Source organism: Trinickia sp., from assembly GCF_051953955.1.
GTDB lineage: Bacteria > Pseudomonadota > Gammaproteobacteria > Burkholderiales > Burkholderiaceae > Trinickia.
On the sequence record NZ_JBQCIF010000057.1, the window covers coordinates 57,672 to 114,717 of the forward strand.

The window sequence follows — 57,046 nt, forward strand, 5'->3', positions numbered from 1 at the left end:
TACCGGCATGCAATCGGCTACCATCACGAGGCAGGCGACGCCGGACGCCGTCGTCACGCTCGCGTCGGCGCGCACGGGCGCATCGAGCGATACCTCCTCGGCACGCACGACGGTATCGCCATGAATCTGCTCGAGCCACGCGGCGCGCACGCCGGCGAGCGACAGCAAGCGTGCCCGATTGCGCGCGACGTGCACCGGATCGTCGCCGGTATGCATGCCGAGGTTCAAGCCACCCGCCGTTTCATGCCCGCCCGCCCACCGGCCGTACGGCGGCAAGCTCACGCCGCCCGCGCGCGTCGTGACGAGCGCGCGCACGCGCGAGGAGACATCCCAGCCGGGCGTCAGGCAATCACTTTCGGCCAGCACGGATTCGCTCATCGAACCCTCATCGCGTTGCGTCATGATTGCTCCGCTTTGGTCGCGCTTCGTCCATCGTTCTTCATCCGTTCGGTCTTGGTTCGGTCTTGCTTTCGTTCGGTACCGCGCGGCGCTGCCCATCCTCGCCGGACCTGGAAAGGCTCAGCGAGCGGGACGTCGAGCGATCATTCGATGTCCGCGTCGTCGTCTTCGTAGGCGCCCTCGGCGCTTTCGCCTTCGAATTCGTCATACGCATCGTCATCGAACTCGTCGGGCTCGAACTCCGTGGCGTGCTGCCCGAAGCCGAGCGCCTGGACGAGCGCCGCCATATCGTCGGGCAGATCGGCTCGCCAGCGCATCGGCCGCTTCGTCGCCGGATGGACGAGGCCGAGCTGCCAGGCATGCAGCGCCTGCCGAGCGAAGCCGCCCGGCAGCGGCGCGCTCGAGCGGCGCCCGCGCGCCTGGCCGTAGACGGGATCGCCCAGCAGCGGATGCCCCGCGTGGGCGCAATGCACGCGTATCTGATGCGTGCGCCCCGTCTCGAGATCGCAATGGATCGCACTCACGCTCTGCTGCTTCCACATCGTTTGATCGACGAGACGGAAGCGCGTGCGCGCACTCTTGCCCGACGCGCCCGCCACGACCGCCATCCGCGTACGCTCGCGCGGATCGCGGCCGATCGGAGCATCGATGAGCCCCTCCTGCGGCATCGTCCCCCACACGAGCGCGACGTAGCGGCGCTTGACCGTGCGGGCCTGCAATTGACGCACGAGATCGGTCTGCGCTTCGAGCGTGCGCGCGATCACCATCAGGCCCGACGTTTCCTTGTCGAGCCGATGCACGATGCCGGCCCGCGGCAGGCCGGCCGCGTCGGGGTAGCGATGCAGCAAACCGTTGAGGATCGTACCGCTCCAGTTGCCCGCGGCAGGATGCACCACGAGCCCGGCTGGTTTGTCTATGACGACGAGCGCGTCGTCTTCGTAGACGACGTGAAGCGGCACGGGCTCAGGGGTAAACGCAAGCTGCTCCGGCAGCAAATCGGGGGTAAGCTCGATGCGCGCGTCGAGCGGCACGGCCTGACGGACTTTGGCCGGTGCGCCGTTCAACAGCACGCGCCCCGCTTCGGTCCAGCTTTGCAAGCGGCTGCGGGAATATTCCGGAAAGACTTTCGCGAGCACCTTGTCGAGACGCTCTCCGGCCAGTTGCGCGGGCACGAGCGCTACGCGCGGCGCATCGCCGGGCGCTGGCGCGGCTGCGTCCGCGCGCGTGCCGAAACGCGCGCCGGCGGCTTGGTCTGCGCAAGCGTCGGCGGGGTTGCCGCTTCGGCTATAATCGGCGCTTTCATCGATTGGGCCGAGCATGTTGCCGGAAGGACGTGTGCGGGTCATTGAAACTGGGTCACTGAGTGAGACTGATTGCTAGGATGCACGGAGAAATGCGGCGAGCCTTCAACACCATGATGTGCGCGGCAAGCCGCGCGGCAAAGCGTGCGGTTCAATCCGCTTCGGCCGGCCTGGCCCTCGCCGCGGCGGCGGTGCTCGTGGCGGGTTGCCACGGCCTGCCGCAAAAGACCGATGAAACGGCCGGCTGGGCAAACAACAAATTATACTCGGAGGCCCAAGATGCATTGACGGGCGGCGACTGGGGCAAGTGCGCGAAGTATTTCGAAGCGCTTCAAGGCCGCGACCCGTTCGGGCACTTCGCCCAGCAAGCGCAAATCAACGTCGCCTATTGCGATTGGAAGGACGGCGAAACGGCCGCCGCCGACGAAGCCATCGACCGCTTCATTCGGCTGCATCCCGATCACCCCGACATCGCCTACGCGCACTACCTGAAGGGGATGATCCACTTCAACGACGATCTCGGTCTGTTCGGCCGTTTTTCCGGGCAAGACATGAGCGAGCGCGACCCGAAGTCGTTGCGCGAGTCGTACGATGCGTTCAAGGTCGTCGTCGATAAATACCCGGACAGCAAATACGCTCCCGATGCCGCCGCTCGCATGCGCTACATCGTGAACGCGCTCGCCTCCTACGAAGTCCACGCGGCCGATTACTACTATCGCCGCGGCGCCTACGTGGCGGCGATCAACCGGGCCCAGTTGGCCGTCAAGGACTACAAGAACGCCCCGGCAATCGAAGACGCGCTTCACATCATGATGCTGTCCTATACGAAGCTGAACGAGACGAAGCTGGCCGACGACACGCGCCGCGTGCTTGCCGGAACGTTCCCCGACAGCCCGTACATCACAGGTCACGCTCGGGCCGGCAAGAAAAAGTCCTGGTGGCAGTTCTGAGCCGCGCGTAGCGCTATCTCGATGCCCTCGCCCGATACCGGGCGCGGCAGCGAAAACGAAACCCGGCCGCGGCCGGGTTTTGGTTTTTTTGGACTGCTCGCTCTTGCAGATTCGCGGCTAACTCGGATCAGCGCGGCGCGCCGCCCCTTCGGCGAAGAATTCGCGCACGACCTCGATCTCGCGCGTTCGCTTGAACGGCGGCAGGCTCTGCCAAATGCGGCGGCCATAGGGCTTATCGACGAGACGCGTATCACAAATCATCAATACGCCACGGTCGGTTTCTGCGCGGATCAGGCGGCCGGCACCCTGCTTCAATGTGATCACCGCCTGCGGCAACTGGTGCACGGCGAATGGGCTGAGCCCCTTCTTCGTCAGCGCATCGAGCCGCGCCGAGAGCACGGGATCGTCGGGCGGAGCGAACGGCAGCTTGTCGATGACGACGAGCGACAACGCGTCGCCGCGCACGTCCACCCCTTCCCAAAAACTTTGGCTGCCCACCAGGATCGCATTGCCGTACGCACGAAAGCGATCGAGCAGCTCGGTCCGGCTCGCATCCCCTTGGACGAGCAGCGGGGTCGACCATCCGCGTGCTTCGATGACGTCACGCAGCTTGCCGGCGATTCGATCGACCGCGCGCAACGTCGTGCATAGGACGAACACGCCCCCGCGCGCCGCCTCGATCGCAGGCAGCGCAGCCTCGAACACGGCATCGGTAAATGCCGGCGACGAGGGCTGCGGCAGATTGCGAGGCACGTAGAGCAAGCCCTGCGTGCCGTAATCGAATGGACTCGGAAGCGTCATCGAGCGGCGTGCGTCGAGCCCCATCTGCGCCGCATAGTGCGTGAAATCGCCGCGCACCGACAACGTGGCGGACGTGAAGATCCATGCGCGCGGCACGCCGGCACGCTGCTTCGCGAAGATCGGTGCCACCGACAACGGCGTTTCGTGTAACTGCACCGAATGCGCGAACACCTCGACCCAACGAATGCGCTCGTTGAAATCGGCCGCGTTCGACGTGCTTGCCTTCGACGTGCTTACGTTCGCCTGCTGCCCACCGGCCTCCGCACCTGCGCCCGAGCCGCGCTCGGCCGGCGTTTCGTCGCCGGGCAGCGACGTCCATCGTCCGAGCTGATCTTGCAACTCGCGCGCGCGACGCAAACAGGCACCCAACGATTCGGCACGCTCGGCCTGCCCGGCCAGCGCCGTGGCGACGGCGTCCAGCGCCGCCTCGAGCGCATCGAGCGCGCCGTAGAGCGCATGATCGTCGCCAAGCTGCGCGGCCGATACGCGCAACGTATCGTCCTTGAATGCGAGCCGCACGTCACGGGCCGCACGCTCGAGCCCCGCGCCGAGCTTGACCCATTCGACGGCGTCGCGCGCATGCGCAAGCCCTTCGGCTACGACGTCGCGGGCGAGCTCGAGCAGTTGCGCCGTCGATAAGGTCTCGCCGAAAAACAGCGTCGCCGTCTCGGGCAGTTGGTGCGCCTCGTCGAACACGATCGTATTGGCTGTGGGCAGCAATTCGGCCATACCCGTGTCGCGCAGCATGATGTCAGCGAAAAACAGGTGGTGGTTGACCACGACGATATCCGCCTGCTGTGCCTCGCGGCGAGCCTGCATCACGAAGCATTCTTTGTAGTGCGGGCATTCCTGGCCCAGACAGTTCTCACGCGTCGACGTCACCATCGACCATACGGCTGCCGTTTCCGGCACGCTCGCGAGTTCCGCCTTGTCGCCCGTGCGCGTGATCTTGGCAAAGCGAACGATGTCCTGCAGGTAAGCCGTGTCTTGCCGCGACGGCAGACGCCCGTTGTCGGCGGTGCGCTGCAGATAGTAATGGCACAGATAGTTTGCACGGCCCTTTAGCATCGCGACCGATACGGGCACGGCCAGCGCATCGCGCACGGTGGGCACGTCGCGTTGAAAGAGCTGATCCTGAAGGTGCTTCGTGCCGGTGGAAATGACGACCTTGCCGCCCCAGAGCATGGCGGGAACGAGGTACGCGAAGGTCTTGCCGGTACCCGTGCCGGCTTCGACGATCAGCGTGTTTTCGCCGGCTGCGGCATCGTCGGCCGCCGCGGCATCGTCCGATGCGCGGCCGGACGGCTGGGCGCGAGCATCGGTATCGCCTTCGCCGCGCAGGCGCCGCGCCGGGCGGCGCTGCGCCTCGAACATCGCGGGCTCGGGCATGGCGCGGCCCGAGGCCTCCATCGCCGCCGCCACGGCATACGCCATTTCGATTTGCGAAGCCCGCGGCCGGTAGCCGCCGATCGTGCGCGCGAGCAAACCGTCGTTCGCGAAAATCGCGTCGAGCTCGGCGCGCCGACGAGGGGCGAGCGCAGCCGCGAGCGCGTGCGGCGTGCGCACGTCCTGCTTGGCGTGTGCCGAGCCAGCGGCACCGTCGGGCTGCCCCTCGGGCAATGTCGGCGCCACGGCGAGCGGCGCCCGGGTAGAGGCATCGAGCGGTGAATTCAAGGCAAGCGTTTCCGTGCAATGACCGGCGTCAAGCACGCGGCGCGAACGCTGCCCGTTCGCCGCTTACGCGTGCCTGTCCGGTTCGAGCTGCAATTGCAGCAACAAGATGTCGTCTTTGACCTTGAGCTTGCGCTTTTTCAGACGCCGCAGCTCGAGGTCCGTGATATCCGATGAGACTGCCAATTTATCGATCATGCGATCGAGTTCGCTATGCTCCGACTCCAACTGCAAGATACGGTCGCGAAGCGTGTCCGGTTGGATCGCCTGATGGCCGCGCATGGTCGCCTCCTCGGTTCGTTAGGCGAGACGCCGCTCGGTGCGGCTGCAACGCCTGAGGTTACCGTCCAGCAAAACCGCCTTGCGTCAGTCGCTATCTTGCTGCTCCCGCTGCAAGCGCTTTTGCTGTTCCTGCTGCTGCATTTTCTCCTGCTGCTTTTCCTGCGCCTTTTGCTCCGCCTGCTTCTGGCGCGCTTCGACGTCGGCCTTGTGCTGGGCCGCATCCTGCTGCTTCTCCCGGAAGTGCTGCGCCCGTTCGGCGCGCGCCTGCGCGTCGCTGGCCGCGCTGAGCCGCGCCTGATCGAGCTTGCGTTGGAAGTCGGCCTGCTTGCGGTCGTAGGCGGCCCGGCTCTCATCGTGCTGCGGCGCTTCGGCACCGCGCCGTGCCTGCTCGAGTTCATGCTGGCGCTGCTTGGCTTCGTACGCCTGCTCGTTGCTGGCCGCCTCCGCGGCACGCTGCGGCGCCTCCTGCTCGGCGCGCGCCCGGCGCAATGCGTCCTCCTCGTCGCGCTGCTGCGCATGCGCGGTGCGGCGCTCGTCGTCGAGCGCGAGCTGCTCGGCGTGAATCCGCCCGCGCACGTCGCGCATTTTGTCGCGCGCACGGACGAGGCACGCATTCACGAAAAACTTGCTGTAGCAGTTGTGCACGGTCACACCGTACGCATACTCGTTCTCCGCCGTGCGGGCATCGAGCGCTTTTTGGCGCGCGTCGAAATCGCGCGCTCGCGAGGCCGCGGCGCCGCTGGCCGCCAAAGCGCCGGCAGCCGCATCCGCCGGCGCGGAGGCGGGCACGTCTTGTGCGAAAGCAGCGGGCACCGCGAACGAGCAGGCGAACGCCGCTGTGGCCACGATGGTGGCGCGCAGTGCATCGGAAAAACGGGAGATCGGCAACGTCGTAGGCGGGGATCTGAACATGGTCGAAATTCTAACACCCGCGCCCGAGCACCCGGGCATTTGTGGCAAAATGCGCCGCTTCAGCAACCCGGCCGCCGGCTGGCGTTTGCGCGCCGTTCCCGGCGCCGCGCCGCGGGGGGCCCGCCAGACGCCTTTTCTATGACGGACAACGTAGCACTCAAGATCGTACAGCGCATCGCCACCGAACTGAACGTGCAGCCGCGCCAAGTCGCAGCGGCCGTGCAACTGCTCGACGAAGGCTCGACGGTTCCGTTCATCGCCCGCTACCGCAAAGAAGTCACGGACAACCTCGACGACACGCAGTTGCGCCAACTCGAAGAGCGCCTGCTCTACCTGCGCGAAATGGAAGAGCGCCGCGCCACGATCCTCTCGAGCATCGAGGAACAAGGCAAGCTGACCGACGAACTGCGGAGCGCGATCGAGGCGGCCGACAGCAAGCAGGCCCTCGAGGATCTTTACCTGCCCTACAAGCCGAAGCGCCGCACGCGTGCGCAAATCGCGCGCGAAGCCGGCCTCGAGCCGCTTGCGCAAGCCCTGCTCGCCGATCCTAGGCTCGATCCGCAAAGCGAGGCCGCCGCCTACGTGAACGCCGAAAAAGGCGTGGCGGACGTCAAAGCCGCGCTAGACGGCGCGCGCGACATCCTCTCCGAGCAATTCGGTGAAACGGCGGAGCTGCTGGGCACGCTGCGCGAATACCTGCGCGAGCGCGGCGTCGTCTCCTCAGCCGTCGTCGAGGGCAAGGAAAGAGAAGAAGGCGAAAAATTCCGCGACTACTACGACTACGCGGAAACGTGGAAGACAGTGCCTTCGCATCGTGCGTTGGCCCTGTTCCGCGGGCGCAATGCAGGCGTGCTGATGATCAAGCTCGGGCTCGGCGAAGAGCTCGACGCGCAAGTGCCGCATCCTTGCGAAGCGCTCATCGCCCGCCATGCCGGCATCTCGAATCAGGGTCGCCCGGCCGACAAATGGCTGTCCGACGTCTGCCGTTGGTGCTGGCGCGTCAAGGTGCAACCGCATCTCGAAAACGAACTGCTGACCCAACTGCGCGAAACTGCGGAACACGAAGCGATTCGCGTGTTCGCCCGCAACTTGAAGGATTTGCTGCTCGCCGCACCGGCCGGCCCCAAAGCCGTGATCGGGCTCGATCCGGGGTTGCGCACGGGCGTCAAGGTGGCGGTCGTCGACCGCACGGGCAAGCTGCTGGCCACCGATACGATCTACCCGCACGAGCCGCGCCGCGACTGGGACGGCTCGCTCGCGAAGCTCGCTCGCTTGGCCGCGCAAACGCAGGCCGAGCTGGTCAGCATCGGCAACGGCACGGCGTCGCGCGAAACGGACAAGCTCGCGAGCGAGCTCATCGCACGCCATCCCGAGCTGAAGCTGCAGAAGATCGTCGTCTCCGAAGCCGGGGCGTCCGTCTACTCGGCATCCGAACTCGCCGCGAAGGAATTCCCGGATCTCGACGTATCGTTGCGCGGCGCCGTGTCGATCGCGCGGCGTCTTCAAGATCCGCTCGCCGAACTCGTCAAGATCGAACCGAAGGCGATCGGCGTCGGCCAGTATCAGCACGACGTCAATCAGCGCGAGCTCGCCCGCTCGCTCGATGCCGTCGTGGAAGACTGCGTGAACGCGGTCGGCGTCGACGCGAACACCGCATCGATCGCGCTGCTCGCGCGCGTGTCGGGCTTGAACGGCACGCTCGCGCGCAACATCGTCGAGTACCGCGACGCCAACGGTCCATTCCCGTCGCGGGAGCATCTGCGCAAAGTGCCTCGCCTCGGCGACAAGACGTTCGAGCAAGCCGCCGGCTTCCTGCGCATCAATGCGGGGGAGAATCCGCTCGATCGGTCGTCGGTGCACCCCGAAGCGTACCCGGTCGTCGAACGCATCCTCTCGAAGATCCGCAAGCACATCGGCGACGTCCTTGGCAACCGTGCGGCACTCTCGGGCCTGTCGCCGGCCGAGTTCGTCGACGAGCGATTCGGCCTGCCCACCGTGCGCGACATTCTTGCCGAACTCGAAAAGCCGGGCCGCGACCCCCGCCCCGAATTCAAGACGGCCACGTTCCGTGAAGGCGTCGAGAAGATATCGGATCTCACGCCCGGAATGGTGCTCGAAGGCGTCGTCACGAACGTGGCGGCATTCGGCGCATTCGTCGACATCGGCGTGCATCAGGATGGGCTCGTGCACGTCTCCGCGATGTCGACGAAGTTCATCAAGGACCCGCACGAGGTCGTCAAGGCCGGCCAAGTGGTCAAGGTCAAAGTGATCGAAGTCGACGTCAAACGCCAGCGGATCGCGCTCACGATGCGGCTAGCCGACGATGCCGCCCCCGCGTCGCGCGACGAACGCGGCGCAGGCCGAGCCGGCGGCGGTTCACGCGCGCCGCAACGCACTCGCGAGCCGGAGCCCGCGGGCGCAATGGCGGCGGCATTCGCGAAACTCAAACGCTGATCGACGTAGCGGCGGTTGCAAGCTGCCGCAAGTCTTTGCACGTCTTCGCACGTCTTCACACGTCTCATCCGCTCGATCGTTCGCCGCCGGCCGAGCGAGGAGTCAAAAAAGCCGCGCACCGGGGGCAGTGCAGTTCCCCCGTAGCGCGGCTTTTTCATGGGCCGGCAGTTGGCAGTTCGCGGCGGCGCAGACGCCGCCGGCGCTCAGATTTCGATTTTCGTCCCGAGTTCGACGACTCTGTTGGCCGGAATGCGGAAGAAGTCCGTCGGCTTCGCGGCGTTTTGATGCATCCAGGCAAAGATACGTTCACGCAAGATCGACATGCCCGGCAGTTGGGTCGGCACGACCGTTTCTCGCGCCAGGAAGAACGACGTGTCCATCAGTTCGAACTGCATGCCGCACATCCGCTCGAGTTCGAACAGCACCGCCTTGACGTCGGGCGTTTCGTTGAAGCCGTAAACCGCCCTCACGAGGTACAAGCCGCCGCTGACATCCTTGAGCGTGATGCGCTCGTCGTCCCTGACATAGGGGATGTCGCGCGTCACGAACGTCAGGAAGATCGTCCGCTCATGCAGCACCTTGTTGTGCTTGAGATTGTGCAGCAAGCTGACCGGCACGAGCGCATCGCTGCCCGTCAAATAAATGGCGGTACCTGACACGCGGTGCGGCGGATGCGCGAGCAACCCCTGCACGAACGGCGCGAGCGGAATGCCGTCGGCCGCGGTGCGCTCTTTCACGAGCAGGCGGCCCTTGTACCAGGTCATCAGCAGGAAGAACAGTAGCGCGCCGATGCCGAGCGGCAGCCACCCGCCCTCCGCTACCTTCAGCAGATTCGCACCGAAGAAGGCGACGTCGACCGTCATGAATGCGGCGATGATCACCGCGACGAGTGCCTTGTTCCAGTTCCAGACCTTCACCATGACGACGCACGCGAGCACGGTCGTGATGACCATCGTCGTCGTGACGGCGATGCCATACGCGGCGGCAAGGTTGTCCGAACTCTTGAATCCGAGCACGACGCACAGGATGATGAAAAGCAGCAGCCAGTTGACGACCGGCACGTAGATCTGGCCGATCGCGAGTTCGGACGTGTGCAGCACTTTCATCCGCGGCACGTAGCCGAGCTGAATCGCCTGGCTCGTCAGCGAATAGGCGCCGGAAATCACGGCCTGCGACGCGATCACGGTCGCAACGGTGGACAACACGACCAGGGGCAGCAATGCCCATTGCGGCGCCATCAGGAAAAACGGATTCTCGATCGCCTTCGGGTTTTGCATCAGCAGCGCGCCTTGCCCGAAGTAATTGAGCACGAGCGACGGCATGACGAGCAGGTACCACGCAAGACGAATCGGACGCGCGCCGAAGTGTCCCATGTCCGCATAGAGCGCTTCGGCTCCCGTCAGCACCAGGAAGACCGAACCGAGGACGACGTACGCCTGCAGCATGTGTGCATGCATGAACGAGAACGCGTAATACGGATTGAGCGCGGCAACGATCTGCGGCGCACGGACGATGTGGTTCACGCCGAGCACGGCGATCGTCGCGAACCAGACGAGCATGATCGGCCCGAACAGCTTGCCGACGAGCGACGTGCCGTGGCGCTGAATCCAGAACAGCGCCACGAGGATGATCATCGTGATCGGCAGCACGAGATGCGACAGCTGCGGCGTCGCGATCTCGAGCCCTTCCACGGCCGAGATCACTGAAATCGCAGGCGTGATGACGGCATCGCCGTAGAACATGCACGCGCCGAAGATACCGAGCATCATCAAGACGCCGGTCACGCGCGATTTCGACGAAAACGGCCTCAGCGAAAGTGCCATCAACGCGAGCACGCCCCCCTCGCCGTTGTTGTCGGCCCGCATCACGAACAGCACGTACTTGATCGACACCACGAAGATGATCGCCCAGAACAGCAGCGAGATCACGCCGAGGATCGAATGATCGGTCAGCGCAATGCCGTGATCGGGGCTGAATGCTTCCTTGAGCGAATACAGGGGGCTCGTGCCGATGTCGCCGAACACGACGCCAATCGCCGCCAGCGCGAGCGACGGCAGGGAATGCTGGCGAAGGTTGCCGTGGTTGTTGTCTGTCATAAAAGCGACCGGTTGATACCGGAGAAGCCGAGAGCGAGCGCTATTCTAGCGGCGCATCGCAGTGACATACACATAAAAAGAGCGGAGTCAGTCGACTCCGCCCAATTGTCGATACCCCGCCCATGTTGCAATCAAATTGAACGCAAGTTACGTGCCGGAACCCGCTTCCTGAGCAACGCCGCGTTTGATCCAGGCGCCGAGATTATGCGGCCGGACCGTATCCCATTCCTCGAACGGCTGATGAATCCATGGGTTCGTGGGCAAATGCTGCACGAAGTAATCGGGCTTGACCGTGGAGCAACCCTTGTACCAAAGCACGGCCGAGCGCACGGCCGTCACGGCCGGATAGCGCTCCTTCAAGTGCTGCTGCACGCGCGCCAACGTGACGCCAGAATCGACGAGATCGTCCACCAATAAGACGTTCCCGGACAGCTCGCCGCGCGTCATCGTGATGTACTGTGCGATATCGAGCTCACCCTGCTGCGTGCCGGCCGCTTCGCGATACGAACTCGTCGCGAGAATCGCGAGCGGCAAGTCGTAGATGCGCGAGAGCTGATCGCCGACGCGCAGTCCGCCGCGCGCCAGGCACAGGATTTTGTCGAATTTCCATCCCGAATCATGGACGGCGAGCGCAAGCAACTCGATCAGCCGGTGATACTCGTCCCAGTTGACCCAGAGGTGCTTGTCGTCATTGCGAGGATCCGTCATTGCGATCATCGTCGTATTCCGCGTCATCGAATCAAACCTTGAACGGATGGCGCAACAAGATCGTTTCGTCGCGATCCGGCCCCGTCGAGACCATATCGATCGGCACACCGGCCACTTCCTGCACGCGCGTGAGGTAGGCCTGCGCGTTCGCCGGCAATTCACTCCATTGCGTGATGCCGATCGTGCTTTCCTTCCAGCCGCCGAACGTTTCGTACACGGGCTCGCAGCGCGCGACCTCAGCCGCGCCGCGCGGCAGCAGATCGAAGTGCTTGCCGTCGACCTCATAGCCGACGCACAACTTCACTTCGTCGAGGCCGTCCAGCACATCCAGCTTCGTCATGCAAAGGCCGGACACGCCGTTGATTTGGATCGAGCGGCGCAGCGCGGCCGCATCGAGCCAGCCCGTGCGGCGCGGACGCCCCGTGACCGAGCCGAATTCCTTGCCGACGTTGGCCAGCGTGACGCCCACGGCTTCCTGGCGCTGCGGATTGTCGGCGTCGTAGAGCTCGCTCGGGAACGGACCGGAACCGACGCGCGTGCAATAGGCCTTCGTGATGCCGAGGATGTAGTGCAGCTTTTGCGGCCCGACGCCCGCGCCGGCCGACGCCGCGCCCGCGACGCAATTGCTCGAGGTGACGAACGGATAGGTGCCGTGATCGATGTCGAGCAGCGTGCCCTGCGCACCTTCGAACAGCAGATTGCGGCCCGCCGCGTTTTCGTCGTACAAGCGGCGAGAAACGTCCGTGACCATCGGCGCCAGGCGCTCGGCATAGCCGAGCATCGTGTCCAGCGTTTGCTGGAAATCGACGGCCGGCGCGCCCAGGTATTGGGTCAGCACGAAGTTGTGGAAATCGAGGTTCGTGCGCAGGCGATCGGCGAACGCTTGCGGCGCAAACAAGTCCTGCACGCGCAACGCGCGGCGGCCGACCTTGTCCTCGTAAGCCGGCCCGATGCCGCGGCCCGTGGTGCCGATCTTGCCCGCCCCGCTGCGCGCTTCGCGCGCCTGGTCGATCGCAATGTGGTACGGCAGGATCAGCGTGGTCGCCTCGGAGATGAATAGGCGCTTGCGCACGTCGACACCGGCGGCCTCGAGCTCTTCGATCTCCTTGAACAGCGCCTCGGGGGACAGCACGACGCCGTTGCCGATGTAGCAAGCGACGCCGGCGCGCATGATGCCCGACGGGATCAAGCGCAAGATCGTCTTCTTGCCGCCGATGATGAGCGTGTGCCCGGCATTGTGGCCGCCCTGGAAACGTACGACGCCTTGCGCGTGGTCCGTCAGCCAGTCGACGATCTTGCCCTTGCCTTCATCACCCCATTGAGTCCCGACGACGACGACGTTGCGTCCCGGGGCTGCATTCACTGCGCTGGCAGACATGTTGTTTCGTTAGCTGGTTAAAAACGTATTCTACCCATGTTCGTTGAAGCTTCCGAATTTTTCCGTTTCGCTTCAACGGCATGGACCATCCGAGGGTGTCGCGGCGGCGTGCGCCGGCCGCATCGGATCAAGCCCCCGCGTTCGGCTGGCGAGACTCGACTCGCCAAGCGCCGTCGCGCAACACGAGCACCCGGTCGAACGCGAATTCGTCGAGTGCGTGATCGTGCCCCGGCAATGCTTGAATCACGACTTCGCCCGCATCGCGCAATTCGGCGACGCGCTCGCGCAACAGATCGTCATGCTTCCAGGGCGCGAGAATCGCGCTGCTGCGCGCCTCGATCGGAGAAATCCGCGCGATTTCGCGCAGATCGAGCGAAAAGCCCGTCGCCGGACGCGCGCGTCCGTATGCTTGCCCGACGTGATCGTAGCGGCCGCCGCGCGCGAGCGCATTCGGGACGCCGTCGACGTACGCCGAGAACATCACGCCGCTGTGATAAGCATAGCCGCGCAGGTCGGCCAGATCGATCGCGGCGTGGGCACCGTCGGCGTGCGCCGCGAGGAAAGCCAAGTCGTCCAGCGCCTGCGTGATGGCCGGCCATTGCGGCAACCGCTGCCGCGCGAGCGCGATGACGGACGCATCGCCGTACAGCGACGGCAACGCACGCAGCGCATCGCGTACCGCCGGCTCGAGATCGTGCGTGAGCTCGGCGATGCGCGGGACGTCCTTGCCGGCCAGTGCCTCGTAGAGCGCCTCGCCGCGATCGGCCGCCTGCGCGTCGCGCTCGAACAAAGCGAGCAGCACGCCCGCGTGGCACAAATCGAGCCGGACGTTCTCGATGCCCGCCAAGCGCAGCACGTCGAGCATCAGTTGCTGAATTTCGAGATCGGCTTCGAGGCCCGCGTGGCCGTAGATTTCGGCGCCGATCTGTATCTGCTCCCGGGTGGCGTGCAAGCCGCGCGGCCGCGTATGCAGCACGCTGCCCGCATAGCAAAGCCGCGTCACGCCCTGCCGATTGAGCAGGTGCGCGTCGATTCGGGCCACTTGCGGCGTCGTGTCGGCCCGCAGTCCGAGCGTACGCCCCGATAGCTGATCGACGAGTTTGAACGTACGCAGATTCAGGTCGCTGCCGCCGCCCGTCAGCAGCGACTCGAGGTACTCGAGCAGCGGCGGCATGACCATCTCGTAGCCGTACGTGCGGAAGCGGTCGAGCAGCGCACGCCGCAGCTCTTCGATCTTGCGCGCCTCGGAAGGCAGCACGTCGGCGATATTTTCGGGAAGCAGCCAGGTCGACATCGATTGGGTCCTACGACGTTAATTGTGGGCGCGCAGCGCGCAGCCGAAAACGGGTCAAGCACAATGCGAAACGGCACAGGGACGCCCGGGGCGAACGCGGTGCGCACGCATGGAACCGCCGGAGCGACGCTCAGGTCGCCGCGACGAGCAGCAGCAAGCCGAGCGCCATGACGATCAAGCCTCCGATACGGATATGGTGCGCCGGCCGCTCCGCTATTTTACGAAAGGTCTCGCGCCACGCCGTCGGGAAGACGAACGGAAACATGCCCTCGATGATCAGCATGAGGGCAATCGCGAGAAGTAACGAGGCGGCCATGTCCATGGAAATGCCGGCGCCGCCTGTCGATCGGCAGCGCCCCCTGAATCAGTGTTTGCGTGAAGCCGAGGCGGCCGGAGTCGATTGCGCGCTGCTCCCGTCGGGGCTGCGCATGAAGCGGAAAAATTCGCTGTCGGGATCGACGACGATGACGTCACCCGGCTTGAACACGCTTCGATACGCTTGCAGGCTCTCGTAGAACTGGTAGAACCCCGGGTCGCTGCCGAACGCGTCCGCCGCGATCGACGCTGCCTTCGCATCGCCCTCGCCTTTGACGGCCTGCGCCGTAGCCGATGCATCGGCCAACACGGTTTGGCGCTGACGCTCGGCATCGGCCTTGATCTGCGCTACCTCGGTCGCGCTGCGCGCGCGCTCGTCGGAGGCGATTTGCTCCTGCGCGGCTGCCATGCGTTTGTAGACCGCGTCGGCAGCCGCTTGCGGAAAGTCCACGCGCACGAGACTCAGATCGACGATGTCGATGCCGAGCGCTTTGGCCGCCTCGGTCATGGCCGCTTGCGCTTCCTGCGCGACGCCTTCCTCGTGCGAAAGCGCATCGCCGAGCGCATGCTTGCCGAACGCTTCGCCGAGCGCCGCGCGCATTTGTCCTGTCAGGCGGTCGAGCGCGCTTTGCTGATCTCCGTCCGTCGCGTTAAACAGCTTGAGCGGGTCCGTCACGCGGAATTTCAGCACCGGCGTCACGAGCAGGTCCATTTTGTCGGACGTGACGTAGCGGTCGGCGTCGGACGGCGCGAGCGTGCGCACGCGCGTGTCGACGAGCATCGCCGATTGCAGCGGCGCCGGCAGCTTCAAGTGCAGGCCCGGCCCGACGAGCGCGGGATGCTCGCCGCCGCGTGCATAGACAACGGCCACGTGGCGCTGGTCGACGACGAGCAAAGTCGACGCACCCACGAACAACACGGCCACGATGACGACTACGAGCGCAACGATACGATTCATTTCGAGCGCTCCTTATTGCTGCAGATCGTCTTCGCGCGCGCGGCTGCGCAGCGAATCGCGCGAACGCAGCGCGTCGCTCGCGGCAGCGGCTTGGCTGGCCGGGTTCGGCTGTGCCGGCGCCTGGGCCGCCGGCGCACCCGATACGGCACTCGCGCCGGACGCGGGCGCGGCCGGCGCCGCGGGCTCCGTCGAAGCGCGCCGATTGGCCTCGAGCAGCTTGTCGACCGACAGATTGACGACACTGCTGCCCGCCTTGCCGCTCACGAAAATCTTGGTCGAATTGGCGTAGATGTCGCGCATGGTTTCCAGATACAGTCGCTCGCGCACCACTGCCGGCGCCTTCGCGTATTGGGCGTAGACTTCCTTGAAGCGCTCCGCGTCGCCTTGGGCATCCGATACGACACGTGCGGCATACGTCTTCGCATCGTCGATCGTGCGTTGCGCTTGCGCCTTCGCGCCGGGCAAGATCTGTCCTGCGTAGGCCTGCGCGTCGGCCTTGGCGTTCGCGCCGTCCTGCCGGGCGCGCACGACGTCCGCATAGGCGCTTTGCACGGCGGCCGGCGGATCGATCGACGACACCGTCACGCCCGTCACCGCGAGCCCCGTCCGATAATGGTCGAGCGCGGTTTGGATCGCGTGGGTCAGCGGCTCGCGCAGCGCATCGCGATTGCCGCCGAGCAGGCTCTCGGTGCTGCGCTCGCCGACGATCTCGCGCACCGCCGCCTGCGCCGCCTGCGTCACGCTGAGGTCCGGGTCGGCGGTGCCGAAGAGGTAATCGGTGGCCGATTTCACTTGATATTGAACCGCCAGGCGCACGTCCACGATGTCGCCGTCGTGCGTGATCACCGAGGCGTTCTTCGTGCTCGCGTCGCTCATGGCGCTGCCGCGCCCGATTTCGATCGAACGAATCTGCGCGACATTGACGATTTCATGCGTTTCGAACGGGTAAGGCAGGCGCAGGTGCACGCCGGGCTCGACCGTACCGCGGTATTTGCCGAATTGCAGGACGACGCCCGTTTGCCCGTCTTGCACGACGAATACGCCGCTGCCGATGTAGATGGCAACGAGCACGCCGATGATGATGCCGACGCCGATACGGCCGGCTCGCCCGTTATCGGGGCGCCGATCGCCCGGACCCTGCCCTTGGCCCTTGCCGCCGAACCAACGCGACAAACGCCGATTGAACTCGCGCCACATTTCGTCGAGATCGGGCGGGCCATCGCTTTCGCCGGGATTGCGCTTCGGCTCGTTGGGCCGTTGCGAGCTGCCATTGCCGTCGCCGCGACCCCACCGAGGATCGCTGATCGAAAGAATGGCGCGCGCACGCGGCCAGAAACTCCGCTCGTTGTATTCGTTCACCTGTGTTCGTTCGCTCGAGTTGGGAGAGCCGGTCAATGCAAATCGGACCGCCATGTGCGCGCATCGGACGACGCCGATGCATCCGAGTCTTGCCCGTGCGCCGCCGGCGTCTCGCCCGGCTGCGCACGCCCGTTGTCTGGGAGATGTTCTGAGGTGGCGATTTCGGCGATGGCTGCGCGCAGTGTGTCCAAACCTTGCCCCGTGCGCGCGCTCAAAAAGACGCGCGAAATATTACCATACTCGTCGCGCTCGACCGTATCGCCGCGCGCGGCCAGTTCGGGCACGGCGTCGATCTTGTTGAAGACGAGAATCTGCCGCACGGTGTGCGCCCCGATCTCGTCCAATACTTCGTTCACCTGATCGATTTGATCGAGCCGCACGGCGCTCGATGCGTCGACGACGTGCAACAGCAAATCCGCATGGATCGTTTCCTCCAGCGTGGCCCGAAACGCGGCGACGAGTTGGTGCGGCAGCTCACGAATGAAGCCCACGGTGTCCGAGACGATCACTTGGCCCGCCTCGTCTCCGAGATAGAGCCGGCGGGACGTCGTATCGAGCGTCGCGAACAGCTGATCCGCCGCATAGGCCTGCGCTTTCGTCAGCGCGTTGAACAACGTCGACTTGCCTGCGTTCGTATAGCCGACGAGCGAAACCGACATCGCCCGATTGCGCGCGCGCTGGCGCCGTTGCGTACCGTGCTGGCGGCGCAGCTTATCGAGCCGCCCCTTGAGCATCTTGATTCGCTCGCCGATCAAACGGCGGTCGGTTTCGAGCTGCGTTTCGCCGGGCCCGCGCAGGCCGATACCGCCTTTTTGGCGTTCCAAGTGGGTCCACGCCCGCACGAGGCGCGTGGCCAAGTACTGCAGTTGCGCCAATTCGACTTGCAGCTTGCCTTCGTGGCTGCGCGCGCGCTGCGCGAAGATGTCGAGGATGAGGCTCGTGCGATCGACGACGCGGCGGTTAAGCGTCCGCTCCAAATTGCGCTGCTGTGCGGGCGCCAAGGCGTGATTGAAGATGACGATTTCGACGTCGTTGGCCTCGCAAGCGAGGCGCAACTCCTCTGCCTTGCCGCTGCCGACGAACAAGGCCGCATCGGGGCTCGCGCGCCGCCCGGTCAAGGTCACGGCAGGGTGTGCGCCCGCGCTTTGCACGAGCAGGCTGAGTTCTTCGAGACTGGCTTCGAAGTCGATCTTGCCGAAATCGATGCCGACGAGCGCTGCGTTGATCAAATTGATGGCGTCAAAATAGGAAGCGGCCGGCACGCGCGCCGATCAGTCGGCACCGCGCCGGCCGCTAGGATGAAATCAGGCCGTTTCCGCATCCGGGTGGAAGTTGACCGGACGGGCCGGCACGACAGTCGAAATGGCGTGCTTGTAGACCATTTGGGTCACGGTGTTTCGGAGCAACACGACGTACTGGTCGAACGATTCGATGTTCCCTTGAAGCTTGATGCCGTTGACCAAATAGATGGAAACCGGCACGTGCTCTTTGCGCAGTGCGTTCAGAAACGGGTCTTGTAACAGTTGCCCTTTGTTGCTCATAGCAAACTCCGTCGTTTTTTTGCAGGTTGGATCCGATTGGGACGAAGAAAAAGAAATCCGCCGCCAATCGCTACACTATAGCCGATTTTCGTTGCGGAACGGGCCGCCCAGCCCGTTCGGCCAAGCAACTCGCCCGCTCCGTCAGCCTTTGTCGGCGTACGGGTTCGTCGACGAACGGAACTCTATCCGCAATGGAGTTCCCGTCAACGAGAAAGTTTCGCGGAAACGGTTTTCGAGATAGCGCTTGTAGGTCTCGGTCACGGCATCGAGTGCGTTGCCGTGGATGACGATGATCGGCGGATTTTGTCCACCTTGGTGCGCGTAGCGCAGCTTCGGGCGGACAGGCCCGCGCCGGCGCGGCTGCTGGAATTCCACGGCGTCGATCAGCGCACGCGTGAGCTTCGGGGTCGGCAGCTTCGACATGGCGGCCGCGTAGGCTTCGTCCACCGAGCGCATGAGCGGGCCGATCCCCGTCTTTTCGGCGGCCGAGATGAAATGGAACTTCGCGAACTCCAAAAATTTGAGCTTGCGCATCATGTCGGCTTTCGTGCGCTCGCGCACGTGCGCGTCGAGCCCGTCCCATTTGTTGACGCCGACCACGAGCGCGCGCCCCTGTTCGACCACGAAGCCCGCGATGTGAGCATCTTGGTCCGAAATATCCTGCCGCGCGTCGAGCAGCAGAATCACGACGTTCGCGTCAGCGATCGATTGCAGCGTCTTGACGACCGAGAATTTCTCGATCGCCTCGAATACTTTCCCGCGCCGGCGCAAGCCCGCCGTATCGATCAGCGTGTACTTCTTGCCCTGGCGCTCGAAATCGACGTAGATCGAATCGCGCGTCGTGCCCGGCATATCGAAAGCGATGACGCGGTCTTCGCCAATGAGCGTATTGACGAGCGTCGACTTGCCGACGTTCGGCCGCCCGACGATCGCGATCTTGACGCCGCGCTCGCCTTGCGCTTCCTCGGGCTCGTCGACGTGCCCCGCGTAGGCAATTTCGAGGGCATCGTTGATCGTCTCGGTGACGCCATCGCCGTGCGCGGCCGAAATGGCGCGAGGATCGCCGAGCCCGAGCTCGTAGAAATCGGCTGCCACGGCCGTGTACTTCATTCCCTCGGCCTTGTTCACGACGAGCACGATCGGCCGGCCGGTCTTGCGCAGGTAGTCGGCGATCGACTTGTCCTGCGGTGCGAGCCCGTTGCGCCCGTCGACGATGAAGACGACGACATCCGATTCCTCGACCGCCTGCCGCGTTTGCCGCGCCATCTCGTGCAGGATGCCGTCCTTGGCGACGGGTTCGAAGCCGCCCGTGTCGACGACGAGATACGGGCGGTCGCCCACGCGCCCCTCGCCGTAGTGGCGATCGCGCGTCAAGCCGGGCAAATCGGCGACGAGCGCATCGCGCGAACGCGTGAGGCGGTTGAACAGGGTCGATTTCCCCACATTGGGGCGCCCAACGAGGGCAATTACGGGTTTCATCTGACGTTGTCTAAGTGAGGCATGCGCCGCCGCGCCCGCCCGATCGGCGAGTGGGGGGCCCGACGGCACATTGGGGGCCACGTGCGGCATGAGCCGGCGTGGCTCGCCGGACTTCAAAATGCACTGAAAGCGAGCCGATCGAGGCGCGGCGCCCGTTCAGGGAAGCGCGCCGCGCCGACGTTGCTCGAAAACTATCACGATACGCGGCGCCAAGCTGCCTGCGCATATCGATTCGGCCGGCTGCGCACTGCCATTGCGCCTGCCGGGGCTCGAAAACGACCGCGGCCGGCTGAGCCGGCCCGCGATCGAAGCTGGGCGGAACGCTTCGCTCAGTGCGAGACGAATCCGTACAAATGGCCATCGTGCGTTTGCACGATCAGCGTATTGTCGACCGCGACCGGTGCTGCCGTGATCGCGCTGCCGTCGGTCTTGGCACGCGCGAGCAGCTTGCCGTCGTCACGCGACAGGAAGTGGACGTAGCCTTCGTAATCGCCGACCACGACATCGGGCCCGAGCAAGTAAGGCGTGCTCAGATTGCGGTTCTTGAGCGTGTCGTTCTTCCAGAGCGGCTTGCCCGTCGTCGCATCGAACGCTTGCAGAACGGACCAATCGTCAGGCGCGACCACCGCCGTCCGATCCGCGGCGAGACCGCTCACGCCCGAGAACGGCTGCTCCCAGACGGGCTGGCCGCTGTTCGCGTCGAAGCAGCTGATGCGTCCTTGGAACGTCACGGCGCATGCTTCCGCGCCGACGAGCGTCGGCGCGCCCGTCACATCGTTGATTCGCTCGACTTCCGTGACGCCCTTCGGGAAGGACACGGGGGCCTGCCAATAGTCGTCGCCGGTCTTCAGGTTGATCGCCGACAGCGAGCCGCCCGGAAAGCCGGCCAACACCGCGGCGTCGCCCGCGAACGCCATGCCGGCCGCCACGCGCAGATTGAGCGGCACCGCCCGGTTGTGATACTGCCAGCGCAACTCGCCGGTGGATGCGTTGAACGCATTGATTTCGCCGTCGATCGTGCGCACGATCACATAGCCGTTCCCGACGAGCGGCGGCGACACGATCTCGCCCGGCACCGTGGTCTTCCAAAGCAGCTTGCCGTTCGCGTCGAGCACGTCGACACCGCCCTTTTCCGAGCCGACCGCCGTATAGGTGCCGTCGCTGCCCACGCCGGAGGTCAGATCCGCATGCACGTCCGTGCTCCAGATCTTGTTCCCCGTCTTGCCGTCGATTTTCGCGACCGTTCCGCCCGAGCCCGCTGCGTAGACGGCGCTACCGACGACGACCGGCGAGAAAAAGTACCGTCCGGCCTTGCCGACGCTCGTGCTCCAAGCTTTCTCGACAGTGAAGACGGGCTTGAACTGAGCGAGCGGCACCGGCTCGCGGCGCGGATCCTTCGTGGACGAGCAAGCGGCCATCGCAAGGACGGTCATCGCGCAAGCGACGGGCACGGCAAAACGTTTCAGCAAATTCATCGGTGGGCGAAGCTTCGTCAAGGGTTGTTCGGGTAAGACCGGCCGGCGGCGATGTGAGCGTGTGCCGCTCAGCCGCCGAGCGCGTCGAGCTTGAACTGGATGAGCTGGCGCGCGGACGTATCGCTCTTGCTCAGCGACGACAGCGCGAGCTGATAAGCGCTGCGCGCGTCGCCGCGCTTGCCCTCGGCCGCCAGGAGATCGCCGCGGCGATCCGCCACGGCGCCTTGGAAGCCTTCGACGGGCGCCCCGCCGAGTAGCGCGAGGCCCGCATCGTAAGCCTTCTCGTCGAGCAGCACGGCCGCGAGGCGCAGCTTCGCGATCTGCTTGTACTCGTCGTCCTTCGCGTGATCGATCGCCCACTGCAATTGCGCCTTCGCGCCCGCGACGTCACCCGCTTCGTACAGTGCCTTGGCGGCTTCGAGCGCCGTCATCTGCCCGTACGCGGTGCGGCCGTAGCGCGACTCCATATCCCCGGCGTCGCGCACGACGGACGCTTTGTCCTTCGCCGCGACCGATTGCTGCACCTGCTCGTAGAGCACCGCGGCCTGAGCGGCTTGCCGCCGCTGCCAGAAATTCCAGCCGTTCCACGCGGCCGCGGCGACGAGCGCCACGAGCACGATCCAAGTGGCCGTATTGCCCCACTGCGCCCACCAAGCCTTGAAACTCTCAATCGATTCTTGTTCGTCGTGATAACTCATCGCCAAGCGATTCCTTCTTGTCTCGCACCGTTCTTGTCATGAGCGGCGACGGTAGCGTCAGTCGTCGCCGTCTTCGGCGGTTGCAACCATCGCATTGATTAGAAATTCGGTCAAGTTTTCGACCGGCACGGCGCTCTGCTCGCTCTTTTCGCCGCCGCCCGCGGCGTCGCGTAACGGCTTGATCCCCACGGTGCCGTTCGCCACTTCGTCCTCGCCGAGGATCACCGCGAACGCGGCCCCGCTCGCGTCGGCTCGCTTCATCTGCGATTTGAAGCTGGCCGAGGCGCCGTCGGCGCTGCAGTGCAGGATGACGTCGAGGCCCGTGTCGCGCAGGCGCTCGGCGATGATGAAAGCCTGCTCGCGCGCCTGCTCGCCCTGATGGACGATATAGACGTCGCAGCCTTCTTCCTGCGGCACGAGCGAATCTTCCTTCAGCAATTCGAGAATGCGCTCGACGCCCATCGCCCAGCCGCAAGCGGCCGTCGGCTTGCCGCCGAGTTGCTCGATGAGCGGATCGTAGCGGCCGCCGGCGGCCACGGTGCCCTGCGCGCCGAGCTTATCGGTGACCCACTCGAATACGGTCAAGTTGTAATAGTCGAGCCCGCGCACGAGCCGCGGATTGACCGTGAACGGAATATTGTTCGCCTTCAGCAGCCGCTGCAGCCCCTCGAAGTGCGCCCGCGAAGCGTCGCCGAGGAAATCGACGAGCTTCGGCGCGTTCCGCGCGATGTCCTGCAAAGCCGGATTCTTCGTGTCGAGCACGCGCAGCGGGTTCGTGTACAGGCGCCGCTTTGCATCTTCATCGAGCACGTCGACGTGCTTTTCGAGATAGGCGATGAGTTCCACGCGATGCGCCGCACGCTCCTCGGCCAAACCGAGCGAGTTGATTTCGAGACGAATGCCCGTCAGCCCCAAATCGTCCCAGAGCCGCTGGCACATGAGGATGATTTCCGCGTCGGTGTCAGGGCCGGCGAAGCCGAGCGCTTCGACGCCCACCTGGTGGAACTGGCGGTAGCGGCCGCGCTGCGGGCGCTCGTGGCGGAACATCGGCCCGATGTACCAAAGCCGCTTCGGGCCGTCGTAAAGCAGGTTGTGCTCGATGGCCGCACGGACGACGGCGGCCGTATTCTCGGGGCGCAGCGTCAGGTTCTCGCCGTTCAACGAATCGACGAAGCTGTACATCTCCTTCTCGACGATGTCGGTGACTTCACCGATCCCACGCGTAAAGAGCTGCGTATGCTCGACGATCGGCGTGCGGATGTTTTGATAGCCGTACGCGCGCAGCATCGATTTGACCGTCGACTCGAAGAACTCCCACAGGGCGGCATCGCCCGGCAGGATGTCGTTCATGCCTTTGACGCCGGCAAGCTTCTCGAGCTTTCTCTTCTGTTCTGTCATCGTTGTGTTCGTGACTCGTTAATTCTCGACGCTCGCGCGGCCATAGGTGCGCTCGACGTAGTCGCTGACGATTTGCTGGAATTCCTCGGCAATTCGCTCGCCGCGCAGCGTCTTGACCTTTTCGCCGTCGATGAAGACGGGCGCCGCCGGGTTTTCCCCCGAGCCGGGCAGGCTAATGCCGATGTTGGCCTGTTTCGATTCGCCGGGCCCGTTGACGATACAGCCCATGACCGCCACGTGCATTTTCTCGACGCCGGGGTACTCATCGCGCCAAACCGGCATCTGCGCGCGCAGGTAGCTCTGGATTTGCGATGCGAGCTCTTGGAACAGCGTGCTCGTCGTGCGGCCGCAGCCGGGACAAGCGATGACCATCGGCGTGAACGAACGCAGGCCCATCGTCTGCAAGATTTCCTGGCCGACGATGACTTCGCCGGTGCGCGATGCGCCCGGCTCGGGCGTCAGCGAGATGCGGATCGTGTCGCCGATCCCTTCTTGCAACAGTACGCCGAGCGCAGCCGTCGACGCGACGATGCCCTTCGAACCCATGCCGGCCTCGGTCAAGCCGAGATGGAGCGCGAATGCGCAGCGACGCGCGAGTTCGCGGTAAACGGCGATCAGATCCTGCACGCCGCTGACCTTGCACGACAGAACGATCTTGTTGCGCGCCAGGCCGAGTTCCACGGCGCGCTCGGCCGAGCCGATCGCCGATTGAATCAGCGCTTCGTACATCACGCTTTGCGCTTCCCAAGGTTCGCTGCGCGCCGCGTTTTCGTCCATCATCCGCGCGAGCAGATCCTGGTCCAGGCTGCCCCAGTTCACCCCGATACGTACGGGCTTGTCATAGCGCGCGGCCGCTTCGATCATCTGTGCGAACTGCGTGTCGCGCTTCGCGCCGTGGCCCACGTTGCCCGGATTGATCCGGTACTTCGACAGCGCCTCGGCACAAGCGGGATAGTCGCGCAGGAGCAAATGGCCGTTATAGTGGAAATCCCCCACGAGCGGGACCGTCACGCCCATGCGATCGAGCTGCTCGCGGACCGCCGGCACGGCTTGCGCCGCCTCGGGCGTGTTCACCGTGATGCGCACGAGTTCCGAACCGGCCTGCGCCAGTTCCTTCACTTGAATGGCGGTGCCGATCGCATCGGCCGTATCCGTGTTCGTCATCGATTGCACGCGCACGGGCGCGTCGCCGCCGATCGTCACGAGTTGGCCGCCCCAGCGAACGTCGACCGCATGCGACGCGCGACGCTTGGTGGAACCGCCGAAAACCGGTACGGAAGAACAAATCTGACTGCTGATGTCGGTAGGCATCGAAAGACCCATGAGTCCTGGTTACGCTGCGTGCGCAGCTCTTGCCAGCGGCTGCGCACCCCAGAATCGAGAACGTGCCGCAGCGCGTCTGCCGCGGCATTGGACCGTTACGGCAACGTGAAGTGCACGACGTTGCCCTTGTTCGGGCCGAACTTCGCTGCGTCGACGCTTTGGCCGTCGAACGTCATCGATTCGAGCCCGGCGCGGTTGCCCGCCGTGATCTTCAGAGGAGGCACGCCCGACATTTCCTTCGTGTCGCCGGCGTGAACGAGCCCCGAGAACACTTCCTTGCCGTTCTTGTCGTGAACGCTGAACCAGCTGTCCTGCGTCACTTTGACGACGATCGTCGAGGCACCCGAGGCGCCCGACGCCGCGGCGGCTTGCTCGCTCGATGCGGGCGCCGATGCCGGCTGCGCCGCTTCGGCTTGCGCCTGCGCCGGTGCCGATGCAACCGAGGTAGCCACGGCGCCCGAAGCAGGCTGCGCACCGGCGGGCTGCGAGGCCGAAGGCTGAGCCGCCGACTCGAGCGGCGTGATCGTCGGCGTACTCGCCTGCGCCGTCGCCGCGCTGGCGGCGGACTCCGAAGCCGCCGTGGCACCCGAGGCGCCCGACTCGGTCGCGACGAGGCCTGTCGAGGTCACGGCCGACGCGGCGGACGCGCTGGCCGGTGCCGCGGCACCCGATGCCGCGCCGCCCGGATTGGCGGCCATCCCGCCCGCGCTGGCCTTCAGGCGCGCGAGCCAAGCGGCCGAGTCGCCACCTTGATGCCACATGGCGAGCGCGATGATGACGATGACGCCGGCAGCCACGCCCCACCACCACGACCGGTGCTTCGGCGTGCCGCCGAGCGAAACGGAAACACGCCCTCGCGGCAAATCGGCCCCCGTCGATGCGGGCATCGACAAATCGGGCTCGGACTGGCCCTTGACGCGGCGCAGTGCCTGCGCAAACGGCTCCGGATCGGTGCCGAGCATCTTCGCATAGCTGCGGATGACACCCAGTGCGAACGTCGTGCCGGGCAACTGGCTGATATCGCCGGCTTCGAGCGCACGCATCTTGCCCGGCGAGACTTTCAACCGAGCCGATACGTCGTCGACCGACCAGCCCTTCGCTTCCCGCAATTGGGCGAGGCGTGCCCCGACCGCGGCCAGCGAGTCAAGCGGCGCGTAAGCGGCGCCCGGCGCCGTCTGCGGCATGGCGCTCCCCCGTCCCGCGCTCGCCTGCGCGCCTTCTGATTGCGGATGCTGCGGCTCACTCATCCCTGATCCTCGCGTCGATTCTCTTTTTCCACTCCGCGCGCGCCGAACTCGTCGATGCCGGCGATGCGCGAACCGTCTTTCTCATGCTTCACTGCGGTCCGGCGACGCGCGAGAACGGCGCCGCCCCTTTTATGCCGCGCGCCTCAGCGCACCGGCCTCACTTCGATCACCTTGCCGGCATGGCCGCCATTCGCGGCCCGGCCATTCGCTCCTCCTGCCGTGCGCTCGGCGAGGCGCGTGCGGTCCTTCACCGCCCCCGCGAGTTGTCCGCACGCCGCGTCGATGTCGTCACCGCGCGTCTTGCGCACCGTCGTCACGATGCCGGCGTCGATGAGCACTTGCGCAAAGTGCTTGATCCGATCGGACTTGGAGCGCACGAGCCCGGACTCCGGGAACGGATTGAACGGAATCAAGTTGAACTTGCAGGGTACGTCGGCCGTCAGCGCGAGCAACTCGCGCGCATGCGCGTCGCTATCGTTGACGCCGTCGAGCATGCAGTACTCGAACGTGATGAAATCGCGCGGGGCCACGTCGAGATACCGGCGGCACGCGGCCATCAACTCGCGCAGAGGATACTTCTTGTTCAAAGGCACGAGCATGTCGCGCAGCGCGTCGTTCGGCGCGTGCAGAGACACCGCGAGCGCTACCGGCAGATCGGCTCCGAGCCGGTCCATCATCGGCACGACGCCCGAGGTCGATACCGTCACCCGCCGCCGCGATAGGCCATACGCGTTGTCGTCGAGCATCAGCCGCAGCGCCGGCACGAGTGCATCGTAGTTCAGAAGCGGCTCGCCCATACCCATCATCACGACGTTCGTGATGACGCGCTCGCCTTTGTTGTCGGGCGCATGCGGGCGTCCGAGCGCCGCGCGCAGCGCGAATTCGGCCATGCGCAGCTGGCCGATGATCTCGGCCGTCGTGAGATTGCGAGAAAACCCTTGCTTGCCCGTCGAGCAAAACCGGCAGTTGACGGCGCAACCGGCCTGCGACGATACGCAAAGCGTACCGCGCGTCTCCTCGGGAATGAACACCGTTTCGACCGCGTTGCCGTTGCCGACGTCGACGAGCCACTTGCGCGTGCCGTCGGCCGATACGTGATCGCTGACCACGGGCGGCATGACGATCGCCGCTCGATCCTTGAGCTTCGCGCGAAGCGACTTCGCGAGATCGGTCATGCCGTCGAAATCGGCGGCGTTGTACTGGTGAATCCAGCGCTGCAGTTGCTTGGCGCGAAACGGCTTCTCACCGAGGCTGTCGCAATAGGCGACGAGCCCCGCGGCATCGAGGTCGAGAAGATTGACGGAAGTGCTGCTCGTCATGTCGGATCCTGCTGTTTCAATGCGCCCCGGCGGCGGCCCTGTTCTGCCCGGCCGCCGGGCCGGGCGTGGTGCCCGCGCCAAGCCTCATGCGCTAACGTCGTGCCCGGCTTTTCAGCGCGAGTAGACGTTGATTTGGGGAAAGAAGAACGCAATCTCGACGGCAGCCGTTTCGGCGGCGTCCGAGCCGTGCACGGCATTCGCATCGATGCTGTCGGCGAAATCGGCACGAATGGTGCCCGCCTCGGCCTTCTTCGGATCCGTCGCGCCCATCAGGTCGCGGTTCTTCAGAATGGCGTTCTCACCCTCGAGCACTTGCACCATCACCGGGCCCGAGATCATGAATTCCACGAGATCCTTGAAGAACGGACGAGCGGCGTGCACGGCGTAGAACTTCTCCGCGTCGGCGCGCGAGAGCTGTGCCATGCGCGCGGCGACGATCTTCAGACCCGCGTTTTCGAAGCGGCTGTAGATTTGACCAATCACGTTCTTCGCCACTGCATCGGGCTTGATAATCGACAGAGTACGCTCGATCGCCATAAAAACTCCAAAAAATTAAGGGGTTACGGATTCTAACGAATCTGCAATTGTAGCATGTTCCGGTGTATTATTGCGATCGATCCCCGGCTCGGACGAAAGTTCGTCCGAAAAACCTAACGGGAGCTTGAAACTCGCGCTCGCCGGACCGATCTTAGGAATGGGCAAGCCGCGTGCGGCAGTTGAGCCGGCACCGCGCAAAACCCGATTCGAGTGCGTTTTTACGCTAGGAGAAAGCATGAACGACTATCCGTACAACGTCGCCCGCGGCGGTGCCGTCGGCTCGGCGGCCATCCGCAACCGCGTGCTACGGAACACCTACTGGCTGCTCGCGCTGTCGATGGTGCCGACGGTGGTCGGCGCTTGGCTCGGCGTCGTGAGCGGTTTTTCGCTGTTCGCGGCCACGAGCCCGATGATGAGCATGCTCGCGTTCTTCGCGATCGCCTTCGGCTTCATGTTCGCAATCGAGCGCACGAAGCAAAGCGGATTGGGTATCGTCTTCCTGCTGGGCTTCACGTTCTTCATGGGCCTGATGCTCTCGAGAATCCTCACGTTCGTTCTGCACTTCTCGAACGGCCCTGCGCTGATCATGCTCGCGTTCGGCGGCACCGCCGTCATCTTCGCGGCGATGGCCACGGTCGCCACGGTCAGCAAGCGCGATTTCTCGGGGCTCGGCCACTGGCTGTTCATGGGCGTGATCGTCATCTTGCTGGCCTCGGTCGCCAACATGTTCCTGCACCTGCCGGCGCTGATGCTGACGGTCTCGGTCCTTGCGATCGCGATCTTCTCGGCCTATATGCTGTTCGACGTGCAGCGCGTCGTGAACGGCGGCGAGACGAATTACATCTCGGCTACGCTCGCGATCTACCTCGACCTCTACAACGTCTTCGTCAACCTGCTGGCTCTGCTCGGCATCTTCGGCGGCAATCGGAATTGATGCTCCGCTGGTGACGAACGAATGAGGGCGGGATCGCCCTCTGCGTTCGGCGACTGACTGGCTCGAGCCCGCTCGCTCCCCTCAGTCGACACGAAGCCCCCAACCGCGCAAGCGTCTGGGGGCTTTTTTCTGCTGCCCGCAGGGCATCACTCGCGCTCGAACAATGCGATCGATTCGACGTGCGACGTATGCGGGAACATATTGACGACACCCGCCCCTTTGAGGCGATAGCCGGCCTCGTGCACGAGCAGCCCGGCATCGCGCGCGAGCGTGGCTGGATTGCACGAAACGTAGACGATTCGGCTGGGCACGGATCCCACCCCGCTTTGCACGATCTCTGCCAGCGCCTTTGCGACGGCAAGCGCGCCTTCGCGCGGCGGGTCGATCAAGAATTTGTCGAAGGCCCCCAGCGCACGCAGATCGTCGGCGGTCACCTCGAACAGGTTGCGGCAGGCGAACGAGGTGTGGCGATCGACACCGTTCACCTTGGCGTTGGCCAGCGCCCGCGTCGTCAACGCTTCGCTGCCTTCGATGCCGACGACTTCGCGAGCAAGCCGTGCCAGCGGCAGCGTGAAGTTGCCGAGCCCGCAGAACAGGTCGAGGACGCGATCGGTGCGAGCCGGCGCCAGCAACCGCAACGCACGGCCGACGAGCACTCGGTTGATCGCGTGGTTGACCTGCGTGAAGTCGGTCGGCTTGAACGGCATCCGAATGCCGAATTCCGGTAGCGTGTAATCGAGCTCGACGTCGAGCGGATAAAACGGCACGGCCGTATCCGGCCCTTTCGGCTGAACCCAGAACTGCACGCCGTGTTCGTCGGCAAACGCGCGCACGCGCGCTTCGTCGTCCTGCGTCATCGGCTCGAGCACGCGCAACACGAGCGCGATCACGTTCGAACCCACCGCTAGCTCGATTTGCGGCAAGCGATCGCGAATGGACAAGCCTTCAACGAGCCGCCGCAGCGGCACGAGCATCGCGGAGACATGCGGGGGCAGCACCTCGCAGCTCGTCATATCGGCCACGTAACTGCTCTTTTTCTCGTGGAAGCCGACGAGCACCCCGCCCTTTTTGGCGACATGGCGCACCGTCAGCCGGGCGCGGTAGCGATAGCCCCAAGATGGTCCGTGGATCGGCCGGAACACCGTTTCCGCGCGCAGCTTCGACAAGTGCCAGAGGTTATCTTCGAGCACGCGCTGCTTGATCGCCACCTGCGCGCGCTCGTCCAGATGCTGCATCGAGCAACCGCCGCAGGTACCGAAGAAACGGCATTGCGGGGTGGTACGCATGGCGCTTGCTTGCAAGACTTCGACGACTTGCGCTTGCTCGTAGCTGGGCTTTTTGCGATAGCTCGAATAGGTGACCCGCTCCCCGGGCAGCGCGCCTTCGACGAAAATGACCTTGCCGGGCTCGCCGTTCTCGGTGATCAAGCGTCCCACCCCGCGCGCCTCCATGTCGAGCGAGTCGATTTCGATAATAGGGGCGCGAACGGGCTCGGCTTGCGAGGCGGCGCCTGCGGGGCGACGCGCGATGCTACGTGGAGATTCGGACACCTGCGGCTTCCTGACGGACATGGAACGAAAGGCGAGATTGTAGACGAACGGCGCCATCGAACGGAGGCAAAACGCGCGGCATGCGTGCCGCGCATGCCTTCTTCCGGTTCGTCGCGGTCAGGGAGCCTACGCGGGTTCCGACAACGTGAAAACGGACACGGCTTCCTTGAGTTTCGCGGCCTGCTCGTCGAGCGACTGCGCGGCGCTCGCTGCTTGCCCCACCAGCGCCGAGTTCTGCTGCGTGACTTCGTCCATTTGGCCGACGGCCTGATGCACCTGCTCCATGCCGCGGCTCTGCTCTTCGGATGCGGCCGCAATTTCGCCGACGATATACGACACCTGCTTGATCGACTGTTTGACCTCGAGCATCGTCGAGCCAACCCCGCATGCCTGCTTCGAGCCGTCTTGGATCATTGCGACCGAGGAAGCGATCAGCTCTTTGATTTCCTTGGCCGCCGCGGCGCTGCGCTGGGCGAGCGACCTTACCTCGCCCGCTACCACGGCGAACCCGCGACCCTGCTCGCCCGCCCGTGCCGCTTCCACCGCTGCATTCAGCGCAAGGATGTTGGTCTGGAATGCGATGCCCTCGATCACGCCCGTGATCTCTGAAATTCTGGCGGAACTGCCGCTGATCCGTTCGATGGTGGCCACCATCTCTTGCACGGACTCGTTACCTGTATCGGCCATCCGGGTCGCGCCAGTCGCCAGCACGTTCGCCTGGCGTGCGTTGTCCGTGTTCTGCCTCACCGTCTCGGTCAACTCCGTCATGCTCGCGGCCGTCTCTTCGAGCGACGCGGCCTGCTGCTCGGTGCGCAACGCGAGATCGCGGTTGCCGCACGCGATGCTTCCGGCGGCACTCGTGACCGATTCGGTCGATGCCTTGATGCCTCGGACCGTGTCCGCCAATTGCCGGTCCATTTTTCCAAGCGACTCGAGCAGTTGCCCGAACTCGTCCCGGCGGGTCGCGTCCACCGGATTGTCGAGTCGGCCCTCGGCGATGCGATGCGCAAAACTCACGGCCCGATGAAGCGGACGCGTAATCGCCTTGCCTAGATAGACCGATATGCCGACGCCCAGCGTTGCGCCCGCCGCCAGCAACGCTGCCAGCATCCAGAAGAGCAGATCGTAGGTGGCCCGGCTATCGTTCGCATCGCGCTCGGCCGCACGGCTGCTCAATTGCCCGAGTTGCCTCAAATCTTCGGACAGCGCATCGGCCACGGGCACGAGCGTCTCCTGAGCCGTGCGCCCGCCGTCGAGATCGCCGGTGCGCAGCGACGCGAGGACTCGATCCGCGATCGCATCAAACTTCGGCAGGATGCGTTCGACCTTGGCCCTCATCGCCTGGGCTTGCGGGTTGCCGGGGAGTTCCACCTGCGCGTAGCGGGTCAACGCGCGTTTCAGCATCGCGCGGGAAGCGCTGATTTTCGCGAGTATGGCCGGCGTGGCGCTCGGATCGGCCAGTATCTCGATGCGGCTCATTTGCAGCCGCATGTCGCCTTGGGCGGCGCGTGCGTCGGCAAGCTCGACGATCGGCGCGGTATCTTGCGAGTACGAAGCGTGAATCTTCCGATCGAGTTGCCTGAGCCCGGACAGCCCCAGCATGCCAACGGCAATCATCAGCAATACGCACAGACCGAACGCTAACGCGATCTTGAATTTGATTGAATGGATCATTTTCACGGCAACATCCCCCGATTCATTGGCGCCCGTCACGCTGCTCTCTTTCACCGATGCGAGATCACGCGCTCCCCGGGGACGCGCACGGGCGGCGTCCCGGGGATTCATCGTCGAACGGCTGTCAGAGCCCGAAGTAAGTCTCGCGCACCGCGTCGCTTGCTTCGAGTTCCTGGCGTGTGCCCGACACGCGCACCTTGCCGTGGTCGAGCAGGTACCCGCGGTCGGCCAAATCGAGGAACGCGATGTTTTGCTCGGCGATCAGAAGCGACGTCCCGTCGCCGATCGCCGTGCGCAGCGCATCGATCACGTTCTTGACGAACACCGGTGCAAGCCCCGAAGAAGGCTCATCCATCAGCAGCAAGCGCGGCTCCGAGATCAGCACCTTGGCAATGCCGAGCATCTTGCGCTGCCCGCCGGACAAACTTGCGGCCGGCGCGCGCCGCTTTTCCGCGAGCGCGGGAAAGAGTTCGAACAGCACTTCCTTGCGCTGACGAATCTTCGCCTTCGGCATGAAGTAGCCGCCCAGCGCGATGTTCTCGTCGATCGACAGCGTGGGAAACACGCCGAGTTCCGACATGAACGCGATGCCGCGCTGGATCCGCTGGTCCGGCCGCATCGTGTCGATGCGCTCGTCGTCGAGCGTGATACGCCCGCCGGTGCATGGCAGCAGTCCGATCAGCGTGCGCAGAAGCGTGGTTTTGCCGGCGCTGTTCGCGCCGAGCAAGAGCACGGTCTGCCCGCGATCGACCCGCAGGTCGACGCCCCAGAGCACCTGCATCGCGCCGTAGCCTGCTTGAACGCCTTCGATAACAAGGGATGCCGTCATCATGCCGCTCCAATGAATGCCGCGATCACTTCGGGGTCGCGCGAAGCGGTCGCGAGCGGCCCCTCGAACAACATGCGTCCGGCGCCGAGCACGATCACGCGCTCGGTAATTCGGTTGAGGAATTCGAGCAGATGCTCGACCACGATCATTGCGATGCCGCGCGCCGACAACTTCTCGAGCAGCTCGGCCATCACGTTGAGTTCGGCCGGGTTGAGCCCGGCGCCGATCTCGTCGACGAGCAAAAGCTTCGGCCGAGTCGCCAGCGCGCGCCCGAGATCGAGCAGCTTTTGCTGGTTCACTGTCAGCGAACCCGCGATACGCGTGGCCACGCCGGCCAGGCCGATCTCGCCCAGAATGGCGTCGATCGCGCTCTGGTCAAGGTGTGCGTTGCGGGCGGCCACCTCGACGTTCTCGCGCACGGTCATCTCGCGAAAAACCTTCGGCACTTGAAACGTACGGTTGATGCCCAGATGCGCACGGCGATGCATCGGCAAGCGGTTGATCTTGTGGCCCATAAAATCGATCACGCCGTCGTCGGCCTGCAACAGGCCCGAGATGACATTGATCGTCGTGGTTTTGCCCGAGCCGTTCGGACCGACGAGGCCGACGATCTCGCCTGGCGCGACACTGAAGGTCACGTCGTTGAGCACGATTTGCGCGCCGAAGCGCTTGTTGACCCCGGCCAGTTGCAGCAGTTCAGAAGACATGGATACCCCGGCGTTGCAGCAAAGACAGGAGGCCGCCCGGCAAGAACAGCACGAGCAGGACGATGAGGCCGCCGTAGATGAACTGGAAGTACTGCGGCGTCGAAATGCCGATGGCGGCATACAACGTATAGAGCAGCGAGGCGCCGACAACCGGCCCGATGACGGTGCCCACGCCGCCGAACAGCGCGAACACGATCGCGAACACGGAGAACTCGAGCGTGAAGACCGCATCCGGATAGAACACGGAGATCCCCCACGCATACACGCCGCCTGCAAGACCGGCGACGAGCGCGGAGACGAGCCACGCGACGAGCCGCATGCGCACGACGTCGATGCCGGCCATGGCCGCGCTGACGGGGTCTTGCTTGACCGCGCGCAACGCCATGCCGAAGCCCGACTTGCGGAAGTACGCGGCGAGCGCGCATGCAGCGAGCAGCACGGCCAGCATGCAGTAGTAGCTCGCTCGCGGGTCGTACACTTGTTCGATCTTGAGCCCGTACGGACCGCCCGTGATGTCGGCGAGGTTCGGGTTCGACACGACGAAGAAGATGATCTGCGATGCCGCGAGGTTCGCAATCGAGAAATACGCGCCGGACAGCCTCAGAAGCGGCCCGAGGATGAGCCCCATCAGCGCCGCTGCGAGCCCGCCGCCCGCGACGCACGCCAGCACCGGCAGGTGGGTGTGCATGACGAGCAGCGACGTGGCGTAGGCCCCGCTACCGAAAAAGCCGACGTAGCCGAACGGCAGATAACCAGTAAAGCCGTACAGCAGGTTGAGCCCCTGCGCAAGCACGATGAACGTCATGATCGTGAACAGCAACGACTGATTGGCGTATACGTGCGGCGCGACGATAAACACCGCGGCCAACACCGCGAGCAAGATGGCGCCGGTGCGGCGGAACGTTGCCGGCCGCGATTCGGTCGTAATGGATTTAAGCAAGACGCACCGCCTTTCCGAGCAAGCCCGAGGGACGAATGAGCACGATGATCAAAAGCAGCGCATAGGGCACTACGTTCGACCACGACGAGTAATAGGTTTGCATCAGCATCGTTCCGAGCCCGAACACGAGGCCGCCGGCGATCGTGCCAAGCGGATTGCCGAGCGAGCCGATGATCACGATCGCGAACGCGGTCGTGGTGAGGCTGCCGCCAAGATCGGGCGACACCGAGCCGAGCAGATACGGCACGAACACGCCGGCGATGCCCGCTAGCGCGAGACCTGCGACGAACGCGATCGTCGAGACCCGGCGCACGTCGATGCCGGTCGCCACGGCTTCTTCGCGGTTCGCCATCACGGCGCGTGTGGCGTAGCCCAGGCGCGTGCGCGAGAAGTACAGCCAGAGGCCCAATAACGCGGCCAGGCTGATGCCCGCAGCCCACCACCAGCTATCCGGGAACTGCTGGCCGAGCACGCCGAGATTGCCGCCGCCGAGCGCGTCCTCCGGCAGCGAGCGCTGGTCGGCGCCGAACGCGAGTACGGTCAGGGCTTCGAGCATCTGGCCGATGCCGAAAAAGAGAATGAACGACAGCATTTCGGGGTCTTCGCTGCGTTGCAGCCGCGGCACCACGGCGCGATAGAGCGGCCAGCCGCTCACGGTCGCGCCCACGACCGCAAGCGGTATCGCCCAGAGCGGATTGAGCCCGAAACGATCCGTGACGAGCCACGCAAGGTAGCCGCCGAGCACGATGAATTGCCCGTGCGCGAGGTTGATGATGCGCATGACGCCGAACACGAGGTTGAGCCCCAGGCCGACCAGCGTGAAGAAGATGCCGTACAGGATGCCGCCGACGACGGCATAAGCGAGAAGTTCCACGTTCGTCCTTCGCAAGGGATGCCGCGGCCGGCGCCGGATGGCGCGCCGGCCGGGTCCTGTTCAAAAAATGTTACGGACGCTCAATGCTTCGGTGCGGGGAACACCGGCTTGCCCGTCGCATGATCGTCGGGATACACGACGACGAACTTCAGCCCGTTCTTGCCGTCCGGCACCATCTGCGCGACCGGGAACGGCTGGCCGAGCTGGGCGCCGTTCGCGTTGATCTGGAACGCGCCGAGCAGCGTCGTGGTCTTGCCCGACATATCCATCAGCGCTTGATGGAAGTCGGTCTGCTCGAATTTCGGTGCATCGCCGAGCATCTTTTGCATCACGATGCCCGTGTTGTAGCCGGCCGAGTCGAGGAACGTGGGTGCCTTGCTTTCCGCAGCTTGGAACGCCTTCTCGAATTGCGCCGTGTTCATGCCGTAGGTGACCTTCTCATAGCGAACCAGCGGCGGCGTCGGATACGTGTACGTGTAGGCGAGCGCATCGGTGCCGACGTTCTTCGTGAGCAGTTGCAACAACTGGCCCGGGAAGATCGTGAAGGTCATGTCGAAGTGCAGCCCGCTTTGCGAGAGCGCACGCAAGAACGCGATGTCGTTCGGCGGATAGCCGAACTCGAGCAGCGCTTGCGGATCGGCGGCCTTGGCCGTGTGCAACAGCACGTTGTAGTTCGACTCGTTCGTCGGCACGCTGTGATAGAACACGGGCTTCACGCCGCTCTTCTCGAGCTCGGCCTTCATCGTCTCGGCCTGCGATGCGTCGAAATCGTTCGCGCCGTAGATGATCGCCACGCGCTTGATGTTCTGCTTGAGCAGGAAGTTCGCGAGCGGGATCGGCCATACCGTCGACGACGGAATGCTGACGTCGGCGAGGTAGTCGGTTTTTTGCGTGAAGAAGTTCGCGCCCGAGCCGGTGGGGTCGATCAGCAGCATGTGGTGCTCGGCTGCGAGCGGCACGGCCACGGACGTCAGCACCGAGCCGAAATCCGCCACGAGCACGTCGACCTTGTCTTGCGTAATGAGCTGGTTATAGAGCGTCGTGGCGGTCGACGTCGAGCTCTGATCGTCATACGCGACGAGCTTCACCGGGATCTTCTTGCCGAATGCTTTGACGAACACGCCGCCGGTCTTGTTGACGTCTTCGGCCCAGAATTTCAGGCCCTCGTATTGGCCTTGCGATGCCACCGCAAACGAGCCGGAGGTCGCGTAAAGCGTGCCGATCTTGATTTCGGACGGAGCGGACGCGGCGTGCGCGCCGAAGCTGGCAACAGCGCAAGCCATGGCGGCAGCGGCGGCTTTCAGAACGGTAAGGGTTTTACGGGTACGACGGGCGTCCATTGAGTGTCTCCTCTGGATCGTGGTGAAACGACGAAATACGCCGATCCGCTGCGCGTGACGGTGCAAGCCGACGCGCTCGGTTCGGTGTTGCTGAATTCGAAAGAAAAGAAATGCGGCGTTAAAGCCAAGCGTCAGCGCTCGGGCCCGTCAATCGTCTGTGCAGGATGGGTTCATTTGGCGTCTCCTTGAGGTTCGTTGGATGTTTGGAGACAAGTTATGCAACTAGTATGCCAACCCGCGCGTGCGGCCGGGCGCCTTGATACGCCAGGGCCTCGGCGGGCCGTTCGTTGCGCGCTGTGCGAAAACCCGCAATTTCGCAGAACGCGGCGGCTGAGAAATGTGACAGGTCTTCAGCGAGGATTGGCCGCTGCAATCGCCGGCTCGGTAAAGGCAGCGAGGTACTCGGCCCAGTGCGGCGCGGTCTCCTGCTCGAGCGAGCGCTTCACGAACGCGATTTCATCGGCATACTCGTCGGGCGAGAACGCCCCGCGCATGAGTTGGAAGCGGCAGTAGAGCAAGTACGTGTTGACGACGTCGGTCTCGCAGTAGTTACGGATCTCGTCGATGCGCCCCTCGCGGAAGGCGGTCCACACCTGACCGCCATCCATGCCGAGCTTGCCCGGAAAGCCACACAGCTTGGCGAGCGCATCGAGCGGCGCGTTCGCACGCGCCTGATACATCGCGAGGACGTCCATCAAGTCGGTATGGCGCGAGTGGTACCGGCTGATGTAGTTGTTCCATTTGAAATCGCGGTCGTCCTCGCCCAAGTCCCAATAACGCGAGGCAGCGATGCCATGCACGAGCGCGCGGTAATGCAGCACCGGCAAATCGAAGCCCCCGCCGTTCCACGACACGAGTTGCGGCGTGTATTTTTCGATGACGCGGTAGAACGACTGGATCAGCGCCGCTTCGCCGTCCAGGGCGGTGCCGAGCGATCGCACGCGCAGCCCCGTGCGGTCGCGAAACACGCACGAGATTGCCGCGATGCGCTGCAGATGGTGCGGCAGGAAATCGCTGCCGGTCTTTTCGCGGCGGGCGGCGAAGGCGTGGTCGGCCACTTCGGCATCGCTCATCGAATCGGGCAGATCGTCGAGGCGACGAATGCCGGCGACATCGGGAATCGTCTCGATGTCGAATACGAGAATCGGAATCATGGATATTGACGGTGCGCCCTTGCGCGCGCCTACAGGACTGCGTCCTTGCGCACGCCGTTCGACGCGAAAAAGCGCTTCAGGCGCACGAGCGCTTCTTGCTGGATTTGCCGCACGCGCTCGCGCGTGAGACCCATTTCGTCGGCCAATTCCTCGAGCGTCGCGGGCTCGATGTGATTGAGGCCGAAACGCCGTTCGATGACATGACGGTGCTTGTCCGACAACCGAGACAGCCACGCGCGTGTAAGCGTTTCCAACTCGCGGTGCTGCACCTCCGCGTCAGGCGACTGGCTCTGATCGTCGGAGAGCAGATCGAGCAGGCTGCTTGCGGGATCGAGGTCCAGCGGCGCATCGAGCGACGCAGTATGCTCATTGAGCGCGAGGATGTCGGTGACCTCGTCGGTCGTTTTGCCCGTCAGGTACGCGATGTCGTCGATGCTCGCGTCGCGCCGTTCGACGGCCTCGCCGGAATTCATCGAATTCTTTTCCAGATGCCGTTTGGCGCGCAGCACCTGATTGAGTTCGCGGATCACGTGCACGGGCAGCCGAACCGTGCGCGCCTGGTTCATGATCGCGCGCTCGATGCTCTGGCGTATCCACCAGGTCGCGTAAGTCGAAAAGCGAAAACCGCGCGTGGGATCGAATTTCTCGATCGCATGCATGAGGCCGAGGTTGCCTTCCTCGATGAGATCGAGCAGCGGCACGCCGCGATTCAGATACCCCTTCGCGATGCTGACGACGAGCCGCAGATTGCGCTCGATCATCACCTGCCGTGCCTCGAACTCGCCCGCCTTGGCCAGCCGCGAATAGCGCTGCTCTTCCTCGACCGTCAGCAGCGGCTTGATGCTGATGCGGTTCAGGTAGTGCTGGATCGTGTCGGCCGTGAGTTCGGCTTGCAGCAGCGCCCGAAAATCGTCGGGATCGGGGCCGGCCTCCGCCGCCCCTTCGCGCTCCTCCCCGCCTTCCTCAGCCTGATCCGCCGCGCCTTCCTGCTCGATTTCGGCGTCGGACTCGGCCGGGTCTTCCTCGGGCTCGTTCGTCGAAGCGCCCGCGTCATGCACCAGGTCGGGCGTCACGCGGCTGAGCGTGTCCGTTTCGGCTTGCTGCTTGCGGCGCTTCGATGTCGGCATGGTCGTATCGCTTATTGCGGCGGCAAGTATTTCATCGGATCGACAGGTTTGCCCTGCCGGCGGATCTCAAAGTGCAGCATCACGCGATTGTTGGGTGAATCACTATCGCCCATCTCAGCGATCTTCTGCCCCTTCGTCACCGCGTCCCCCTCTTTTACCATCAAAGAGCGGTTGTGTGCATAGGCGGTGAGATACGTCGCGTTGTGCTTGATGATAATGAGATTGCCGTATCCGCGCAGCCCATTTCCTGCGTAGACGACGCGGCCTGACGCGGCGGCCTTCACCGGCTCGCCCGCCGTCCCACCGATGTTCAGCCCTTTGTTGCTGTTGTCGTCGAACCGGCTGAGGATGGGCCCGCTCACGGGCCACGCGAACGAGACGCTGCCTTCCGCTAGCGTCGAGCTGGCCTGCGCGTCGGTGGCCGGCTGCGGCGGGATCGTGGTAGCCGTCGCACCGGGCCCGCTGCCGTAAATCGGCGGCGCGGCGCCGTGCGCGCTCGCTGCACCCGAGGCGCCTTGCGCCGTCGAAGCGCCGAGCGGCGCACTTTGAACGGCCGGCCCGGCCGTCACGGGAGCAGTCGCCACACCGGGCGTCATCACCGCCGTGTTCGCTCCGGGGGGAGCGACGCGCAGCAGTTGATCGACTTCGATCTGATTCGGGTTCGCGAGGTTGTTCCACGCCGCGATGTCGCGATAGTTCTGACCGTTTTCGAGCGCGATACGGTACAGCGTATCGCCCGGCTTGACCCGGTAGTAACCCGGAGGCGGCGGCCCGAGCGGAACGGCCGGCTGCGATGCCCCTTGCGCCACCGCGGGCGCGGCGCTCGTCGAAAGCGCGGTCGATCGATCCACGACCGGCGCTTGATCGAGCCGTGTGGCGCACCCGGCGAGCGTTGTGAGGGCAAGCAGACAGACTACGCGCTGAACGGCGGTCAGCCGAGCCTGTTCGTTGTGTCTTTGCATCGCGCGCAACGTAAACATCGGTGTCAAATCACTCCGGATTTTAAAGGGACAAAGAAAACGCGATCAAGGCGAGACTGCCGCCATTGACTAGGCGCGACGCGCTCGACGAGCGTGAGCACCTGGGCCTGCTCATTTTGTGAGCCGACCGGTGCAATGAGCCGGCCGCCGACGGCCAATTGCTCGAGCAGCGCCTGGGGCACGTCGAGCCCGGCCGCCGCGATCACGATCGCATCGAACGGCGCGCAAGCAGGCAGCCCCACGCGTCCGTCGCCATAGTGCAAGCGGATGTTCGGCACGCGCAGCGGCCGTAGGTTGAGCTTTGCGCGCTCGTAAAGCGGCTTGACCCGCTCGATCGAATAAACATCTTTAGCGATTCGGCTCAGCACGGCCGCTTGATACCCGCACCCCGTGCCGATCTCGAGCACACGCTCGAGCGTCCGGCCGGCGCAAGCGAGCTCGAGCATACGCGCGACGACCGACGGCTTCGAAATCGTCTGGTGATGCCCGATCGGCAGCGCCGCATCTTCGTAAGCCTGCGTCGCGAGGCCCGGGTCGACGAACATGTGGCGCGGGACCGCGGCCATCGCATCGAGCACACGCGTGTCGACGATGCCGTTGCCTCGCAGCCTTTCGACCATCCGCTCGCGCACCCGTTCCGACGTGAGCGCGAAGGCGCTCGCGAGCGGCACGTTGGGCGCGCCCATTTTGTCGGCGGCATGCGACGCGGACGTGTCAATGCGGCGCGCGCGCTCGTCGGGGCGCGCACGCGCTTCGGCCGCCGCACGCGGCTTGCGCTCGAGATCGGCGAGCCCGAGCGGGAAGCGCTTGGCGCGTTCGCTCGTCATGAACCGCTACGCCCCGTATGGACCCACTCGCGTGTGGCCGCCATCATTTGGGTATGGGTGAGATCGAGCTGGAGCGGCGTGATCGATACGCGGCCGTTCGCAATCGCATGAAAATCCGTGCCCTCGCTGGCATCGCGCGCATCGCCCGACGGCCCGATCCAGTAGATCGGCTCGCCGCGCGGGTTGTGCTGGCGGATGACGGGCTGCGACGGATGCCGCTTGCCGAGGCGGGTGACCTCCCATTCGCCGAGTTCCTCGTAAGGCCGGTTCGGGATGTTGACGTTCAGCAGCGGATGCGCGGGCAACGGATGAGACAGAAAGTGACGCACGATGTCGGCCGCAACCCGGGCCGCATCGTCCAAATGCGCCCAGTCCTTTTCGACGAGCGAGAATGCAATCGACGGCACACCGAACATGACGCCCTCGGTGGCGGCCGCGACCGTGCCCGAATAGAGCGTGTCCTCGCCGACGTTCTGGCCGTTGTTGATCCCCGAGACGACCAGGTCGGGCTTGTCGTCCAGCATGCCCGTCAGCGCGATGTGGACGGAGTCGGTCGGGGTGCCGTTGACGTAGTAGAAGCCGTCCGCCGATCGCCATACCGACAGCGGACGAGACAGCGTCAGCGAATTCGACGCCCCGCTGCAGTTCTGCTCAGGTGCCATCACCGTCACTTCGCCGAGCGGCTGCAGCGCGTGATAAAGCGCCGCGATACCGGGCGCAAGGTAACCGTCGTCGTTGCTCAGTAGGATTCGCATCCGGCGATTGTAACCGAGGAGCGGCGCCGCCTGAGCGCTCACGCGACCGCCGGCGCATCGAATCGTTCTCGAGCGCCTCGCGCTCGCTCGCGCCCCTCGCCTCACCGGAAAGGCACGGTCGTTCGAGTTGATCTACACTGCGTCGATGTCTCATTTGCGGCGGCGCGAGACGCATGCACGTTCGCCTCACAGCGTCGCTCCCAAACCCCGCCGTTCACGCCGTGCGGCCCATAGGTCAACCGGCAGGCGGCCGCCTGCCACTCGATCGAGGAATGTCCATGCGCGCCATTCGATGCCATCAGTACGGACCGCCGGAAACGCTGGTCGTCGATACGTTGCCGGACCTCGAGCCCGGCAGCGGTGAAGTCGTCATCGACGTGAAAGCGGCAAGCGTCAACTTCCCCGACGTACTCGTCATCGAGAACAAATACCAGTTCAAGCCGCCGCTGCCCTTCACACCGGGTTCCGAGGTGGCCGGCATCGTGCGCGCGATCGGCGAAGGCGTTTCGAACGTCCGCGTGGGCATGCGCGTAGCGGCCTTCACACGCGTCGGCGGTTTTGCCGAACAAGCGCTGGCGCCGGCCGATGCCTGCATGCCATTGCCCGATGACGCGGACTTCGCGACGGCGGCCGCGTTCACGCTGGCCTACGGGACGTCGCACCACGCCGTGATCGACCGCGGCGCGCTGCGCCCAGGCGAGACGATGCTCGTGCTGGGCGCGGCCGGCGGCGTCGGGCTTGCGGCCGTCGAGATCGGCAAGGCGATCGGGGCGCGTGTCATCGCAGCCGCCTCGAGCGACGAAAAACTCGCGGTTGCGCGGGCGCACGGCGCCGATGCCACGATTCGCTACGACAGCGGGGAGTTGCGCGAGCGAATCGCCGCACTCACCGACGGTCATGGCCCCGACGTCGTCTACGATCCGGTGGGCGGCGCCTACGCGGAACCCGCTTTCCGGAGTATCGGCTGGCGCGGGAGATATCTCGTGGTCGGCTTCGCGGGCGGGGAGATCCCGAAGCTTGCGTTGAATCTCGCGTTGCTGAAGGGGGCGAGCATCGTCGGGGTGTTTTGGGGAGACTTCGCCAAGCGGGAGCCGCAGCGCAACGCGCAGGCGTTCGCCGAACTGCTGGGCTGGCTCCGAGAAGGGAAGCTGCGGCCGCTCATCAGCGCGCGGTATCGGCTCGAAGACACCCCGCGCGCGCTGACGGACATGGCTCAGCGGCGTGTGACGGGCAAGATCGTCATTACCCCCTGAGCAGGCGCGAGCGACGCGGCGCCATCGCCGAACGAGCTGCTCGGTGGTTCGCCGTTCGGTTCGCTGCCCGGGAAGCGGCCTGATTCGGCCGCGTGCGCTCCGCGCGCACCGGGCTCAGACCACCTTGCGTTCGCGCAAAAGCGCGATCGCCGCCTCGTCATAGCCGAGCGCGGCCAGCACTTCGTCCGTATGTTCGCCGAGCGCCGGCCCGAGCCAGCGCGTACCGCCTGGCGTGTCCGAGAACTTCGGCGTCACATTGGGCAGCGCGATGTCGAGCCCGTCTTGCCACTTGAAGTGCTCGATCATCTTGCGCGCCGCGAACTGCGGATCGGTGAACATGTCGGCCGCGCTGTAGATGCGGCCGACGGGGACGTCAGCGGCGTTGAGGACGCCGAGCGCTTCGTCGATGGAGCGGTCGGCAAGCCAAGCCGCGATCGCATCGTCGATCTCGCGCGTGCGCGGCACGCGGCCGTCGTTATGCGCGAGCGCCGGGTCGTCGGCGAGATCGCTGCGCTCGATCGCGATCATCAGCCGCTTGAAGATGGGGTCGCTATTGCCGCCGATGACGATGCTGCCGTCCTTGCAAGCGTAGGTGTTCGACGGCACGATGCCCGGCAGCGAAGGCCCCGTGCGCTCGCGCACCGCGCCGTAGACGCCGTACTCGGGCACGATGCTCTCCATCATGTTGAAGACGGCCTCGTAGAGGGCAACGTCCACGACCTGCCCTTTGCCGCCGTTCGCCTGCCGATGATGGAGCGCCATCAGCGCGCCGATCACCGCATGCAAGGCCGCGATCGAATCGCCGATCGAGATGCCGATCCGCGGCGGCGGCAAATCGGGGTAACCGGTGATATGGCGCAGGCCGCCCATGGCTTCCGCGATCGACCCGAACCCGGGCCGGTCGCGATATGGCCCGGTCTGCCCATACCCCGAAAGGCGGACCATGACGAGTCCGGGATTGTCCGCGCTGAGCACGTCATACCCGAGGCCGAGCTTCTCGAGCAATCCCGGGCGGAAGTTCTCGACGACGATGTCGGCTTCGCGCGCGAGCTGCCGAAGGATCTGCTTGCCTTCGGGCGCCTTCAGGTTCAGCGTCACCGATTTCTTGTTGCGCGCCTGCACGGCCCACCACAGCGAGGTGCCGCCGGCTTCGGGATACAGCATCCGCCACTTGCGCAGCGGATCGCCCCCGTTCGGGTCTTCGATCTTGACGACCTCGGCCCCGAACTCGCCGAGCAAGCGCGAGGCGAACGGCCCCGCGATCAGCGTGCCGAGTTCGAGCACCTTGACGCCCGCGAGCGGGCCGGCCGATGCGCTCATGTGCAGCCTCCTTCGGAATGACCGTTCCTCAAAGCGAGCGCCGGTCGAGCATCGCGCGTGCGATCGTGCCCGCGTCGACGTACTCCAGCTCACCGCCGACAGGCACGCCGCGAGCGAGGCGCGTCACCGACAGATCGCGCGCCTTGAGCGTCTGCGCGAGGTAATGGGCCGTTGCCTCGCCTTCGTTCGTGAAATTCGTCGCGAGCACGACTTCCTTGACGACGCCGTCGGACGCGCGCTTGACGAGCCGGTCGAAGTGGATTTCCTTCGGGCCGATGCCGTCGAGCGGGCTCAAGCGCCCCATCAGGACGAAATAGAGCCCTTTGTAGGTCATCGTCTGTTCGAGCATGATCTGATCCGCCGGCGTTTCCACGACGCACAGCAGCGTCGGGTCGCGCGACTCGTCGCTGCACACGTCGCACACGCGCGCCTCGGTGAACGTATTGCACTTCTCGCAATGGCGCAGATGCTCGGTCGCGAACAGCAGCGAGCGACCGAGCTTTTCGGCCGCCTCCCGATCGTGCTGCATCAGGTGGTAGGCCATGCGCTGCGCCGATTTGGGCCCAACGCCCGGCAGCGCGCGCAGCGCCTCGACGAGCGCAACGAGTGCGGAAGGCTGTTTCATGTCGCGATCACTTCTTCGCGCCGCGGATCGAAAATGGCGTGCGGCACATCGTCAGAACGGCAGCTTGAATCCCGGCGGCAGCGGCAGCCCCGACGTCATGCCGCTCATCTTTTCCTGGGTCGTGGCTTCGGCTTTGCGCACGGCATCGTTGAAGGCAGCGGCGACGAGATCCTCGAGCATGTCCTTGTCGTCGGCAAGCAGGCTCGGATCGATCGACACGCGGCGCACGTCGTTCTTGCAGGTCATCGTCACCTTCACGAGCCCGGCGCCCGATTGGCCCTCGACCTCGATCAGTGCAAGCTGCTCTTGCATCTTCTTCATGTTTTCCTGCATCTGCTGGGCCTGCTTCATGAGCCCGGCGAGTTGGCCTTTCATCATGGATATGCTCCTTGGATCGTTTTGACGTTGCTTGCGGCTGTCGAGTCGACGCCATGCCGCGAGATGGGTTGTCGGGAAGCGTTTTCGTTCGTCGCGGCACGCGGCCGCGAGATGGGTCGTGGCTCAGTGCGCACCGGCTCCGGGTTCGGGCGATACGGGCTTGACGGAGCCCGGCACGATGCTCGCGCCGAACTCGCGTATCAGCGACTGCACGAACGGATCGGCGCCGATCTCGCGCTCCGCCTCGCGCTGACGCTCGGCGCGGGCGGCCGCGTCAAGCACGGCGGCCGTGCGGCGCGCGGGGCCGACGGTCACCCGCACGTCGATGCTCTTGCCGAGCTTTTCCGCCAGCGCGACTTTCAATTTCGCCACTTGTGCCGCGTCCGCGTACTGAGGCACCGGGACGCTCAATGCAAGTGCTTGGCCATCGATTTCGGTCAGCTCGCTATTGAACGCCAACTGATGAGCGATGCCCGTGAGCCCGAGACTGCCGGCAAGCGCGGGCCAATCGCCCGAGAAGCCGACGACGTCGAGCGCGATGGGCGGCGGCAGCCGACTCAGATCGACAGCCGGGGTGGACGGCACGGCCGGTGCGTCGGCACGCCCATCGAGCCGCACGTCGTCGGGCCCGGCGCCGAATACCGGAACGAACCCGTCGTCGGGCGGTCCGGCAAAGTAGTCGTCCTCGGACGAAGGCGGCGGGTAATCGTCGAGCGGCGGCATATCGTCCCACGGCGCCGGCGCTAAGGCGCGTTCAGGGGGAGACGGGCGCTCGAGCCTCGACGGCGAAGATTCGTGCGCGCGCGGACGCGGCGCCGGTACGACAACGGGCGCACGCGGCGCGGCGGGCTTGACGGGCGCCGCGGCCGGGGTGGCCGGGGGCCGATTGCGATCGGTCGACACGCGCAAGCCGGCGTTGCGCAATACGTCGAGGGCCGCACTCGCTCCGCCCGTGCGTGGACGCGCGGCGGGCGGCGGCTCGGAGCGCGGTTGCTCGTCCGGCTCGGCGGGCGGCAACGCATGCGTCGACGAGGCCTCGGCTTGCGGTGCGCTCGGCGCGAAATCGGATGCGGCGGAAATCTCGACAACGGGCGCGTCGGCCTCTTGCGCACGCAGCGGCTCGGGTGCGGGTGCGGGAGCGGCTTCGGCGGTGGCTTGCGATCCGTTCGCCGCGTCGCCGCCTGCGGGCGTCGTCGCGCCCTCGCCGCTCGAATCGGCATCGCTCGCCGACGAAGCGGCGACTGAACGCACCGCTGCTTCGTCCGGCGTCGCAACGGCTTCCGCGAGATGCTTGCGTGAGGCCGATGCGCCGCCAGCGTCGCTCGGTGACGGCGGTGCCGATACAACGGACGATTCCGAGGCAGCCGGCCGCGCCGAGACGCCGGCCGGTACCGATTGGGGACTCGGTGGCAAAGCCGCTGCGCTCGGAACGGCGCTCCGGTTCGCCTGCGCGGTCACGGCGGCGCCGCGCGGGCCGGCTGCGCCGCTCGGCGTGCCGGCGGCCGAACCGGCGCGCTTCGGTGCTGGGCCGGCCGGCCCAGACCCTGGCGGCAATGCCGGCTCGAACGCGAGCATGCGCAGCAGCGTCATCGTGAAGCCCGCATATTCGTCGGGCGCGAGGCCGAGCTCGGCGCGGCCGAGCGTGGCGATCTGGTAGAACAACTGGACTTGCTCAGGCGTCAGCGCTTCGCCGAACCGGCGCAAGTCGCTCGCCTCGGGCCACTCGTCGAGCACGGAAGCCGGCGCGAACTGAGCCCAGGCCACGCGATGCAGCAGGCTCGCCAAGTCTTGCAGCGCTGTCGAGAACGACAAGCTGCGCGACGCCATTTCGTCCGCGATCGACAAGACGAGTTGCCCGTCGAGCGCAACGATCGCATCGAGCAGGCGCACCAAATAGCTCTGATCGAGTGCCCCGAGCATGCCGCGCACGGCTTCCTCGGTCACCTGATTGGCCGAATAGGCGATCGCCTGGTCCGTCAGAGAGAGCGCATCGCGCATGCTGCCCTCCGCGGCACGCGCGAGCAGACGCAGGGCTTGCGGCTCGAAAACGATCTCTTCGGCTGCGAGAATCCTTTCGAGATGGCTGACGATGTGCCCGGCCGGCATCTGCTTCAGATTGAACTGCAGGCAGCGCGAGAGCACGGTGACGGGAATCTTTTGCGGATCGGTGGTCGCGAGGATGAACTTGACGTGAGGCGGCGGCTCCTCCAGCGTCTTCAGCATGGCGTTGAAGGCGTGGTTCGTCAGCATGTGCACTTCGTCGATCATGTAGACCTTGAAGCGCGCATCGACGGGCGCATAGACGGCACGCTCGAGCAGCGCAGCCATTTCGTCGACGCCGCGGTTGCTCGCCGCATCCATCTCGACGTAATCGACGAAGCGCCCTTCGTCGATCTCACGGCAGGCGCGGCACACGCCGCACGGCGTGGCCGTGATCCCCGTCTCGCAATTGAGCGCCTTGGCGAAAATACGAGAGAGCGTGGTCTTGCCGACGCCGCGCGTTCCGGTGAACAGATAGGCGTGGTGCAGACGCGCGCCGTCGAGCGCGTGCGTGAGCGCGCGCACGACGTGTTCTTGTCCGACGAGCGAAGCGAAATCCCTCGGTCGCCACTTGCGTGCGAGAACTTGGTAGGTCATCGCGAAATTGTATCAGCAACGCCGCGGCGCCAATGCATCCACGAAGCGCGCCGCAAAGCGCGTCGACGCAGCGTGCGAAGACGAGCGAACCGTGCGCCTCGCGGCGCGGGCCGGCATGGCGAAGGCGACGCAGGAAAAATACGGGAGACGGGGAAATGCGGTGTCGGCATTGCCGCACGGGAGCGTCGCATACGCGACAGAAGCACGACACAAATGTGACGCAAACGCGGATACGAAAGCAGGGAGAGGAAGAACGAAGGAACGACTGGCGGAAAACAAGACAAGCGGAAGGTGACGAGCCCGACCCTCGGCACTGGTGGAAAACGGCTGTGGCTGCTTCGTTCCCGACCTGACCAGGTTGACCGCCCCTCCATGCGAGGAGGCCCGTCACGGCGAATTCTATCATCGCTTGGCGCAACGCGGGCGGATTCTTTCGTCCGGTGGTTTTGCCAGTCCACGGCACCGCCGCGAATCGCGTCGGCTCCGGCCTGAGCCCACGACCTTTCACGCGAGCCCTGCACGGAAGAGGCACATGTTTGCCCCGAGCGCACGCCGTGCGCTCGGCGAACGCCCCTGGCTATCGCTTCGCACGACGCATAGCAATTTGGGCTAATATGACAACCAGACGACCCGCAGCCGCGCGAATGCCGCACATCGGTGTCGCACTCGGCGTTGCGTATCGGCTGTCCGCGTGCGTTGCCGACTCCTACCGCGAAGCCTGCACCGTGTGCACTCCCCGCATGTGCGGGCGTGCGCTCGGAACGATTCCCCGTTTTGGTGTATCGTGGCGAGCAATTTCAGACGCGGGCCCCGAACCCGAAGAGGTACTTTTACATGAGCGAACAAATCAAGCACATCAGCGACGCATCTTTCGAACAGGACGTCGTGAAATCCGACAAGCCCGTGCTGCTCGATTTCTGGGCCGAGTGGTGCGGCCCGTGCAAAATGATTGCCCCGATTCTCGACGAAGTCGCGAAGGATTACGGCGACCGCCTCCAGATCGCGAAGATCAACGTGGACGAGCACCAGTCGACGCCGGCCAAGTTCGGCGTGCGCGGCATCCCGACGCTGATCCTGTTCAAGAATGGCGCGGTCGCGGCGCAGAAGGTCGGTGCGTTGTCGAAGTCGCAACTCACGGCATTCCTCGATAGCCACCTGTAACGATACGGCCGAGCCTGTTGCGACCTGACAACAGGCTCGGCGCGCGGCACGTCGGCCGATCAGGCCGCACGCGGCCTGTGCTATGCTAGAATCATAAGACTTCAAGACGTATAAGTCTCTGAGCGGTTCCGCTCAAACCTCTCCTCCCATATTTCTTTTCGTCGCACCTTCCCCGGCGGGATTTCCGTATGCATTTATCCGAGCTTAAGTCTCAGCACGTGTCTCAATTGATCGAGATGGCGAATGGCCTCGAGATCGAGAGCGCGAACCGTTTGCGCAAGCAAGAGTTGATGTTCGCCATCCTGAAACGCCGCGCCAAAACCGGCGAGACCATTTTTGGCGACGGCACGCTCGAAGTGCTGCCAGACGGCTTCGGCTTCCTGCGTTCGCCCGAAATGTCGTATCTGGCGAGCACGGACGACATCTACATCAGCCCCTCGCAGATCCGGCGCTTCAACCTGCATACGGGCGACACGATCGAAGGCGAAGTGCGCACGCCGAAGGACGGCGAACGCTACTTCGCGCTCGTGAAGGTCGACAAGGTCAACGGACAGCCGCCCGAGGCCTCGAAACATAAGATCATGTTCGAGAACCTCACGCCGCTGCATCCGAACAAGCCTTTGCTGCTCGAGCGCGAAATGCGCGGCGAGGAAAACGTCACGGGCCGCATCATCGACATGATCGCTCCGATCGGCAAGGGCCAGCGCGGCCTGCTCGTCGCTTCGCCGAAGTCGGGCAAGACGGTCATGCTCCAGCACATCGCGCACGCGATCAAGCAGAACCATCCCGACGTCGTGCTGTTCGTGCTGCTCATCGACGAGCGTCCCGAGGAAGTGACCGAAATGCAGCGCTCGGTGGCCGGCGAAGTGATCGCCTCCACGTTCGACGAGCCCGCCACGCGTCACGTCCAAGTGGCCGAGATGGTCATCGAAAAAGCGAAGCGGCTCGTCGAAATGAAGCAGGACGTCGTCATTCTGCTCGATTCGATCACGCGTCTCGCACGCGCCTACAACACCGTCATCCCGGCTTCGGGCAAGGTGCTCACGGGTGGTGTCGATGCCAACGCGCTGCAACGCCCGAAGCGCTTCTTCGGCGCCGCGCGCAACATCGAGGAAGGCGGCTCGCTGACGATCATCGGCACGGCGCTCATCGAAACGGGCAGCCGCATGGACGACGTGATCTACGAAGAGTTCAAGGGCACGGGCAATATGGAAGTGCACCTCGAGCGGCGCCTCGCGGAAAAGCGCGTCTACCCCTCGATCAACTTGAACAAGTCGGGCACGCGCCGCGAAGAACTGCTGATCAAGCCCGAGATTCTGCAAAAGATCTGGGTGCTGCGTAAATTCATCCACGACATGGATGAAGTAGAAGCGATGGAGTTCTTGCTCGACAAGATCCGCCAAACGAAGAGCAACTCCGAATTCTTCGACTTGATGCGCCGAGGCGGCTAAGGCATCGCGCCGCCGTCGTCCTCCGCACCTGCCGCATGTGCCGCATGTGCGATAGACGGCAACGGCGGCACACGCAACGGTCCCTGCCCCCATGCTCGCCAAGCTCACGCACTGGTTCGGCTCGCGCCGCCGCGAACGCGCGCTGCGCGAACATGCGATCGACGATGCGCTGTGGCAAGCCACGCTCGAGGGCCTGCCGTTCCTCGGCTACCTCGATGCAGCCGATCTCGTGAGGCTGCGCGAGATGACGAGCCTCTTCATCGCTCGGAAGCAATTCTCGACGGCGCACGAACTCGCATTGACCGATAGCATGATCGTCGGCATCGCCGTCCAGGCGTGTCTGCCCGTGCTGAACCTGAGCCTCGATTTGTATCGAGGATGGGTCGGGATCACCATCTACCCGGGCGAGTTCGTGATCCGCAAGACGGTGGAGGACGAAGACGGCGTCGTCCACGAAGTCGAGCACGACGCCAGCGGCGAAGCCTGGGAAGGCGGCCCTGTCATCTTGTCGTGGGAAGACGCGCAGCTGACCGATGGGCCAGACGCCTACAACGTCGTCATTCATGAGTTCGCGCACAAGATCGACATGCTGACGGGCGAAACGGACGGCCATCCCCCGCTCTTTCGGCGCTGGCATGCGCCGCTCGATGCGCAAGCCTGGGCCGGCGTCTTCGATTCAGCCTACGACCGCTTTTGCGCGCGCGTGGATGCGGTGCCGCGCCGCCGCTGGGGGCGCTTCGAGCGCGAATCGCTGATCGACCCTTACGCCGCGGATCATCCGTCCGAGTTCTTCGCCGTTTGCAGCGAGGCCCTGTTCGTGCAGCCGCAGGCATTCGAAGCGGAGTATCCCGAGTTGTACCGTCTGCTCGCCCGCTACTACCGGCAAGACCCCGCACGCAAGGGTGTTCTCGCTGGCCCGCGCCAGTGAACCGCGCGCTGACGCGAAATTCCGCCCGAGCGGCCGGAACATGCCTACCTCGTGTGCGAATTATTCGTCAACCGCCTGATTTTCTGGCATAATCGCCGTTTTTCGACCTTAGGCAAGTGGCTCGCGCCTTCGGCATGCCGCACGTTCGCTCCGGTTGCTCCGGTGGGGGCGCGAGGCCATGCAGCGTGGGTTGGCTACCGCCAGACCAAAGGAAATACCATGAAAGAAGGCATTCACCCCGATTACCGCGAAGTCGTTTTCCACGATCTGTCGAACGGCTTCATGTTCCTGACGCGCTCGACGATTCAAACGCGCGAAACGGTCGAGTACAACGGCAAGAGCTACCCGCTCGCCAAGATCGAAGTTTCGTCCGAATCGCACCCGTTCTACACGGGCCAGCAAAAGATCATGGATACGGCAGGCCGCGTCGAGAAGTTCAACAAGAAGTTCGGTGCACGCGCCGCCGGCAAGGCAGCGAAGTAATCACGCGCCAAACCATGCGCCCGGCCCTCACGCCGGTCCGAACAGAAGGGCAGCGGCAGGCTGCCCTTTTTTACGAAATGGGCAGCCCGGCGCTGCCCATTTTCATTGGGGCGCAAGCTACGACATTCGCTACATCTCGTGGCAGGCCGGCCCCGGCGCGACTACAATGCCGCATCCCGCGCGCCAAGGCGCCCTCGCTGACAAGCATGACAACCACAGATCGAGACCCGCAGCCTGCATGAGACCCGTCGTTCGCCTCACCGCTTCCGCCACGCGCGCGCTTCCGCGCTGGCTGTTGCTCACGCTTTGCATCGTCTACGCCGCATTTGGCCTGTTCGGCCGCGATCCGTGGAAGAACGAGGATGCCGCGGGCTTCGGCGTCATGTGGACCATGGCGGGCGGCAACGCGCACGATTGGCTGCTACCCAACCTGGTCGGCAAGTTCATCACGGACGACGGGCCCTTCGGCTATTGGCTCGGCGCGATCTCGATCCGGGCGCTCGCGCCATGGGTCGATGCGGCCGACGCCTCGCGGCTCGCTACCGGCTTGCTGTTTTGCGCGACGTGCGCGTTCGTCTGGTATGCGGCCTATCTCCTCGGCCGTCGCGCCGAAGTTCAGCCGTTCAAGTATGCGTTCGGGGGCGAGCCCGAGCCGCGCGACTTCGGGCGCATGCTGGCCGATGGCGCGCTGCTGATTCTCGTCGCCTGCTTCGGCCTCGCGGAGCGCGGACATGAAACCACGCCACAGCTGTCGCAATTGATGAGCATCTCGATGCTCGCATATGGGCTCGTCCGCTCTGCCGACAAGCCCTTGCAGGGCACGCTTTGGTGGGCGCTCGCACTGGGCTTGCTCGCTTTGTCCGGCAACCCCCTGCTCGTGACGGTCCTGCTCGCGAGCACGCTCACGATGGTCATCGTCGTCCCGGAATTGCGATCGCTTTGGCTCCCGCTCGCCGGGGTCCCGCTCGCGCTGGCGCTGTCGCTCGCCTGGCCGCTCATCGTCCTGCATGCCTATCCCGACGATGCGCATTGGTTCATCGAGCAATGGATCAACGGCAGCATCAATCGCTTCACGGCACCGTCGGGGCATGTCTGGCTCTATGCGCTCAAAAACCTGCCGCTGTTCACGTGGCCTGCGTGGCCGCTGGCACTATGGGCCTGGGCCAGTTGGGGCGGGATGCGCCGCAAGCCGCACATCGCGATTCCCGTTTCCGTCGCGCTCCCTCTGCTGTTGCTCGCGGTGCTGCAAAGCCATAACACGAACCGGCTCTACATGCTGCTGCTGCCGCCGCTCGCAACGCTCGCCGCGTTTGCGCTGCCGACGCTCAAACGCGGCGCGATCAACGCGATCGACTGGTTCGCGGTGTTGAGCTTCTCGATACTCGGCATCTTCGTCTGGCTCGTCTGGCTCGCATCGGAGACCGGCATCCCCCATCAGCTTGCGCACAATCTCGCGCGACTCGTGCCGGGGTTCGTGCCGCATTTCTCGATTTTGTCGTTCGTCTGTGCGGTTGCCGCGACCGTCTGCTGGCTCGCGCTCGTCCGCTGGCGGATCGCCCGCCATCCGAAGGTGCTCTGGCGCAGCGTCGTCCTCTCGAGTGCCGGCACCACACTCATGTGGGTGCTTTTGATGACGTTGTGGCTGCCCATGGTCAACTACAGCCGCACCTATCGCGACGTCGCGATGCAGATCGCCGAGCACTTGCCGAACGACTACACTTGCATCTCGCCGGTCAGGCTCGGCGACGCGCAACTCGCTTCGTTTGCCTATTTCGCCGATATGCAGTTCTCGTTCAACCAGGACTGCGACGTGCTGCTGCGACAAGACAGTGCCGATTTCAGCGCGCCGAGCCCGATGCTCAACTACGCTTGGAAGCTCGTCTGGGAAGGCCGGCGCGCCGCGGACCGCGACGAACGCTTCCGGCTCTATGTTCGCGTCGATCGGCCGCAGCCGAAGGTGGAACCGCATCGCCGTCTCGTTCGCAAACGCCACTCCTAGCACACCTCGAGCTCATGTTCGCCGACATCCGCAGAATCGCCGGCCTCGCGTGGCCGGTGCTGATCGGACAGTTGGCCATCATCGCTTTCGGCGTGATGGACACTGTCATGGTCGGCCGTTATTCGGCGGTCGATCTGGCCGCGCTCGGGCTCGGGTCGTCGGTCTACGTCTCGATGTTCGTCGGCCTCACCGGTGTCGTGCTGGCCTTGCAGCCGATCAGCGGACAGCTCTTCGGCGCGCGGCGTTATACGGAAATCGGCGAGGAAGTCCGCCAAGGGCTATGGCTGTCCGTGGGTCTGGCGGCGCTCGGCTTCGTCGTGATGTACTTTCCCGAGCCGCTTCTCGCCATCTCGCACGTACCGCCCGCCTTGCACGAGCGCACCGAAGCGTATTTGCGCATCGCTGCGTTCGGCTTGCCGGCGAGCCTCGCCTTTCGCGTCTACACGGCGCTCGCGAACGGTGTCGGCAAGCCGCGCCTCGTCATGATCCTGCAGGTGGGCGCGCTGCTGATCAAGATCCCGCTCAACTTGTGGTTCATCTTCGGCGGGCTCGGCGTCCCGGCACTCGGCGGCCCCGGGTGTGCGCTGGCCAGCACCGTCATCAACGGCGCGCTCGCCGTGATCGGGATGGGCCTTTTGGCCAAGCTCGAATTCTTTGCCCCGTTCGAGATTTTCAAGCACTTTTGCTGGCCGGAGCGGCGGCGTCAGTTCGCCCTTCTCAAGCTCGGGGTCCCGATGGGCCTCTCGTTTCTGATCGAGGTCACGTCGTACACGTTCATGGCGCTGTTCATCGCGCGCTTCGGCACGACGACGCTGGCGGGACATCAGATTACCGGCAACTTCGGCGCCGTGCTCTATATGACGCCGATGTCGATCGGCGTCGCCACCTCGACGCTCGTCGCGCAGGCGCTGGGCGCACATCGTCATGACGCTGCTCGGACGCTGGCGCGGCACGGCATCGTGATGGCGTGCACGATCGGCCTCGGCTATGCGGCCACCGCGTTCATCCTGCGGCCGCAGATTCTCGCGGGCTATACGACGAACGCCGCGGTCATCGCCGCTGCGATGCCGCTGCTGCCGATCATGCTCGTCTATCACATCTTCGATACGTTCCAGACCGTGACGGCTTTCGTGTTGCGGGCCTATAAGGTTGCCGTGGTGCCCACCGTCATCTATGCCGTGGCATTGTGGGGCGTGGGGCTAGGAGGCGGCTATGTGCTCGGCTTCGACGTGGGCGGGGCCATCCCGGCGTGGCTTACGGGCGCCCGCGGCTTTTGGGCAGCGAGCGCCGCGAGCTTGGCCGTCGCCGGCAGCGGACTGTTCCTCCATTGGCGCGCCATCAGCCAACGGCACGCGCTCGAGGAGCCGGCTGCGCCTTGACGCGGCCTCTCGAATCGGCCGCGCTCACTGCCCTCGCCCGCTGCCGGCTCGCCCCTCACGCCGCAGCGTGGGCCTCGAACACCTCGCGAGCGGCGAACAAGGCGTTGAGCGCCGCGGGGAAACCAGCGTAGAGCGCCATCTGCATGAAGACCTCGACGATCTCCTCGCGCGTGCATCCGACGTTCAGCGCGCCTTCGATATGGACCTTCAGTTGCGGCTGCGCATTGCCGAGCGCGGCCAATGCCGCGATCGTCGCGATCTCGCGCGACTTCAGATCGAGCCCCGGCCGGCTGTAGATGTCGCCGAACCCGAATTCGACGAGCAGCCGCGAGAAATCCGGCGCGATCGAGGCCAGCGATGCGACGACGCGCTCGCCGATTTCCCCGTCGACCTCCTTCAGCTTTGCCCATCCACGGGTGTAGCGGTCGTTGTTTGCGTGCGTTTCGATTGCCATGGTCGCTCCGTTGACGATTGAGGTTGCTTGTCGTTCGTCATGTCGCGCACCATCGCATCGTAGTCGCGAATCTTCTGCTCGATCGCCGCCAGGTTCGCCTGCCACTGCAGCAGCTCGGCCTGCACGGCCTCGCGATGCTCGATGAGCAGCGCCCGCCGCTCGGCCGCCGTCTCGATGCCCCGTGCACGCAGCGCGGCGATCGCCTGCATGCGGGCGATCGGCATGCCCGTCGCTTTGAGCCGCATCACGAACCGCAACCATTCGATATCGGCCGGCGAGTAGAGCCGGTGTCCCGCGCCCGAGCGCGATACGGCCCGAATCAGCCCGGCTTGCTCGTAGTAGCGCAGCGTGTGCGTCGAAACGCCGAGTGCTTGTGCCATCCGACCGATCGTGAGTGCTTCCGACATGACGACCTCAACGTTAAGACTTCGAGCGCACTCGAAGTCAAGCGCCTGCGCGCGAGATTGCTGCAAAAAACGGCCGAGCACCTAAGCGCTCGGCCGTTTCGGACCAACGCGGACCGGGCATCGGCCGCACACGCGGCGTCAATGCACCACGCGCTCGAACACGAGCTTGCCGTCCTCCACTTCGACGGGAATGACATCCTTCGGACCGAACCGCCCCGCGAGAATCAGCTTGGCGACCGGGTTCTCGATCTCCTGCTGGATCGCCCGCTTCAGCGGCCGCGCGCCGAACAGCGGATCGTAGCCGGCCTTGGCCACTTGCTCGAGTGCGGCGTCCGATACCACGAGCTGCATGTCGAGCTTCGCGAGCCGTTCGTGTAGGCGCTCGAGTTGGATCTTGGCGATCGACTCGATATTGCTGCGATCGAGCGCATGGAACACGACGACTTCGTCGATCCGATTCAAGAACTCGGGGCGGAAATGCTGCTTCACCTCGGTCCAGACCGCATCGCGCACGGCTTCCTGCGGCTCGCCGGTCATCGCTTGGATCATTTGCGAGCCGAGGTTCGACGTCATCACGATGACCGTGTTCTTGAAGTCGACCGTGCGTCCCTGACCATCGGTCATGCGCCCGTCGTCGAGCACCTGCAGCAGCACGTTGAAGACGTCAGGGTGCGCCTTTTCGATCTCGTCGAGCAGGATGACGCTGTACGGCTTGCGGCGGACTGCTTCCGTCAAATACCCGCCTTCCTCGTAGCCGATATAGCCCGGCGGCGCGCCGATCAGCCGCGCGACGCTATGCTTTTCCATGAATTCGCTCATGTCGATCCGGATCAGATGCTCCTCCGAATCGAACAGGAACGAGGCCAGCGCCTTGCACAGCTCGGTCTTGCCGACGCCCGTCGGACCTAGGAACAAGAAAGAACCGTAGGGCCGATTCGGATCGGCCAGGCCCGCACGCGAACGGCGAATGGCGTCCGCCACGGCG

At 64.8% G+C, this 57,046-nt stretch carries 51 protein-coding genes and 1 other RNA gene (2 of these 52 only partly in view); 10 read left to right on the plus strand and 42 right to left on the minus strand.

The window, feature by feature from the left end; all coding sequences use genetic code 11:
• Both pgeF and ACTHNZ_RS10865 read right to left on the minus strand, forming a co-directional pair.
• Positions 1-378 carry the start of a peptidoglycan editing factor PgeF gene (pgeF, locus tag ACTHNZ_RS10860; RefSeq protein ID WP_440542559.1) on the minus strand. It extends 441 nt beyond the left edge of the window, so 378 of the gene's 819 nt are visible here — the first part of the coding sequence; the start codon lies at positions 376-378; the stop codon falls past the left edge of the window.
• A 164-nt stretch (positions 379-542) separates the two neighbouring features.
• Positions 543-1,745 (minus strand): RluA family pseudouridine synthase, encoded by a 1,203-nt coding sequence (locus tag ACTHNZ_RS10865; protein ID WP_440542496.1) that lies wholly within the window; start codon positions 1,743-1,745, stop codon positions 543-545.
• Between the two features lie 71 nt (positions 1,746-1,816).
• Between ACTHNZ_RS10865 and ACTHNZ_RS10870 the strand changes: the two genes are divergently transcribed.
• Entirely contained in the window at positions 1,817-2,650 is an 834-nt protein-coding gene (locus ACTHNZ_RS10870; RefSeq protein WP_440542560.1) for an outer membrane protein assembly factor BamD, read from the plus strand.
• 117 nt (positions 2,651-2,767) lie between these two features.
• Here the strand turns inward: ACTHNZ_RS10870 and ACTHNZ_RS10875 are convergent, their stop codons facing one another.
• The 3 genes from ACTHNZ_RS10875 to ACTHNZ_RS10885 all read right to left on the minus strand — a co-directional run bounded on the left by ACTHNZ_RS10875 (position 2,768) and on the right by ACTHNZ_RS10885 (position 6,316).
• On the minus strand, positions 2,768-5,017 hold the full coding sequence (locus ACTHNZ_RS10875) for an ATP-dependent DNA helicase (RefSeq protein WP_440542561.1): 2,250 nt from the start codon (positions 5,015-5,017) through the stop codon (positions 2,768-2,770).
• Positions 5,018-5,188: 171 nt separating this feature from the next.
• Entirely contained in the window at positions 5,189-5,404 is a 216-nt protein-coding gene (locus ACTHNZ_RS10880; RefSeq protein ID WP_440542497.1) for a DUF465 domain-containing protein, read from the minus strand.
• 84 nt (positions 5,405-5,488) lie between these two features.
• Positions 5,489-6,316: a colicin transporter gene (locus tag ACTHNZ_RS10885; RefSeq protein WP_440542498.1), complete on the minus strand. Its 828-nt coding sequence runs from the start codon at positions 6,314-6,316 to the stop codon at positions 5,489-5,491.
• 138 nt (positions 6,317-6,454) lie between these two features.
• On the opposite strand from ACTHNZ_RS10885, the gene ACTHNZ_RS10890 reads away from it, so the two are divergent.
• Positions 6,455-8,770: a Tex family protein gene (locus ACTHNZ_RS10890; RefSeq protein WP_440542499.1), complete on the plus strand. Its 2,316-nt coding sequence runs from the start codon at positions 6,455-6,457 to the stop codon at positions 8,768-8,770.
• A gap of 203 nt (positions 8,771-8,973) precedes the next feature.
• On the opposite strand, the gene ACTHNZ_RS10895 is transcribed toward ACTHNZ_RS10890, so the two are convergent.
• From ACTHNZ_RS10895 to ndk, 17 genes are all read right to left on the minus strand, one after another.
• Positions 8,974-10,866, minus strand: a complete 1,893-nt coding sequence (locus tag ACTHNZ_RS10895; RefSeq protein WP_440542500.1) for a potassium transporter Kup — start codon at positions 10,864-10,866, stop codon at positions 8,974-8,976.
• A 147-nt stretch (positions 10,867-11,013) separates the two neighbouring features.
• Positions 11,014-11,583, minus strand: coding sequence for a phosphoribosyltransferase (locus tag ACTHNZ_RS10900; RefSeq protein ID WP_440542501.1), 570 nt, complete (start codon positions 11,581-11,583; stop codon positions 11,014-11,016).
• 22 nt (positions 11,584-11,605) lie between these two features.
• Positions 11,606-12,952 carry an adenylosuccinate synthase gene (locus ACTHNZ_RS10905; protein ID WP_440542502.1) on the minus strand — a complete coding sequence of 449 codons (1,347 nt, stop codon included), beginning with the start codon at positions 12,950-12,952 and terminating at the stop codon, positions 11,606-11,608.
• Between the two features lie 127 nt (positions 12,953-13,079).
• The gene (locus tag ACTHNZ_RS10910; protein ID WP_440542503.1) at positions 13,080-14,246 is read right to left on the minus strand and encodes an ATP phosphoribosyltransferase regulatory subunit; all 1,167 of its coding nucleotides are present in this window, start codon (positions 14,244-14,246) and stop codon (positions 13,080-13,082) included.
• A 130-nt stretch (positions 14,247-14,376) separates the two neighbouring features.
• On the minus strand, positions 14,377-14,568 hold the full coding sequence (locus ACTHNZ_RS10915; RefSeq protein ID WP_440542504.1) for a DUF2065 domain-containing protein: 192 nt from the start codon (positions 14,566-14,568) through the stop codon (positions 14,377-14,379).
• Between the two features lie 42 nt (positions 14,569-14,610).
• Positions 14,611-15,519 carry a protease modulator HflC gene (hflC, locus tag ACTHNZ_RS10920; protein WP_440542505.1) on the minus strand — a complete coding sequence of 303 codons (909 nt, stop codon included), beginning with the start codon at positions 15,517-15,519 and terminating at the stop codon, positions 14,611-14,613.
• Between the two features lie 12 nt (positions 15,520-15,531).
• Positions 15,532-16,878, minus strand: a complete 1,347-nt coding sequence (hflK, locus tag ACTHNZ_RS10925) for an FtsH protease activity modulator HflK (RefSeq protein ID WP_440542506.1) — start codon at positions 16,876-16,878, stop codon at positions 15,532-15,534.
• 32 nt (positions 16,879-16,910) lie between these two features.
• Positions 16,911-18,107, minus strand: coding sequence for a GTPase HflX (gene hflX / locus ACTHNZ_RS10930; RefSeq protein WP_440542562.1), 1,197 nt, complete (start codon positions 18,105-18,107; stop codon positions 16,911-16,913).
• A 75-nt stretch (positions 18,108-18,182) separates the two neighbouring features.
• Positions 18,183-18,419 carry an RNA chaperone Hfq gene (gene hfq, locus ACTHNZ_RS10935; RefSeq protein ID WP_090543740.1) on the minus strand — a complete coding sequence of 79 codons (237 nt, stop codon included), beginning with the start codon at positions 18,417-18,419 and terminating at the stop codon, positions 18,183-18,185.
• 141 nt (positions 18,420-18,560) lie between these two features.
• Positions 18,561-19,898: a ribosome biogenesis GTPase Der gene (gene der, locus ACTHNZ_RS10940; RefSeq protein WP_440542507.1), complete on the minus strand. Its 1,338-nt coding sequence runs from the start codon at positions 19,896-19,898 to the stop codon at positions 18,561-18,563.
• Positions 19,899-20,227: 329 nt separating this feature from the next.
• Positions 20,228-21,373 (minus strand): outer membrane protein assembly factor BamB, encoded by a 1,146-nt coding sequence (bamB, locus tag ACTHNZ_RS10945; protein ID WP_440542508.1) that lies wholly within the window; start codon positions 21,371-21,373, stop codon positions 20,228-20,230.
• A gap of 68 nt (positions 21,374-21,441) precedes the next feature.
• Positions 21,442-22,071: a tetratricopeptide repeat protein gene (locus tag ACTHNZ_RS10950; protein ID WP_440542509.1), complete on the minus strand. Its 630-nt coding sequence runs from the start codon at positions 22,069-22,071 to the stop codon at positions 21,442-21,444.
• Positions 22,072-22,128: 57 nt separating this feature from the next.
• On the minus strand, positions 22,129-23,469 hold the full coding sequence (gene hisS, locus ACTHNZ_RS10955; RefSeq protein ID WP_440542510.1) for a histidine--tRNA ligase: 1,341 nt from the start codon (positions 23,467-23,469) through the stop codon (positions 22,129-22,131).
• Between the two features lie 18 nt (positions 23,470-23,487).
• Positions 23,488-24,792, minus strand: coding sequence for a flavodoxin-dependent (E)-4-hydroxy-3-methylbut-2-enyl-diphosphate synthase (gene ispG, locus ACTHNZ_RS10960; RefSeq protein WP_440542511.1), 1,305 nt, complete (start codon positions 24,790-24,792; stop codon positions 23,488-23,490).
• 95 nt (positions 24,793-24,887) lie between these two features.
• Positions 24,888-26,039, minus strand: a complete 1,152-nt coding sequence (locus tag ACTHNZ_RS10965; protein WP_440542512.1) for a helix-turn-helix domain-containing protein — start codon at positions 26,037-26,039, stop codon at positions 24,888-24,890.
• A 143-nt stretch (positions 26,040-26,182) separates the two neighbouring features.
• Positions 26,183-27,358 carry a 23S rRNA (adenine(2503)-C(2))-methyltransferase RlmN gene (gene rlmN, locus ACTHNZ_RS10970; protein ID WP_440542513.1) on the minus strand — a complete coding sequence of 392 codons (1,176 nt, stop codon included), beginning with the start codon at positions 27,356-27,358 and terminating at the stop codon, positions 26,183-26,185.
• A 111-nt stretch (positions 27,359-27,469) separates the two neighbouring features.
• The gene (gene ndk, locus ACTHNZ_RS10975) at positions 27,470-27,895 is read right to left on the minus strand and encodes a nucleoside-diphosphate kinase (RefSeq protein WP_440542514.1); all 426 of its coding nucleotides are present in this window, start codon (positions 27,893-27,895) and stop codon (positions 27,470-27,472) included.
• A 235-nt stretch (positions 27,896-28,130) separates the two neighbouring features.
• Between ndk and ACTHNZ_RS10980 the strand changes: the two genes are divergently transcribed.
• Positions 28,131-28,829, plus strand: a complete 699-nt coding sequence (locus ACTHNZ_RS10980; protein ID WP_440542515.1) for a Bax inhibitor-1/YccA family protein — start codon at positions 28,131-28,133, stop codon at positions 28,827-28,829.
• Between the two features lie 146 nt (positions 28,830-28,975).
• Here the strand turns inward: ACTHNZ_RS10980 and rlmD are convergent, their stop codons facing one another.
• From rlmD to surE, 12 genes are all read right to left on the minus strand, one after another.
• Positions 28,976-30,358 carry a 23S rRNA (uracil(1939)-C(5))-methyltransferase RlmD gene (gene rlmD / locus ACTHNZ_RS10985; RefSeq protein WP_440542563.1) on the minus strand — a complete coding sequence of 461 codons (1,383 nt, stop codon included), beginning with the start codon at positions 30,356-30,358 and terminating at the stop codon, positions 28,976-28,978.
• Positions 30,359-30,505: 147 nt separating this feature from the next.
• Positions 30,506-32,053: a methyl-accepting chemotaxis protein gene (locus ACTHNZ_RS10990; protein ID WP_440542516.1), complete on the minus strand. Its 1,548-nt coding sequence runs from the start codon at positions 32,051-32,053 to the stop codon at positions 30,506-30,508.
• Between the two features lie 124 nt (positions 32,054-32,177).
• Complete coding sequence (locus tag ACTHNZ_RS10995; protein WP_440542517.1) at positions 32,178-32,882, minus strand: ABC transporter ATP-binding protein; 705 nt, start codon at positions 32,880-32,882, stop codon at positions 32,178-32,180.
• On the minus strand, positions 32,882-33,589 hold the full coding sequence (locus ACTHNZ_RS11000) for an ABC transporter ATP-binding protein (RefSeq protein WP_440542518.1): 708 nt from the start codon (positions 33,587-33,589) through the stop codon (positions 32,882-32,884). The genes ACTHNZ_RS10995 and ACTHNZ_RS11000 overlap by 1 nt, the downstream gene beginning before the upstream one ends.
• On the minus strand, positions 33,579-34,529 hold the full coding sequence (locus ACTHNZ_RS11005) for a branched-chain amino acid ABC transporter permease (protein ID WP_440542519.1): 951 nt from the start codon (positions 34,527-34,529) through the stop codon (positions 33,579-33,581). Before ACTHNZ_RS11005 ends, ACTHNZ_RS11000 begins: the two co-directional genes overlap by 11 nt.
• Positions 34,522-35,403 (minus strand): branched-chain amino acid ABC transporter permease, encoded by an 882-nt coding sequence (locus ACTHNZ_RS11010; RefSeq protein WP_440542520.1) that lies wholly within the window; start codon positions 35,401-35,403, stop codon positions 34,522-34,524. Before ACTHNZ_RS11010 ends, ACTHNZ_RS11005 begins: the two co-directional genes overlap by 8 nt.
• An 80-nt stretch (positions 35,404-35,483) precedes the next feature.
• Positions 35,484-36,743, minus strand: a complete 1,260-nt coding sequence (locus ACTHNZ_RS11015) for an amino acid ABC transporter substrate-binding protein (protein WP_440542521.1) — start codon at positions 36,741-36,743, stop codon at positions 35,484-35,486.
• Between the two features lie 350 nt (positions 36,744-37,093).
• Positions 37,094-37,897 carry a 3'-5' exonuclease gene (locus tag ACTHNZ_RS11020; RefSeq protein WP_440542522.1) on the minus strand — a complete coding sequence of 268 codons (804 nt, stop codon included), beginning with the start codon at positions 37,895-37,897 and terminating at the stop codon, positions 37,094-37,096.
• Positions 37,898-37,926: 29 nt separating this feature from the next.
• A complete protein-coding gene (rpoS, locus tag ACTHNZ_RS11025; RefSeq protein ID WP_440542523.1) occupies positions 37,927-39,024 on the minus strand; it encodes an RNA polymerase sigma factor RpoS in 1,098 nt (365 codons plus the stop codon).
• Positions 39,025-39,035: 11 nt separating this feature from the next.
• Positions 39,036-40,004, minus strand: coding sequence for a peptidoglycan DD-metalloendopeptidase family protein (locus ACTHNZ_RS11030; protein ID WP_440542524.1), 969 nt, complete (start codon positions 40,002-40,004; stop codon positions 39,036-39,038).
• Positions 40,005-40,009: 5 nt separating this feature from the next.
• Entirely contained in the window at positions 40,010-40,831 is an 822-nt protein-coding gene (locus ACTHNZ_RS11035) for a protein-L-isoaspartate(D-aspartate) O-methyltransferase (protein ID WP_440542525.1), read from the minus strand.
• Positions 40,828-41,586 (minus strand): 5'/3'-nucleotidase SurE, encoded by a 759-nt coding sequence (gene surE / locus ACTHNZ_RS11040; protein ID WP_440542526.1) that lies wholly within the window; start codon positions 41,584-41,586, stop codon positions 40,828-40,830. The genes ACTHNZ_RS11035 and surE overlap by 4 nt, the downstream gene beginning before the upstream one ends.
• 278 nt (positions 41,587-41,864) lie before the next feature.
• On the opposite strand from surE, the gene ACTHNZ_RS11045 reads away from it, so the two are divergent.
• Entirely contained in the window at positions 41,865-42,839 is a 975-nt protein-coding gene (locus tag ACTHNZ_RS11045; protein ID WP_440542527.1) for an NADPH:quinone oxidoreductase family protein, read from the plus strand.
• A 114-nt stretch (positions 42,840-42,953) separates the two neighbouring features.
• Here ACTHNZ_RS11045 and ACTHNZ_RS11050 read toward each other — a convergent pair whose 3' ends face one another.
• The 5 genes from ACTHNZ_RS11050 to ffs all read right to left on the minus strand — a co-directional run bounded on the left by ACTHNZ_RS11050 (position 42,954) and on the right by ffs (position 48,188).
• Positions 42,954-44,159 (minus strand): CaiB/BaiF CoA transferase family protein, encoded by a 1,206-nt coding sequence (locus tag ACTHNZ_RS11050; RefSeq protein ID WP_440542528.1) that lies wholly within the window; start codon positions 44,157-44,159, stop codon positions 42,954-42,956.
• Positions 44,160-44,187: 28 nt separating this feature from the next.
• The gene (gene recR / locus ACTHNZ_RS11055; RefSeq protein ID WP_440542529.1) at positions 44,188-44,784 is read right to left on the minus strand and encodes a recombination mediator RecR; all 597 of its coding nucleotides are present in this window, start codon (positions 44,782-44,784) and stop codon (positions 44,188-44,190) included.
• A gap of 51 nt (positions 44,785-44,835) precedes the next feature.
• The gene (locus tag ACTHNZ_RS11060) at positions 44,836-45,162 is read right to left on the minus strand and encodes a YbaB/EbfC family nucleoid-associated protein (RefSeq protein WP_440542530.1); all 327 of its coding nucleotides are present in this window, start codon (positions 45,160-45,162) and stop codon (positions 44,836-44,838) included.
• 123 nt (positions 45,163-45,285) lie between these two features.
• Positions 45,286-47,799, minus strand: a complete 2,514-nt coding sequence (locus ACTHNZ_RS11065; RefSeq protein WP_440542531.1) for a DNA polymerase III subunit gamma/tau — start codon at positions 47,797-47,799, stop codon at positions 45,286-45,288.
• 290 nt (positions 47,800-48,089) lie between these two features.
• An RNA gene (ffs, locus tag ACTHNZ_RS11070) (signal recognition particle sRNA small type) lies at positions 48,090-48,188 on the minus strand.
• A 445-nt stretch (positions 48,189-48,633) separates the two neighbouring features.
• On the opposite strand from ffs, the gene trxA reads away from it, so the two are divergent.
• From trxA to ACTHNZ_RS11100, 6 genes are all read left to right on the plus strand, one after another.
• On the plus strand, positions 48,634-48,960 hold the full coding sequence (gene trxA, locus ACTHNZ_RS11075; RefSeq protein ID WP_102647006.1) for a thioredoxin TrxA: 327 nt from the start codon (positions 48,634-48,636) through the stop codon (positions 48,958-48,960).
• Positions 48,961-49,148: 188 nt separating this feature from the next.
• Positions 49,149-50,411: a transcription termination factor Rho gene (gene rho / locus ACTHNZ_RS11080; protein WP_440542532.1), complete on the plus strand. Its 1,263-nt coding sequence runs from the start codon at positions 49,149-49,151 to the stop codon at positions 50,409-50,411.
• 91 nt (positions 50,412-50,502) lie between these two features.
• Positions 50,503-51,339 carry a M90 family metallopeptidase gene (locus ACTHNZ_RS11085; RefSeq protein WP_440542533.1) on the plus strand — a complete coding sequence of 279 codons (837 nt, stop codon included), beginning with the start codon at positions 50,503-50,505 and terminating at the stop codon, positions 51,337-51,339.
• A gap of 219 nt (positions 51,340-51,558) precedes the next feature.
• The gene (locus tag ACTHNZ_RS11090) at positions 51,559-51,822 is read left to right on the plus strand and encodes a type B 50S ribosomal protein L31 (protein WP_440542534.1); all 264 of its coding nucleotides are present in this window, start codon (positions 51,559-51,561) and stop codon (positions 51,820-51,822) included.
• Between the two features lie 238 nt (positions 51,823-52,060).
• Positions 52,061-53,821: an ArnT family glycosyltransferase gene (locus ACTHNZ_RS11095; RefSeq protein WP_440542535.1), complete on the plus strand. Its 1,761-nt coding sequence runs from the start codon at positions 52,061-52,063 to the stop codon at positions 53,819-53,821.
• A 14-nt stretch (positions 53,822-53,835) separates the two neighbouring features.
• On the plus strand, positions 53,836-55,200 hold the full coding sequence (locus ACTHNZ_RS11100; protein ID WP_440542536.1) for an MATE family efflux transporter: 1,365 nt from the start codon (positions 53,836-53,838) through the stop codon (positions 55,198-55,200).
• Between the two features lie 55 nt (positions 55,201-55,255).
• Here the strand turns inward: ACTHNZ_RS11100 and ACTHNZ_RS11105 are convergent, their stop codons facing one another.
• The 3 genes from ACTHNZ_RS11105 to clpB all read right to left on the minus strand — a co-directional run.
• Positions 55,256-55,648 carry a carboxymuconolactone decarboxylase family protein gene (locus ACTHNZ_RS11105; protein ID WP_440542564.1) on the minus strand — a complete coding sequence of 131 codons (393 nt, stop codon included), beginning with the start codon at positions 55,646-55,648 and terminating at the stop codon, positions 55,256-55,258.
• Complete coding sequence (locus ACTHNZ_RS11110; protein WP_440542537.1) at positions 55,597-56,061, minus strand: MerR family transcriptional regulator; 465 nt, start codon at positions 56,059-56,061, stop codon at positions 55,597-55,599. The genes ACTHNZ_RS11105 and ACTHNZ_RS11110 overlap by 52 nt, the downstream gene beginning before the upstream one ends.
• Positions 56,062-56,199: 138 nt before the next feature.
• Positions 56,200-57,046, minus strand: the final stretch of a protein-coding gene (gene clpB, locus ACTHNZ_RS11115) for an ATP-dependent chaperone ClpB (RefSeq protein WP_440542538.1). 1,751 nt of this gene lie beyond the right edge of the window; 847 of the gene's 2,598 nt are visible here — the last part of the coding sequence; the start codon falls outside the window, past its right edge; its stop codon occupies positions 56,200-56,202.

Excerpts from the sequence above, each read along its gene's own strand:
- hflC (WP_440542505.1), bottom strand. The coding sequence starts at position 15,519 with ATGAATCGTATCGTTGCGCTCGTAGTCGTCATCGTGGCCGTGTTGTTC.
- ACTHNZ_RS11000 (WP_440542518.1), bottom strand. The coding sequence starts at position 33,589 with ATGTCTTCTGAACTGCTGCAACTGGCCGGGGTCAACAAGCGCTTCGGC.
- ACTHNZ_RS11050 (WP_440542528.1), bottom strand. The coding sequence starts at position 44,159 with ATGAGCGCATCGGCCGGCCCGCTCGCGGGCGTCAAGGTGCTCGAACTC.
- ACTHNZ_RS10865 (WP_440542496.1), bottom strand. The coding sequence starts at position 1,745 with ATGACCCGCACACGTCCTTCCGGCAACATGCTCGGCCCAATCGATGAA.
- ACTHNZ_RS10885 (WP_440542498.1), bottom strand. The coding sequence starts at position 6,316 with ATGTTCAGATCCCCGCCTACGACGTTGCCGATCTCCCGTTTTTCCGAT.
- ACTHNZ_RS10995 (WP_440542517.1), bottom strand. The coding sequence starts at position 32,882 with ATGACGGCATCCCTTGTTATCGAAGGCGTTCAAGCAGGCTACGGCGCG.
- ACTHNZ_RS11095 (WP_440542535.1), top strand. The coding sequence starts at position 52,061 with ATGAGACCCGTCGTTCGCCTCACCGCTTCCGCCACGCGCGCGCTTCCG.
- rpoS (WP_440542523.1), bottom strand. The coding sequence starts at position 39,024 with ATGCCGACATCGAAGCGCCGCAAGCAGCAAGCCGAAACGGACACGCTC.
- ACTHNZ_RS11015 (WP_440542521.1), bottom strand. The coding sequence starts at position 36,743 with ATGGACGCCCGTCGTACCCGTAAAACCCTTACCGTTCTGAAAGCCGCC.
- ACTHNZ_RS10950 (WP_440542509.1), bottom strand. The coding sequence starts at position 22,071 with ATGAGTTATCACGACGAACAAGAATCGATTGAGAGTTTCAAGGCTTGG.
- rho (WP_440542532.1), top strand. The coding sequence starts at position 49,149 with ATGCATTTATCCGAGCTTAAGTCTCAGCACGTGTCTCAATTGATCGAG.
- rlmN (WP_440542513.1), bottom strand. The coding sequence starts at position 27,358 with ATGACGAGCAGCACTTCCGTCAATCTTCTCGACCTCGATGCCGCGGGG.
- ACTHNZ_RS11035 (WP_440542525.1), bottom strand. The coding sequence starts at position 40,831 with ATGACGAGCGAACGCGCCAAGCGCTTCCCGCTCGGGCTCGCCGATCTC.
- trxA (WP_102647006.1), top strand. The coding sequence starts at position 48,634 with ATGAGCGAACAAATCAAGCACATCAGCGACGCATCTTTCGAACAGGAC.
- ACTHNZ_RS10890 (WP_440542499.1), top strand. The coding sequence starts at position 6,455 with ATGACGGACAACGTAGCACTCAAGATCGTACAGCGCATCGCCACCGAA.
- ACTHNZ_RS10980 (WP_440542515.1), top strand. The coding sequence starts at position 28,131 with ATGAACGACTATCCGTACAACGTCGCCCGCGGCGGTGCCGTCGGCTCG.
- surE (WP_440542526.1), bottom strand. The coding sequence starts at position 41,586 with ATGCGAATCCTACTGAGCAACGACGACGGTTACCTTGCGCCCGGTATC.
- ACTHNZ_RS10880 (WP_440542497.1), bottom strand. The coding sequence starts at position 5,404 with ATGCGCGGCCATCAGGCGATCCAACCGGACACGCTTCGCGACCGTATC.
- ACTHNZ_RS10900 (WP_440542501.1), bottom strand. The coding sequence starts at position 11,583 with ATGATCGCAATGACGGATCCTCGCAATGACGACAAGCACCTCTGGGTC.
- ACTHNZ_RS11065 (WP_440542531.1), bottom strand. The coding sequence starts at position 47,799 with ATGACCTACCAAGTTCTCGCACGCAAGTGGCGACCGAGGGATTTCGCT.
- ACTHNZ_RS10990 (WP_440542516.1), bottom strand. The coding sequence starts at position 32,053 with ATGATCCATTCAATCAAATTCAAGATCGCGTTAGCGTTCGGTCTGTGC.
- ACTHNZ_RS11020 (WP_440542522.1), bottom strand. The coding sequence starts at position 37,897 with ATGATTCCGATTCTCGTATTCGACATCGAGACGATTCCCGATGTCGCC.
- ACTHNZ_RS10915 (WP_440542504.1), bottom strand. The coding sequence starts at position 14,568 with ATGGACATGGCCGCCTCGTTACTTCTCGCGATTGCCCTCATGCTGATC.
- ACTHNZ_RS11045 (WP_440542527.1), top strand. The coding sequence starts at position 41,865 with ATGCGCGCCATTCGATGCCATCAGTACGGACCGCCGGAAACGCTGGTC.
- ndk (WP_440542514.1), bottom strand. The coding sequence starts at position 27,895 with ATGGCGATCGAGCGTACTCTGTCGATTATCAAGCCCGATGCAGTGGCG.
- ACTHNZ_RS11085 (WP_440542533.1), top strand. The coding sequence starts at position 50,503 with ATGCTCGCCAAGCTCACGCACTGGTTCGGCTCGCGCCGCCGCGAACGC.
- der (WP_440542507.1), bottom strand. The coding sequence starts at position 19,898 with ATGAAACCCGTAATTGCCCTCGTTGGGCGCCCCAATGTGGGGAAATCG.
- ACTHNZ_RS10895 (WP_440542500.1), bottom strand. The coding sequence starts at position 10,866 with ATGACAGACAACAACCACGGCAACCTTCGCCAGCATTCCCTGCCGTCG.
- ispG (WP_440542511.1), bottom strand. The coding sequence starts at position 24,792 with ATGGGTCTTTCGATGCCTACCGACATCAGCAGTCAGATTTGTTCTTCC.
- hisS (WP_440542510.1), bottom strand. The coding sequence starts at position 23,469 with ATGACAGAACAGAAGAGAAAGCTCGAGAAGCTTGCCGGCGTCAAAGGC.
- ACTHNZ_RS10870 (WP_440542560.1), top strand. The coding sequence starts at position 1,817 with ATGTGCGCGGCAAGCCGCGCGGCAAAGCGTGCGGTTCAATCCGCTTCG.
- recR (WP_440542529.1), bottom strand. The coding sequence starts at position 44,784 with ATGAAACAGCCTTCCGCACTCGTTGCGCTCGTCGAGGCGCTGCGCGCG.
- ACTHNZ_RS11110 (WP_440542537.1), bottom strand. The coding sequence starts at position 56,061 with ATGTCGGAAGCACTCACGATCGGTCGGATGGCACAAGCACTCGGCGTT.
- ACTHNZ_RS11100 (WP_440542536.1), top strand. The coding sequence starts at position 53,836 with ATGTTCGCCGACATCCGCAGAATCGCCGGCCTCGCGTGGCCGGTGCTG.
- ACTHNZ_RS10905 (WP_440542502.1), bottom strand. The coding sequence starts at position 12,952 with ATGTCTGCCAGCGCAGTGAATGCAGCCCCGGGACGCAACGTCGTCGTC.
- ACTHNZ_RS11060 (WP_440542530.1), bottom strand. The coding sequence starts at position 45,162 with ATGATGAAAGGCCAACTCGCCGGGCTCATGAAGCAGGCCCAGCAGATG.
- ACTHNZ_RS10965 (WP_440542512.1), bottom strand. The coding sequence starts at position 26,039 with ATGAGTGAGCCGCAGCATCCGCAATCAGAAGGCGCGCAGGCGAGCGCG.
- hfq (WP_090543740.1), bottom strand. The coding sequence starts at position 18,419 with ATGAGCAACAAAGGGCAACTGTTACAAGACCCGTTTCTGAACGCACTG.
- ACTHNZ_RS11030 (WP_440542524.1), bottom strand. The coding sequence starts at position 40,004 with ATGTTTACGTTGCGCGCGATGCAAAGACACAACGAACAGGCTCGGCTG.
- ACTHNZ_RS11090 (WP_440542534.1), top strand. The coding sequence starts at position 51,559 with ATGAAAGAAGGCATTCACCCCGATTACCGCGAAGTCGTTTTCCACGAT.
- ACTHNZ_RS10910 (WP_440542503.1), bottom strand. The coding sequence starts at position 14,246 with ATGTCGACCTGGCTGCTTCCCGAAAATATCGCCGACGTGCTGCCTTCC.
- bamB (WP_440542508.1), bottom strand. The coding sequence starts at position 21,373 with ATGAATTTGCTGAAACGTTTTGCCGTGCCCGTCGCTTGCGCGATGACC.